We start from the raw sequence: 57,671 nt of genomic DNA on the forward strand, positions 1-57,671 counted from the left end.
TGAGAGGACGTTTAGACGCAAGAAGGACGCTGAAGAGCTTAGTTGCGGATTTGAGGATTAATAACAAAGGAAGTGAATAAAGTTCAAACAAATGTACTTTTGGACATAAAAAATCTTATTCTACTCCTACAAAAAAACAAGGGATATGTTTGCAAACATATCCCTTGTGCTATACTTAAATGTTAGTGTACTCACATTTGGAGGCTATAATATCTCATTGCCTCCATCCAATTCTTACCAGCTGCGGTAAGAATGTGCTTAAATGAATTTGCAATCTTCTTTTTCATAATCTTAAAAAATTAAACTAATACCTGAAAACTAAAATTCAATACTTCACGAAGGGGGGGGGGAATGCTTAAAGCATTACGTAACCCCAAATGTTCTTATCGGCTTCGCCGACATGCTTAAAAAAACTCTTTAACATTTTCATTTTGTTATCCTCCTAAAATCAATCTTGTTATCCTTAAAAAATCTACTAGTTTTCTATTGTTTTCATGTTTTACAACACAAAAATAGAGCCTTTGTTCAAGATAACAAGCAAAAAACGGATAGAAAACATGTTTTATAACATATTTCTTGACTTAGGTCAATTTTTAGGGAGAAAGTGCAAGGATATTGACATACCATTGTAATAAGTCTGGGACATTCTGGCAGAAAGAGGACAAACTGTCACAGACAAAAAAGGCAGGATACTTAATAAAGCACCCTGCCCCTATTCATTACATAAAGTATTCTCTACTTTTCAGGAGTCTGCTCCAATGTAGCCACCAAGAAATCATAGAACTTGGAAACAGTAGGAATTAACGCACGCTCGTCCGGTGAATGCGGAGAACGCAAAGTGGGACCGAAAGAAATCATATCGAGTCCTGGACAATTGGCACCAATAATACCGCATTCCAGACCTGCGTGAATAACCTTCACGGCAGGTTCCACACCAAACTGCTGCTTATAGGACAGCTTCATGGCATGCAGTATAGGAGAATCCACATTAGGCTGCCATCCGGAATAGCCACCACTCAATTCCACCTTCATACCTGCCATAGCGAAACAAGCTGTCAGGCTGTCTGCCAGGAAATCCTTCATCGTATCGCAAGAACTACGCGCCAAAATACGAACTTCGGCCTTACCGTCTGCAATGATTACGATAGCCAAATTGGAGGAAGTTTCTACAGTATCGGGAACAGTAGGAATCATACGCATCACACCATTCTGGCAAGCCATCAACACGTTAATCATATTATCCTGAATTTCTGAAGGAACAACGGCAGTGGGTAGAGTTACCTCTTCTATACTCAGGGTAATACCACTTTCAATCGGAGCATATTCGTCATTCAGTTGTGCCTCGTATTCCTTCATATAATCTTCCAAACCGTCCATATCCTCAGGATTGAACACCAATACCGCATGTGCTTCGCGGGGGATAGCATTACGCATATTACCACCTTCAAAACTTGCCAGCTGGGAGTCAAACTCAATCAGCAAATCATGTACGATGCGTGCCAGCAATTTATTGGCATTACCGCGCCCTTCATTGATTTCCAAACCGGAGTGACCGCCACGCAAACCTTTCAGCGTAATCTTACGGGCAACGAAATCGGCCATAGGCGTCTCCTCCTTATATTCCAAAGTAGCAGTAATATCAAGACCACCGGCACAGCCGATATAGAGTTCGCCTTCGTCCTCAGAGTCAAGGTTCAGCAGAATTTCCCCTTGCATAGTTCCGGGTTTCAAACCGAATGCACCATACATTCCCGTTTCTTCATCCTTGGTAATCAGGGCTTCCAATGGGCCATGCTTCAAGTTATTATCTTCGAGCACCGCCATAATGGCAGCTACTCCCAAACCATTATCTGCTCCCAGCGTGGTACCTTTGGCTTTCACCCAATCACCGTCAACATAGGTTTCAATGGGATCTGTTGTAAAATCGTGAATAGTATCGTTGTTCTTCTGAGGCACCATGTCCATATGCGCCTGAAGGATGATGCCTTTGCGGTTTTCCATACCCGGAGTGGCAGGCTTACGAATAATAACATTGCCGACCTCGTCGACAAATGATTCCAACCCCAAGCCTTTTCCAAAATCAATAAGGAATTTGGTAATCTTCTCCATATGTCCTGACGGACGGGGAATCTGGGTCAGTGAATAAAAGTGCTTCCATACATTCTGTGGAGCTAACTGTAAGATTGTACTCATAATTCTAAAAAGTTAGTTTTCGCAAATATAACGGTTTATTCTCGGAAAGTACAATAAACCGGGATTTTTCTAAAGTACTAAATCATCAGCTATCTTAAACATGGCTTTTACATCTTCACATATTGCGATAGAACATCTGCACCTAATATAGCTACCATATTTAGGAATTTCTCCCACTTCTATATCCAAGCAACAATATCGTTTAAAGAAACCAATCTTCCAACAACCTTTAGGCTTCAGTACTTATAAGGAAGTACTGAAGTACTTGCAAAGAAGTATTACAGTACTTTTAAAGGAGTACTCTCTATAAGTACTGTCTCTGTCCTCTAACACAAGAAGTGACAATATAGGAACCCACCACAAGAAACGTCTATTTCTTTGCCCTATTCGCCAATGCCAGGTGCAACGACCCGTAGATGCCTAACACTATCACCAGCAACGTCTGTATGCCATGCACTATCAGAGCAAATATACCCGCATCCGTAGCATTTACCCCATAAAGCATCATCATAGTGATGACAGCAAAGTGCCAGGGTCCTGCCCCGTTGGGCGTGGGAACAATGACTGCAAACGTTCCGCCGACAAACATCACCAGCCCGGCAAGGAAACTAAGGTGCTCCGTAAACTGGAAGCAATAGAAAGTTATATAGAAATGATAGAAATAGCATAGCCAAATAAGTAAAGTGTAAAGAACAAACAAAGGCACATTCTTCACATTCTTAAGCGACATCACACCTTCCCATATATTCAAGACTACTCCCTTTACCTTTTCAAAAAAAGAAAGCATACGCAACAGAAAATAGAGAAGTACCAAAACACCAATAATAGAAAAAAAAGCCACATAAAACCAAGGGGAAGTCACAAGATGCACCAGCGAAGGAATCTTGGTGCCCGTCTCCTCGAAAAAACGGAAAAAAACGGGCATCTGCACCAAAAAAGTAATCCCCGTAATCAGCAGAATGCAAAGCGTATCTACCAACCGCTCTGTCACCACCGTCCCCAAGGACTTCGCAAAGGAAACATTATCATATTTGGCAAGTACTCCACAACGTGAAACCTCTCCCACACGGGGCAGTACCAGATTGGTGGCATAAGATACGAAAATGGCATCGACGCAATCGCTTGTTTTGGGATGAGCATCCAGTGGCTCCAAAGTCTGCTTCCAACGCCAGCCTCGTAACACATGGCTCATCACACCGAAGAACAAGGACAACAACATCCACCACCAGTTCGTCTGATGAAGGAGAACTTCTTCTGCCTTTGAAAAGTCAAAATCACGATATACCCAATAGAGGATAAAACCACCTAATAAAATGGGTAAGATGATTTTCAATGTCTTTTTTAGCAGCTTATTCATACGATATTCCCAAATTCTTCATTCTTCATTCTTCATTCTTCATTGAAAAGAACTACCTTTGCTCCGTATAAAGACAGGTTGTTGTTCACACGACAGCCTACGTTTACGGAGCAAAAGTAATGATTTAGTTGATACATGAGAGTAGTTAAACCTAAAAAGTTTCTCGGGCAACACTTCCTGAAAGACCTGAAAGTGGCACAAGACATTGCCGACACGGTAGATGTCTGTCCCGAAATTCCCATCCTCGAAGTTGGTCCGGGAATGGGAGTACTGACCCAGTTTCTTCTGCCCAAAGAACGCAACGTCAAAGTAGTAGAACTGGACTACGAGTCAGTAGCCTACCTACGGGAAGCCTATCCGCAACTGGAAGACAACATTATTGAGGACGACTTCCTCAAAATGAACCTGCAACGGTTGTTTGGCGGGCAACCTTTTGTGCTGACGGGAAACTATCCTTATAATATCTCCAGCCAGATATTCTTCAAAATGCTGGAATATAAGGATCTGATTCCCTGCTGTACGGGTATGATACAAAAGGAAGTAGCCGAGCGCATAGCCGCCGGGCCGGGCAGCAAGACATACGGAATTCTAAGTGTACTGATACAAGCATGGTACAAAGTGGAGTACTTGTTTACGGTACACGAACATGTCTTCAACCCGCCCCCAAAAGTTAAAAGTGCCGTCATCTGCATGATGCGCAATGAAACGCACGATTTAGGCTGCGACGAGAAATTGTTCAAGCAAGTAGTGAAAACCACGTTCAACCAACGACGCAAGACTCTACGGAACTCCATAAAACCGATACTCGGCAAAGACTGTCCACTGACGGAGGACGTATTATTTAATAAACGCCCGGAACAACTGTCCGTACAGGAATTTATTCAGCTGACCAACCAAGTGGAACAGGCATTGAGAACGATTAATGATTAATGGTTAGTGATTAAACACGAACAATCATGGAAATAGACGAAGAATACATAGACAAAGTCAAAAGCCTGATAGAACAGAAAGACGCGGAAAACGTCAAAACACTTTTGACCGACCTTCACCCGGCAGATATTGCAGAACTGTGTAATGACCTCGGCTTGGAGGAAGCCCGCTTCGTTTACCGCCTCCTTGACAACGAAACGGCAGCGGACGTACTGGTTGAAATGGACGAAGACATCCGGAAAGAATTCCTGGAACTTCTTCCTTCGGAGACCATTGCCAAGCGTTTCGTGGATTATATGGACACGGACGATGCCGTAGACCTGATGCGCGAACTTGATGAAGACAAGCAGGAGGAAGTACTTTCGCACATCGAAGATATAGAACAAGCCGGTGACATCGTTGACCTGCTGAAATATGATGAAGACACTGCCGGTGGTTTGATGGGTACGGAAATGGTGACTGTCAATGAAAACTGGAGTATGCCGGAGTGCCTGAAGGAAATGCGCCTGCAAGCTGAAAAGCTGGATGAAATTTACTACGTATACGTCATCGACGACGAAGACCGTCTGCAAGGGGTATTCCCATTGAAGAAAATGATAACTTCCCCTTCTGTCTCCAAGGTAAAGCATGTGATGCGGAAAGATCCTATCTCCGTCCATGTAGATACCCCCATTGACGAAGTGGTACAAATCATCGAAAAGTATGACTTGGTGGCAGCTCCTGTTGTAGACAGTATCGGGCGTCTGGTAGGCCAGATTACCGTAGACGACGTTATGGACGAAGTCCGCGAACAGTCGGAACGTGATTACCAGCTGGCATCCGGTTTGTCCCAAGATGTAGAAACGGACGATAATGTCATGCGCCAAACTTCTGCTCGCCTTCCATGGTTACTTATCGGTATGTTAGGCGGTATAGGCAACTCCATGATATTGGGTAACTTCGACACGACTTTCGCCGCCCATCCGGAAATGGCCCTTTATATTCCGTTGATTGGTGGTACGGGGGGAAACGTGGGAACCCAGTCGTCTGCCATCATCGTGCAAGGCCTTGCCAACAGCTCACTGGATGCCAAAGACACCTTCAAGCAGGTAGCCAAGGAAGCAGTAGTGGCGGTCATCAATGCCACCATCATCTCCCTGCTGGTATACATCTATAATTTTATCCGGTTCGGAGCTACGGCTACGGTCACTTATTCCGTCTCCATCAGCCTCTTTGCAGTCGTCATGTTCGCCTCCATCTTCGGAACGCTGGTCCCCATGACTTTAGAGAAACTGAAGGTTGACCCGGCCATTGCCACCGGCCCGTTTATCTCCATTACCAATGACATTATAGGCATGATGCTGTACATGGGTATCACTGTCTTACTGTCATAAAAACAAGAAAATAGAAAAAAATCAAGGCAAATTGTATGAAGTAATCATTTTATTTCATTAATTTGTAGCCTAATGTAACCCGAACGGGAGGAACCCGTTTCTAAAAAAGTAAATACAATGACGGACACTCATGACACTAATCTCCCCGAAAAGCCGGTGGAATTAGAAGAAGAAAAGAAGACAGCAGAGGTTTCTGAACCGGCAACAACAGAAACTCCCGCTGAAGAAATCGTTTCGGAAAAGCCGGTAGAGCCAGTTCAGAAGCTCACGAAAGAGGAAATACTTGCCAAACTCAAAGAGGTGGTTGCAGACGTGGAGAACGTGGCAAAACCTGAAATAGACGGTTTGAAGCAATCTTTCTACAAGCTGCACAATGCTGAGCAGGAAGCGGCCAGAAAACTGTTCATTGAAAACGGAGGCGCCGCGGAGAACTTTGTTCCACAAACAGACAGTGTGGAAGAAGAGTTCAAGAATATCATGTCCGTCATCAAAGAAAAAAGAAGCGCACTCACAGCCGAACTGGAGAAGCAGAAGGAAATGAACCTGCAGGTAAAGCTTTCCATCATCGAAGAGCTGAAGGAGCTGGTTGAATCTCCAGATGACGCCAACAAGAGCTATACGGAGTTCAAGAAACTACAGCAGCAATGGAACGAAGTTAAACTCGTTCCGCAAGCTAAGGTCAACGAGCTTTGGAAAAACTACCAATTGTATGTTGAGAAATTCTATGACCTTCTGAAACTGAACAATGAATTCCGCGAATACGATTTCAAGAAGAATTTGGAAATCAAGACACATCTCTGTGAAGCTGCCGAAAAGCTGGCGGATGAAGCGGATGTAGTTTCAGCTTTCCATCAGTTACAGAAGCTACATCAAGAATTTCGTGATACAGGGCCGGTAGCCAAGGAACTACGCGACGAAATCTGGGCACGTTTCAAAGCTGCCTCTACAACCGTAAATCGACGTCACCAGCAACATTTCGAAGCATTGAAGGAAGTGGAACAACACAATCTTGACCAAAAGACCGTAATTTGCGAAATCATAGAAGCCATCGACTACAAAGAACTGACAAACTTTGCTTCTTGGGAGAGCAAAACGCAAGAAGTCATCGCACTTCAAAACAAATGGAAGACCATCGGTTTCGCTCCGCAAAAAATGAACGTGAAGATTTTCGAACGTTTCCGCAAAGCGTGCGACGAGTTCTTCCGTAAAAAGGGAGAGTTCTTCAAGACCCTGAAGGAAGGTATGAACGAAAACCTGGAAAAGAAGCGTGCCTTGTGCGAAAAAGCAGAAGCTCTTAAGGACAGTACCGACTGGAAAGTAACTGCCGATGAACTGACCAAACTTCAGAAAGAATGGAAAACCATCGGTCCGGTAGCAAAGAAATATTCGGATGCCGTATGGAAACGTTTCATCTCCGCTTGTGACTACTTCTTCGAACAAAAGAACAAAGCCACTTCTTCACAGCGCAGCGTAGAGCAGGAAAATCTGGAAAAGAAAAAAAACATCATCGAGAAACTGAATGCTATTGATGACCAAATGGATACGGAGGGAGCTACCCAATTGGTACGCGACCTCATGAAAGAGTGGAACGGCGTAGGACATGTACCTTTCAAAGAGAAAGACCGAATCTATAAGCAATACCATAGTCAGATAGACAAATTGTTTGAACGCTTCAACATCAGTGCCTCCAACAAGAAGCTAAGCAATTTCAAGTCGACTATCAGCTCCATTCAGGAAGGTAGTCCACAAGCCCTTTACCGGGAACGTGAGAAGCTGGTACGTGCCTTCGACAATATGAAGAACGAGCTCCAGACATATGAAAACAATCTCGGCTTCCTGACCACTTCTTCCAAGAAGGGAAATAGTCTGCTGACAGAAATCAACCGCAAGGTGGAAAAGCTGAAAGCAGACATCGAGCTTGTGAAAGAAAAGATAAAAGTGGTGGACGAGAACATCAAAAACCAAGGATAACGTAACAAGATAAGACTTAATAAAAAAGGAACCCGCCCCTACAGCTATGCAGCCGTGGGGGCGGGCCTACTTTTATACCCCTTATCAATGATGGAACAGACGGATACCCGTGAACGACATGGCAATGCCATATTTATCGCAAGTTTCAATCACATGGTCATCGCGTACAGAACCACCCGCTTGGGCAATGTAATCTACTCCACTCTTATGGGCACGCTCAATATTGTCTCCAAAAGGGAAGAATGCATCCGAACCCAAAGAAACACCTTTCAATGTATCCAACCAAGCCCGTTTTTCTTCACGGGTCAGCACTTCAGGTTTCTCCGTAAAGAACTGCTGCCAAACACCGTTAGCCAGCACATCGTCATGGTCTTCACTGATATAGACATCAATCGTATTATCACGGTCGGCACGGCGGATTTTCTCTACCCATGGCAAATTCAACACCTTCGGATGCTGGCGTAAATACCAAATGTCGGCCTTGTTGCCCGCCAAGCGAGTACAGTGGATACGGCTCTGCTGGCCGGCACCAATACCGATAGCCTGACCGTCCTTCACATAGCATACAGAATTCGACTGCGTATATTTCAAAGTGATAAGGGCTATCATCAAATCACGTTTCGCTGCTTCCGGGAAATTCTTATTCCGAGTAGGAATATTCGCAAAGAGTTCATCTCCATTCAGCTTTATCTCATTACGTCCCTGCTCAAACGTGATACCAAAGACATCCTTATGTTCAATCGGGGCAGGCTTATAGCCGGGACTTATCTGAATCACATTGTAAGTTCCTTTACGCTTTTCCCTCAAGATAGCCAGTGCTTCGTCCGTATACCCCGGAGCAATAACGCCATCCGAGACCTCGCGGTTAATAAAACGTGCAGTAGCCTCGTCGCACACATCACTCAAAGCGATAAAGTCACCATAGGAAGACATACGGTCGGCACCGCGGGCACGCACATATGCGCAAGCAAGCGGAGAGAGCGGAAGATTATCCACAAAATAAATCTTCTTCATTGTCTCGTTGAGTTCCAAGCCGATGGCGGCACCCGCCGGACTGACGTGCTTGAATGAAGTTGCAGCAGGCATACCGGTCGCCTCTTTCAGTTCCTTTACCAACTGCCATCCATTCAAGGCATCCATAAAATTAATATACCCCGGACGTCCATTCAAAACCTCAATAGGTAACTCCCCCTCCTGCATGAAAATGCGAGCCGGCTTCTGGTTAGGGTTACAGCCGTACTTCAGTGCTAATTCTTTTGCCATAAAATTCTGCTTTAATGTTGAAATGCTACAAATTTACAGAATATTTCCGGCTTACAGAAGCCTTGTCACTGAATTTGCCACCGAATACCTACACTGAAATTTTCGTACATGGTCGAAAAGCAACAAAAAACCACTAAAACTTGCGATTTTAGTGGTTTTTTGACTTAAATAAGGTAAGTTCGTTGGGCTACCTGGATTCGAACCAGGAATGACAGGACCAGAATCTGTAGTGTTACCATTACACCATAGCCCAATTGTTATTATTTCCGTTTTGCGGTTGCAAAGATACAAAGATTTCTATAAATCAAAACAAAAACGAGTATTTTTTTCGCAAAAAACTGATAAGATACCGTAATCCAAAGGATTATATAACTAAAAAAAATCAAAAATTGAAAGAGTTTTCCTCTTTTGCGTGTTTGATATGAGAAATCAACGTATATTTGTCAACTGTTTTAATATAATAATGTATAATGAACGAAACGAAGAAACTGATTCAACAGATAACAGAAGGTATTCAAGATAAAAAAGGAAAAAAAATCGTCATCGCAGATCTGACAAAAATCGACGATACAATATGCAATTATTTCGTCATCTGCCAAGGAAACTCTCCCAGCCAAGTGACAGCCATTGTAGAATCCATCAGGGACTTCACACGCAAGGGTGCCGATACCAAGCCCTTTGCCGTAGACGGGCTGCGCAATGCCGAATGGGTAGCTATGGACTACTCGGACATATTGGTGCATGTCTTCCTGCCTGAAACAAGGGAATTCTACAATCTGGAGCACCTATGGGCAGACGCCAAATTAACTCAAATTCCTGACCTCGATTAATCAAAACGTATGGACAATAATACCAACAAGAAACCCAATAAAGTGAATATGCCCAAGTTCAACCTGAACTGGCTGTATATGATTATAGCGATGATGTTGCTGGGGTTGTACCTGACCAATGAAAGTGGTACGGCAACTAAAAACATCTCTTATGATGAATTCCAGCAATATGTACGAGACGGTTATATAAGCAAAGTCATCGGCTACGACGACAATTCCGTCGAAGCATACGTCAAACCCCAGCACGTAGGAAACGTATTTCGCCAGGACTCCAGCCGCGTAGGCAAGAATCCGCTTATTACGACCGAGGCCCCCTCACGCGAGAGCCTGGGCAATTTCCTGCAAAAGGAAAGAGACGACGCCCACTTTGACGGCTCCATTAACTACGAAAAAAAGCGGAACTACTTCGGTGCCATTTTGTGGCAGATTCTCCCCTTTGCATTCCTTATCGGTTTCTGGATTTTCATGTCCCGCCGCATGAGCGGTGGTGGAGGCATGGGCGGAGGTGGAGGCATCTTCAGCGTAGGAAAGTCCAAGGCCCAATTGTTTGAAAAAGGTTCCCCCATCAAGATTACATTCAAGGATGTGGCAGGACTTGCTGAAGCCAAGCAAGAGGTAGAAGAAATTGTCGAGTTCTTGAAAGAGCCCCAGAAATATACCGATTTGGGAGGTAAGATACCCAAGGGCGCCTTGCTGGTAGGCCCTCCGGGAACCGGAAAGACCCTGCTTGCAAAGGCCGTGGCCGGAGAAGCCAACGTACCTTTCTTCTCTTTGGCAGGTTCCGACTTTGTGGAAATGTTTGTCGGCGTGGGAGCTTCCCGTGTCCGCGATTTGTTCCGCCAAGCAAAGGAAAAAGCGCCTTGTATCGTGTTCATCGACGAGATTGACGCTGTAGGGCGTGCCCGTGCCAAAGCAGCCGCTATGGGTGGCAACGACGAGCGCGAGAACACATTGAACCAGTTACTGACCGAGATGGACGGTTTCGGCTCCAATAGTGGTGTTATCATCTTAGCCGCCACCAACCGTGTGGACGTTTTGGATAAGGCATTGCTGCGCGCCGGACGTTTTGACCGCCAGATACATGTAGACCTACCCGACCTTAATGAGCGTAAGGAAGTATTCGGTGTACACCTGCGCCCCATCAAGATAGACAATAGTGTGGATGTAGACCTTCTGGCACGCCAGACTCCCGGATTCTCGGGGGCAGACATTGCCAATGTATGTAACGAAGCAGCTTTGATAGCCGCCCGCCACGGCAAGAAGTTCGTCGGAAAGCAAGACTTCCTGGATGCCGTAGACCGTATTGTGGGGGGATTAGAAAAGAAAACCAAAATCACTACCGAAGCCGAACGCCGTTCCATTGCTATACACGAAGCCGGCCATGCCAGCATCTCCTGGTTACTGGAATACGCCAATCCGCTGATTAAAGTAACCATTGTACCCCGTGGACGCGCTTTGGGCGCGGCTTGGTATCTGCCGGAAGAACGGCAAATCACCACTAAGGAACAGATGCTCGATGAGATGTGTGCCACCTTGGGAGGACGTGCCGCCGAAGACCTATTCTTAGGTAGAATATCCACCGGAGCCATGAATGACTTGGAACGCGTGACAAAGCAGGCGTACGGTATGATTGCCTATCTGGGTATGAGCGAAAAACTACCCAACCTCTGCTATTATAATAATGAGGAATATTCCTTCAACCGCCCGTATAGCGAAAAGACTGCGGAATTGATTGACGAAGAAGTGAAGCAGATGGTTAATGAACAGTACGAACGTGCCAAGAAAATATTGTCCGAAAACCAAGAAGGGCACAACCGGCTGGCACAACTGCTGATTGACAAAGAAGTAATCTTTGCCGAAGACGTTGAACACATCTTTGGGAAACGTCCATGGGCTTCCCGTTCGGAAGAAATCAGTGCAAACAAGACTGCTGCCGAACTGAAAAAAGCGGAGCAAGAAGAAGAGCAAAAAGCCATAGAAGCAGAAAAGGAAGTCAAGGAAGAAGAAAAGCATGAAAAATAACTTTATCCAACGTGCCGTTACCGGCGTGTTATTCGTCATAGTATTGGTGGGCTGTATTCTTTACAGCCCCCTTTCGTTCGGTATACTGTTCACCATTATCAACGCACTGAGCGTACATGAGTTTGCCCAATTAGTCAGCAAGAGCGGCGAAGTAAGCATAAACAAGACCATCACTGCATTGGGGGGAGCCTACCTTTTCCTTGCATTGATGAGTTTCTGTACCCAGCAGTCTGTAGGAGCACGAGTATTCCTTCCTTATTTGGGACTATTGCTCTACATGATGATTACGGAACTTTACCTCAAGAAAAAGAATCCGACGGGTAACTGGGCCTACTCCATGCTAAGCCAATTGTACGTGGCACTCCCCTTTGCCCTGCTGAACGTACTTGCTTTTCAGAATTCCCCGGAAACGGGCAGTGTGACCTACAACCCTATTCTACCGCTTTCCATTTTCGTATTTATCTGGTTGAGCGATACAGGTGCCTATTGCGTAGGTTCGCTGATAGGCAAACACCGTCTGTTCGAACGTATCTCACCTAAAAAATCCTGGGAGGGCAGCATCGGCGGCGGAATATTCTCCATCGCTTCCTCTCTTGGCTTTGCACATTTCTTTCCTTTTATGCCAGGATGGCAATGGGTAGGTCTGGCAATCGTTGTCGTCATTTTCGGCACTTGGGGCGATCTGACCGAATCACTCATGAAACGCCAATTGGGCATCAAGGATTCCGGTAACATTCTGCCGGGGCATGGAGGGATGCTCGACCGTTTCGACAGTGCCCTGATGGCAATTCCTGCAGCAGTTGTTTATCTATATGCCTTGACGATGTTCTAACGACGGCTCACATGACCAAACTTACATAAAACAGATATAAAAAGAGCACCCGGGCAAGATGAATGACATCAAAATCACGGGTGCTCTTTCTAACTATATACTCTCGCAAACTCTTTCTTACTTCAACTGCATATTGGACAAATCCACATTAGTAGTCAGCTTTTCATTACTCCCCGCAGTTTTCAAATCAAAGGTTACTTCCACCTCTCCATTCTCTTCTGAATTGAGTTTCAACTTGATGCCTTTGGTTTCAGAGGGGATGTCCAGACTGTTCAAGTTATAGGAGACAGCACCAGGACTACGACGTCCCGTCAGGTCATCATAGTCGTTATAGCGGAGTTCCAAATGGACGTATCCATCTTCGCCATACAAAGCATCATCTTCTTGCGGACGCACCAGGCTGATGCGGTGTTTATTATCAGTCGAAGATGGCAGGTTCTGCATGAAAAAAATGTTCATATAGCCACCACTGATGGTGATATCACCTTTATATATAAACACGGGGTCATTACCAAATTCCTCTTCGGTTTCGGGAGTCAGCGTCTCCACCTCTTTCGTCAAGACGTTCTGCAGACGCAGCAGCTTCACAGCATGGTCATATCCTGCATAGTTGTCCCACAAAGGATTGAACACGGTAATCACACGCTGCCCATCCACAGCATCATACCACCCTATGTCCGTATTCACCGGCCAGAGCGTCCCCCAAACATCGCAGTTTAAATAAAAGGCATTTCCCGTAACACGCACAGTGGCCCACAAAGGCGGGGTAAAATCACCCAAAGAATATCCGTCGTTATCATCACATGATTGCAAAGCGGGCATCACTGCCAAACATATTGCCATAAATAACCAATGTAGCTTTTTCATAATCAAAGTCCTTTTCATTTGTTTCTATATAGAAAATACAAAAGCCGGGCATTTACTGCACCGGCTTTTCCCATTTTAACAAATTCTTAATTTTTCGATTATTCTTCCCTCCTCCTCAGTAATGCCACCATCTCGCGGGCAGCATGTTTGGGTGCCCCTGCCTCTCCCAGACAGGATGCCATATACTCATATCCCTCGAGCATCTGACGGCGGTATTCCTTATCGTACAAAATGCGGTTCAGCTCCGAGCGTACCTGCTCTACCGTCATGGTATCTGCAACCAGCTCTTTCACCACCTCCCGGTTGGCTATGAGATTGACCAGGGAAATGTACTTCACTTTCAGTATATGCCGTTTCAGGAAAGCGATAACCTTCCCTATCGGAGTATGGTAACATACCGCTTGCGGCACACGAAACAGAGCTGTTTCCAGCGTTGCCGTCCCCGAAGTGACCAGTGCAGCCTCTGCCTGCCTCAACAAAGGGAATGTCTTGTTGAAGATAATCTTCACGTCCACCCCACCCACATAACGTTTGTAATACTCGGGGGAAATACCCGGAGCACCGGCCAGCACCAGTTGATAATCGGGAAAAGAAGCTGCCGCACGAAGCATGTCGGGCAGATTGTCCTTGATTTCCTGCTTGCGGCTACCAGCCAGCAGAGCAATAACGGGTTTGGCCGAAAGTCCGTTTGCCCGGACAAAGTCGTCGAATGTCTCTGAGCTGGAAGCAAGAAAAGCCGTCACTTCATCCACTGTCGGATTGCCGACATAATGTATCGGATACCCGTGCTTCCCTTCAAAAAACTCCACCTCGAACGGTAGGATGGAGAACAGCTCATCCACATCCCGTTTAATATTCTTGATGCGGTATTCCTTCCATGCCCAAATCTTGGGAGAAATATAATAAAAGACAGGAATCCTTGTGTTGGCATGGACAAACTTGGCTATATCCAGATTAAAGCCCGGATAGTCCACCAAAATCAGCACATCCGGCTGCCACGTAACAATGTCCTCCTTGCAGCGCTTCATATTGGCAAAGATGGTGCGCAGATGCAGCAGTACGGGAATGAACCCCATATACGCCAACTCTTTGTAATGCTTCACCATCACACCGCCCACTGCAGCCATGAGGTCGCCTCCGAAGAAACGGAACTCCGCTTGCGAGTCCTCCTCCTTCAATGCAGCCATCAGATGGGAGGCATGCAGGTCGCCGGAAGCTTCACCGACAATCAAGTAATACTTCATATCAATTGATAATTGTCAATTAATTCAGAACCATGCTTTCAGTTCATCAATCAAGCCGTATGCCGTTGCATCCACCGTGGTCGGGGTGATTGCCACATAACCGTTATCAAGCGCCCAATGGTCATTCTTCTCATTTTCGGCATCGTTGTTCTCAAACTCGCCGGTCAGCCAGTAGTAATGGGCATCTCCTCTATGGGCAAAGTTTTCCCATTCATTGGTCCATTGCCCCTTGGTTTGTTCGCAAATCTTCACACCCTTCAATTCTTTGGTATCGGGGAAGTTGACATTGAGGCATGTCAACGGAGGGAGTCCTTTCTCCAATACCAGCCGGGCTATCTCGCGGATGTAAGGACCTGCAGGTTCAAAATCAGCGTTCGGCTCATGGTTGCAAAGGGAGAATCCGATGGAAGGCACTCCTTTCAGGCATCCCTCTATCACAACGCCCATCGTACCGGAATAATGCAGGTTTACAGAAGAATTGTCGCCGTGGTTGATGCCGCCTACCACCAAGTCGGGCTTGCGGTCGAGCACCGTATGAAAAGCCAGCTTCACACAATCGGTCGGCGTACCGGAACACTTGTATACCGTCAGCCCAACATCCTTACGGACCAACTGGTAGTGGATAGGTTCCGTTACAGTCAGCGCACACGCACTTCCAGAGCGAGGTGCATCCGGCGCCATTACCACAATCTCGCCCAGCGGACGGAGGAATTTGATTAACTCGCTAATACCTTTCGCAATGATGCCGTCATCATTGGAAATCAATATCAAAGGTCTCTGATTTTCCATAACTTTCTTTTTTATTATCGTGCAAAAGTAGCTAAAAAGGCTTTAAACAGAATACTACAAAGATAATAATTCTTTTGTATTCAAAGATATTTTCAGAAAAGGCTAACTTTGTACCGACAATAATTGGAATATAATCATTCATAAAATCCATGCTATAATGAACACTTCTTGCCATTCTACCATTGCTGCACGCATCGAGACGGCAGCTGCCGCAATTATTCTGTTTCTAACAACCCTGACAAGCTGTGGCAGGAGCAGTTCTCCCGAGCCACTTGACCAATGGAATGACGGGACATCTACGCTTCACACGGCAGACCCGGTCATTGCAGAAGGCCGGAAGCTCTTCAACGACAAAGAATACCAAAATTTCCGACTCACCGGAGAAGCCCTCACACAACCCGGCTCCGAAGCAGGCCTCCTCTTTCATACGGACGGCGAGTCCGGTTATGAAGTGATATTCCGTAACGGAGACATCGACGGCACACGCAAGAGCGGCTCACTCGCCTCGGTGCGCAACCTCTATCGCTCACTCGCAAAAGATGGAGAATGGTTTGACTTCGAGATAACCGTACGCGGACAAAACATCATTGTCTGCATTAACGGAACCGAAGTTGTTTGTTATACCGAACCCGGACACCCATATCGCACAGAGGAGCACGCCCGGCAACTGCTGAGTCAAGGTTCCATTGCCCTGCAAGGCATACACGGCGAAGTGTCATTCCGGAATCTCGCCATCGAACGGCTTGCCAAGGAGGCACGCAACGAAGCCGACACGCTTGCTCCGGTAGACGAGCGCACGGATGAGATAATCAGGCTACAGCAGCACGATTTCCCAGTTATAGACTATCACGTTCACTTGAAAGGAGGGCTGACGAAGGAAATGGCACACGCCATGTCCATGAATTACGGTATCAACTATGGTGTCGCCCCCAATGCCGGAGAAGGAGGCGTAGGACGTATGCTGGCCGATGACAAAGAAGTGTACGACTATTTTAATGAAGTAAAAGGGATGCCATTCCTGTGCGGTGTACAAGGTGAGGGACGCAAATGGACGGCAACTTTCTCGCAGGAAGCTTTGGGGATTTTCGATTACCTGTTTACCGACGCCATGACCATCATAGACCACAAGGGACGTAATTCGCGCATCTACCGGGCCGAAGAAGCACTCTTTGATGACATTACGCTTGAACAGTATATGGACCACCTTGTCGACCAAACAGTCCTGATTCTGACCAACGAGCCAGCCGACATTTATGCCAACCCTACCTTCTTGCCCGATACTATGGCGCATGATTACGACAAGTACTGGACGGACGGACGCATTGAACGCGTATTGAATGTATTGCAACAACATGGAATCGCTCTGGAAATCAATGCACGCTACCGGATTCCCAGTTTCGAGATTATCCGTCGCGCCAAAGCACGTGGAATCAAATTCACATTCGGTACAAACAATGTCGATGCCGACTTCGGACGACTGGAATACTGCGCCGAAGCCATCAAGCAATGTGGCCTCACAGCCGACGATATATGGTTCCCGTCGATGAGCACACGCCGCTCCCGCCCCATTGTCATATACAACCGATTCGAGTAGCAGGGAACAACCGCTGCCATCTTCACCAACAGAAACGATACACCTATGGACATTCTTCTCATCATCTTGGGCATCCTCTGCCTGATTGTCGGATTGGCAGGCTGCATCCTGCCTATGATTCCGGGACCGCCCGTAGCCTATGCAGGCTTGTTGCTTCTACATTTCACGGACAAGGCGCAGTTTTCCACCACGCAGTTACTTTTATGGCTGGCAGCAGTCGTCCTTGTACAGATACTGGATTATTTCGTCCCGATGCTGGGCAGCAAATACAGCGGAGGCAGTCGGTGGGGAACGCGCGGCTGCCTCATAGGCACCATCGTAGGGTTGTTCTTCATGCCTTGGGGCATCATCCTCGGCCCCTTTCTCGGAGCCTTTGCCGGCGAACTGATGGGAGGCAGCAAGACAGACCAGGCCTTGAAATCGGGGCTGGGCTCGCTGCTTGGATTCTTGCTGGGCACAGTAGTGAAATGTGTGATGAGTGCGTACTTCTGCTGGGAGTTCGTCAAAGCCTTGGTCTGACACCAGCTCCTCTCCTTCTGCCCGGGAACAACTTATCCCCCGACCATCTTCCACACGGTAGTCCATCTGCATGAGATGTACATCTCGAGCAACATGAGATGCACGTTTCAAACAACACGAGATGTACATCTCATGCAAGTAGAGAGAATAGTCCAAGCCAATGTCTTCCATTGGTTTACAAATCTTAATCTTCTGCAAGCGAGACAAAAAATCAGCTTCATTTCAAGATAAATACGTATATTTGCCCACTAAACAGAGAAAGAACGCTTTACGCGCAATTTACAAGAAGAAAAACAGCGGTAAACGTCTGTGAGTTATTAACAAAACAGCCGACTTATCAACCGTTTTTGCAATCTTTCTCCAAATTTGTAGGCGCTATCCGGAATTATCACTTATTTCGCTGCCAATAAATATTGAGATTATGGGAAAAATAATTGCTATGGCTAACCAAAAGGGTGGTGTAGGCAAGACTACGACGACAATCAACCTCGCAGCCTCACTCGCCACGCTTGAAAAGAAAGTGCTCGTTGTAGATGCCGACCCGCAGGCCAATGCCTCCTCAGGATTGGGTGTGGACATCAAGCAGTCGGAATGTACTATCTACGAGTGCATTATTGACCGTGCAGACGTACGCGAGGCCCTTCATGACACGGAGATAGACACACTGAAGGTAATCTCCTCCCACATCAATCTGGTAGGTGCCGAAATAGAGATGCTCAATCTGAAAAACCGCGAAAAGATACTGAAAGAAGTACTCGCTCCGCTGAAGAATGAGTTTGATTATATCTTGATAGACTGTTCCCCGTCTTTGGGTCTGATTACGGTCAACGCACTGACTGCCGCCGATTCGGTAATCATCCCCGTACAAGCGGAATATTTTGCACTGGAAGGCATCAGCAAATTGCTGAATACCATTAAAATCATCAAGTCCAAGCTGAACCCTGCCCTCGAAATCGAAGGCTTCCTGCTGACGATGTACGACTCGCGCCTGCGCCAGGCCAACCAGATTTACGATGAAGTGAAACGCCACTTCCAGGAATTGGTATTCAACACCGTCATCCAGCGCAATGTGAAACTGAGCGAAGCTCCCAGCTACGGCCTGCCCACCATTCTCTATGACGCAGACTCAACCGGAGCCAAAAACCACATGGCACTTGCCAAGGAATTGATAAGCAGAAACGAAAAGAAGTGATTATAGTGGTTAGTGATTAATGATTAGTGATAAATACCATATTTACAATGCACAAACAAATCATCCCGTATGGTTAAATTGTAAATCGTCAAATAGTAAATAAACAGATGGCACAAAGAAATGCATTAGGACGCGGGCTAGACGCCCTCTTCTCCATGGATGAAGTAAAGACCGAAGGCTCCTCCTCTATCAATGAGATAGAGCTGTCGAAGATTACGGTCAATCCCAACCAGCCCCGTCATGAATTCGACCCGGTTGCGTTGCAGGAGTTAGCCGATTCCATCTCCGAAATCGGCATCATACAGCCCATCACCCTGCGCAAGCTTAGCGACGACGAATACCAGATTATCGCCGGCGAGCGTCGTTTCCGTGCTTCGCAGCTTGCCGGACTGACAAGCATCCCTGCCTATATCCGCACTGCAGATGACGAGAACGTCATGGAAATGGCGCTCATCGAAAACATACAGCGCGAAGACTTGAACTCCGTAGAAATAGCCCTCGCTTACCAGCATCTGTTGGAACAATACGGACTGACGCAGGAACGCCTCAGCGAACGCGTTGGTAAGAAGCGTACCACCATTGCCAACTACCTGCGCCTGCTCAAACTGCCCGCCCCCGTCCAGATGGGACTGCAGAACAAGCAGATAGACATGGGACATGCCCGCGCTTTGGTAACGCTTGGCGATCCCAAACTGCAAGTGAAGATTTTCGAAGAAATCCTGGAGCACGGGTATTCCGTACGCAAAGTGGAAGAAATCGTAAAGTCACTGAGTGAAGGCGAAAGCGTGAAGAGCGGTGGTCGTAAGATTGCCCCCAAGCGCGCCAAACTGCCCGAAGAATTCAATATGCTGAAACAACAGCTCTCGGGCTTTTTCAGTACCAAGGTGCAGCTAACCTGCTCGGAGAAAGGAAAAGGTAAAATCAGTATCCCGTTCAATAACGAAGAAGAATTGGAACGTATCATCGGCATTCTTGATACGCTGAAGAAATAAATGAGGAAAAAAGGAAGAATATATCAGTTAGCCATTGCCCTGCTGCTCTGTTTTTTACAGATGGCAGGGATTGCTATGTATGGTCAGGACCGTCCACGTGCCGCTTCCAAGCGTGCGCAGCGGCATCAGACCGATACACTCAACACCGTGGTGAACCGGGACAGCCTCACTGTTGCCGACAGTCTTGCAGCCGAAAACAAGCGGAAGATGCTGGAAATGACTGCCAGCCCCGACCTGAAGGAACAGCCCGTGCCTACAGACAGTCTGCAAAAGGCCATCGACCCCAAAAGGTGGGTACCTAATCCCACAAAAGCCACCTGGCTTGCCCTCGTCATTCCCGGCGGTGGACAAATTTACAACCGCAAGTATTGGAAACTGCCCATCTTCTATGGAGGATTTGCCGGTTGTGCCTATGCCCTTACGTGGAACAGCAAGATGTATAAGGACTATTCGGCCGCCTACAAGGATGCCGTAAATGGTAATTTCAACTCCAGTACCATTACCGACCTGCTGCCTCCCAACTATAACTATACCGAAAGCCAGCTGACGGAGACACTACGGAAGCGTAAGGATACCTTCCGACGATACCGCGACTTGAGCATCTTCGCCTTTATCGGTGTATACCTGCTGTCTGTTGTCGACGCATACGTAGACGCAGAGCTGTCCAACTTTGACATCACCCCCGACCTCAGCATGAAAGTGGAACCTGCCATAATCAACAGCCAGATGACTGGTTCCTCTAATAAGAACGTCGGCGTGCAATGCAGTTTCCGATTCTAAAAACGAAAATTAAAGCATAAATTATTACCTAATGACACACAAGGCCATATATATGAAAAGAATTATTCTCGGTTCCTCGCTTCTGTTTTGCGCCCTCTTCACCGCTCCGGCCATGCATGCGCAAGAAAGCGTGGAAGTGCTTATCCGCGAAAACGGCACGGAACGCCAGGAATCCATCGAGCTGCCCAAAAGCATGACCTATCCGCTGGACAGCCTGCTCAATGACTGGAAAGCCAAGAATTACATAGACTTGGGAAAAGACTGCAGCACCTCTACCGTAAACCCGATGTTCAGTGACTCTGTATACATAGACCGGTTGTCGCGCATGCCGACCGTCATGGAAATGCCATACAACGAGATTGTGCGCAAGTTCATCGACATGTATGCCGGACGTCTGCGCAACCAGGTTGCCTTCATGCTGAGCGCCTGCAACTTCTATATGCCCATCTTCGAAGAAGCGCTGGATGCCTACGGCCTGCCGCTCGAGCTGAAATACCTGCCCATCATAGAATCTGCTCTCAACCCTTCTGCCGTATCCCGCGCGGGAGCCTGCGGACTATGGCAGTTTATGCTCGCCACCGGAAAGATATACGGACTGGAAAGCAACAGCCTCGTAGACGAACGCCGTGACCCGATAAAGGCGACCTGGGCGGCAGCACGCTACCTGAAGGACATGTATGACATTTACAAAGACTGGAACCTGGTGATTGCCGCCTACAACTGCGGTCCGGGCACCATCAACAAAGCCATCCGCCGCTCGGGAGGGAAAACCGATTATTGGGAAATCTACAACTATCTGCCCAAAGAGACACGCGGCTACGTGCCCGCCTTCATTGCCGCCAACTACGTAATGACCTACTACTGCAAGCACAACATCTGCCCCATGGAAACCGACATTCCGGAAGCAACCGATACGGTGCAAGTAAGCCGTAACCTTCATTTCGAGCAGATTTCCGACCTATGCGGCATCAGCCTGGACCAGATAAAGAGCCTGAATCCCCAATTCAAGAAAAGCATCATCCCCGGAGAGAGCAAGCCGCAGACGCTACGCCTCCCCATCAACTACATCAGTGCCTTCATTGACAAGCAAGACACCATCTATGCCCACCGCAGTAACGAGCTGTTCAAGAACCGCAGAGTCGTGGCCGTTTCCAATACACGCTCGACGGCACGTAGCAGCAAAGGCAGTACCGCTACGGGGAATGTCACCTACCACAAGATACGCAGTGGCGAGAATCTCGGCAGCATTGCACGGAAATACGGCGTCACTGTCAATCAGTTAAAAAGTTGGAATGGATTGCGCAGTACCAGAATCTCCGCAGGAAAGCGCTTGAAGATTTATAAATAAAGACATAAACGCTTGCCCGGTGTTGAAAATTGCTTATTTTTGCAAAAAGTGAAGTGAAGAAAGGAGAAAGCAGTATATGGAAGAAAATATAAGTCAGAAGGAAAAGGAAAAAGCCGAAGAGGAAATGATCGAACAGGCATTCCAAGAACTGTTGAACGACTATTTGGCCACCAAGCACCGCAAGCGCGTCGAAATAATAACCAAAGCATTCAACTTTGCCAACCAGGCGCATAAGGGCATCAAGCGTCGTTCCGGCGAGCCCTACATCATGCACCCCATTGCTGTGGCAAAGATTGTCTGTAATGAGATAGGACTGGGGTCTACTTCCATATGCTCGGCATTGCTGCATGATGTGGTGGAGGACACCGACTACACCGTAGAGGATATTGAAAACATCTTCGGTCCCAAAATCGCCCAGATTGTAGACGGGCTGACAAAGATTTCCGGCGGTATCTTCGGCGACCGTGCCTCGGCGCAGGCAGAGAACTTCAAGAAGCTGCTGCTCACCATGTCCGACGATATCCGGGTTATCCTCATCAAGATAGCCGACCGTCTGCATAACATGCGTACACTCGGCTCCATGCTGCCCAACAAGCAGTTCAAGATTGCAGGCGAAACACTCTATATTTATGCCCCGCTCGCCAACCGCCTCGGCTTGTACAAAATCAAGACAGAACTGGAAAACCTGAGCTTCAAGTACGAACATCCGGAAGAGTACCACGAGATAGAAGAGAAACTGGAAGCCACCGCCGTGGAGCGCGACAAGGTATTCAATGAGTTCACCGCTCCGATACGGGCGCAACTGGACAAAATGGGACTGAAATACCGTATCCTTGCCCGTGTAAAGTCCATCTACTCCATCTGGAACAAAATGCAGACCAAGCATGTCCCCTTCGAGGAAATCTATGATTTGCTTGCTGTCCGCATCATCTTCGAGCCCCGCAATATAGAGGAAGAGCTAAACGACTGCTTCGACATTTACGTCTCCATATCCAAGATATACAAGCCCCACCCCGACCGCCTGCGCGACTGGGTGAGCCATCCCAAAGCCAACGGCTACCAAGCCCTGCACGTCACCCTTATGGGTAACAACGGGCAATGGATTGAAGTACAAATCCGCAGTGAACGCATGAATGACGTTGCCGAACAAGGCTTTGCCGCCCACTGGAAATACAAAGAAGGCGGAGGCAGCGAAGATGAAGGCGAACTGGAGAAATGGTTGCGTACCATCAAGGAAATTCTGGACGACCCACAACCGGACGCCATCGATTTTCTCGATACCATCAAACTGAACTTGTTTGCATCGGAAATTTTCGTCTTCACCCCGAAAGGCGACCTCAAGACCATGCCGCAGAACTCTACGGCACTGGACTTTGCCTTCTCCTTGCATACCGACATCGGCAGCCACTGCATCGGCGCCAAGGTAAACCACAAACTGGTTCCCCTAAGCCACAAACTGCAAAGCGGTGACCAGGTAGAGATATTGACCTCCAAATCGCAACGCGTGCAGCCGGAGTGGGAAGTGTATGCCACCACCGCCCGCGCCCGCGCCAAGATTGCCGCCATCCTGCGCAAAGAGGCGAAAACCTATCAGAAAGAAGGTGAAACCATACTGAACGAATTCTTCAAAAACGAGGATATACGTATGGATGATGCTGCTCTGGACAAGCTGACCAGGCTGCACGGCTTCCACACCCGCGACGAGCTGCTCGTTGCCATCGGCAACAAACGGGTTGTGCTGGGCGATGCCGACAAGAACGTGTTCAAGGAAAAGCAGAACAGCAACTGGAAGAAGTTCCTGACCTTCTCCTTCGGTAACAAGGACAACAAGGATGCCAAAGAACAACCGGAAGAGAAAACACCGCAAGAGAAAATCAACACTAAGCAGATTCTGAAGCTGACGGAAGAGACCATCTCAAAGAACTATATTATGGCCGACTGTTGCCATCCCATTCCGGGTGACGACGTACTGGGATACATCGACGAGCAAAACCGTGTTGTCATCCACAAGCGCCAATGCCCCGTTGCCACCCGCCTTAAGAGTAGCTACGGAAACCGTATCATCGCCACCGAGTGGGACACTCACAAGGATTTGTCGTTCCTCGTCACCATATATATAAAAGGTATAGACAGCATGGGATTGCTGAACGAAGTAACTCAAGTCATCTCCCGCCAGCTCAACGTGAATATCCGTAAACTGACCATCGAAACCAACGACGGTATCTTCGAAGGAAAGATACAACTCTATGTACACGATGTGGACGACGTGCGCACTATCTGCAATAACCTGAAGCAGATACAGAATATAAAACAAGTGACGAGAGTAGAGGAATAAACGGAGTGGTATTTATTCTACTTCAGTCCTTGAATATTTTCCTTCAAGCTCTCCACATCCTCGTAAGTAAACTCATCCAATGCCAGTTTCATGCCTACCAGTTCTTCGCGGATAGCTCTCAGGCGATCTACGATTTCAAAGTTGCGTATCGTAGCTTCTTTATTGTCTTTCATCCGTTGGCGGGCGCCGGGCAAGGTCATTCCGCGCTCCTTCACCAGATGATAGATAAGTTTCACTGTCTCAATGTCCTCCTTACGGTACTGGCGTATTCCCCGCCCCCCCTTCTTCGGATTGAGTTGCGGAAACTCCTTTTCCCAGAAACGGAGCAGTGATTCGTTGACATCGAACATGGCAGCCACCTCGCTGATGGAGTAATATAACTTTAAATTCTTATCTGTATTCAGCATGATGTAATCCTTTCTCTATAAATCATCCGTCAATCAAGCACCTTACCATGGTTCGCCGCAATCTGTATCATGCGGTCATAATCCTCGGCACTGAGATCCATGAAGTAGTAGTTGACGGGATTCACAACCTTTCCCTTGACGTGTACTTCGTAGTGCAAGTGCGGACCAGTACTCTTGCCCGTACTGCCTACCCCGCCAATGACCTCACCACGTACCACTTTCTTGCCCAACTTCGTCCGGAAATCGCGCAAGTGTGCATACACCGTCTGATAACCGAAGCCGTGGTCTATCACAATTCTGTTGCCATAGCCCGATTGCCAGCCCATCTGCACCACGGTGCCATCTCCCGTGGCATAGACATCCGTGCCCTGGGGAGCCGAAAAGTCCATACCCTCATGGAACTTGCTGGTACCATAAATGGGGTCGATACGCGTACCGTAACCCGAAGCGGTCTTACGGAGGTCTTTATTGGAAACCGGCTGTATGGCAGGAATGCAGCGCAGCATTTCATCATGATTCTTGCACATCTCCACCACATCGTCAAAGGAGCGGGACTGGATATAGAGTTGCTTGCTAATCATATCCATTTTCTGCGTGGTATTGATAACCAAGTCGGAGTTAGCCATATCCATCAGATGCTCATAGCGGTTGGTACCGCCGTATCCAGCCTGACGGATGGCAGAAGGAATAGGGTCGGCCATGAAAATCACCCGGTACAGATTGTCATCACGCTGCTGTATGTCTTGCAGCACTCCCATAGCCTCGTCCAGCCGGCGGGAGAGGACGTTGTACTGCGCCTGCAGTTTGCTGTTCTCCTTTCGCAACTCCTTCTCCGACGGAGAGCCGAAGATAAGCAGCAATACGATGAAACTGCCCGCACCCAGCCCCATACCGATGAACAAACGGCGGAGAATGCTCAGCGCCCGCTGCCTCACGGTAGGATAAATACGGTCGTACGTCTGCGTCTGGGGATTATAAATGTAGTAAACTTTGCGCATCTTAGGAAATATTTCGCTTGTCAATGCGACAAAAGTAATAAAAACAAGCTATCTTTGCACAGTTTTTTCAAGAATATTAAGACTAAGTAGCAAGTAGTTAGTAGTAAGAAACGGGCAAAAAACGACAAGAGAAGGTAAATCAAATTAGAATCAGATAAATCAATAGAGAGTATGTTGACTGCAAACGAAATCAGAGACTCTTTCAAGAGTTTCTTCGAAAGTAAAGGCCACCAGATAGTGCCTTCGGCCCCGATGGTGATTAAGGATGACCCCACGTTGATGTTCACCAATGCGGGAATGAACCAGTTTAAAGATATCATTTTGGGCAACCACCCGGCGAAATACAAAAGAGTTGCTGACTCGCAGAAATGCCTTCGCGTAAGCGGAAAGCACAACGACCTGGAGGAAGTGGGTCACGATACCTACCACCACACCATGTTCGAGATGCTGGGCAACTGGTCGTTTGGCGACTACTTCAAGAAGGAAGCCATCTCCTGGGCATGGGAGTATCTGGTGGATGTATTGAAACTCGACCCCAAAGACCTCTACGCCACCGTATTCGAAGGTAGCACCGAAGAAGGACTGGAACGCGACAACGAAGCCGCTTCTTACTGGGAGCAGTTCTTGCCGAAAGACCACATTCTGAATGGCAACAAACACGATAACTTCTGGGAAATGGGTGATACGGGACCGTGCGGTCCGTGTTCGGAAATCCATGTGGACTCCCGTTCGGAAGAAGAGAAGGCCAAAGTACCCGGCAGCCAGCTGGTGAACAAAGACCACCCGCAGGTGATTGAAATCTGGAACCTCGTGTTCATGCAGTTCAACCGCAAGGCGGACGGCAGCCTGGAAGGACTTCCCGCCAAGGTTATCGACACCGGCATGGGCTTCGAGCGACTGGTGCGCACACTGCAAGGAAAGACCTCCAACTACGACACCGACGTATTCCAACCGATACTGAAAGCCATCGGAGACATGGCAGGCAAGAAGTATGGCGAAGATGAGAAGTCGGACATCGCCATGCGTGTAATTGCCGACCACATCCGCACCATCGCCTTCTCCATCACCGACGGACAGCTTCCGAGCAATGCCAAGGCAGGTTACGTCATCCGTCGTATCCTCCGCCGTGCCGTGCGCTACGGTTACACGTTCCTCGGACAGAAGCAGGCATTCATGTACAAGCTCCTCCCCGTACTCATCGAGAACATGGGCGCCGCTTATCCCGAACTGGATGCACAGAAGGAACTGATTGCCAAAGTTATCAAGGAAGAAGAAGATTCCTTCCTCCGCACCCTGGAGACGGGTATCCGCCTGCTGGAAAAGACCATGGCAGACGCCAAAGCCGCCGGCAAGAACGAAATCAGCGGAAAGGATGCCTTTACCTTATATGATACCTTCGGTTTCCCGCTCGACTTGACGGAACTGATTCTCCGCGAAAACGGCATGACTGCCGACATCAAGGAGTTTGACGCCGAAATGCAGCAGCAGAAACAGCGTGCCCGCAATGCCGCCGCCATAGAGACTGGTGACTGGATTACGCTAAAGGAGGGTACTACCGAATTCGTAGGATATGACTATACGGAATACGAAACATCCATTCTGCGCTACCGCCAAGTGAAGCAGAAGAACCAAACCTTGTATCAGATTGTACTGGACAAGACTCCGTTCTATGCCGAAAGCGGCGGTCAGGTAGGTGACACCGGTGTATTGGTGAACGAGTTTGAAACCATCGAAGTGGTAGACACCAAGAAGGAGAACAACCTGCCTATCCACATCACCAAGAAGCTGCCCGAACACATGGAAGCTCCGATGATGGCATGCGTGGATACCGACAAGCGTGCCGCTTGTGCCGCCAACCACTCTGCCACCCACTTGCTGGATGCTGCGCTGCGCGAAGTATTGGGCGAGCATGTAGAGCAGAAGGGCTCTTTGGTTACACCGGACTCCCTGCGTTTCGACTTCTCACACTTCCAGAAGGTGACGGACGAGGAAATCCGCAAGGTGGAACACATCGTTAATGCAAAGATTCGCGCCAACATACCTTTGAAGGAATACCGCAACATTCCTATCGAAGAAGCCAAAGAACTGGGCGCCATCGCTCTGTTCGGCGAGAAGTACGGCGACCATGTACGCGTTATCCAGTTCGGTTCTTCCGTAGAATTCTGTGGTGGTACGCACGTGGCTGCAACCGGAAACATCGGTATGGTGAAGATTATCTCCGAAAGCTCCGTGGCTGCCGGTGTGCGCCGTATCGAAGCCTACACGGGTGCACGCGTGGAGGAACTGATGAACACCATCGAGGACACGCTGCACGACTTGAAGGCGCTCTTCAACAACGCACCCGACCTTGCCGGAACCATCCGTAAGTATATTGACGAAAACGCCGGACTGAAGAAGCAGGTAGAGGACTTCATGAAAGAGAAAGAAGCACAGCTGAAAGAAAGACTGCTGAAGAACGTGCAGGAAGTCAATGGCGTTAAAGTCATCAAGTTCTGTGCTCCCCTGTCGGCAGAAACAGTGAAGAACATCGCCTTCCAGTTGCGTGGCCAGATTACGGAAAACCTGTTCTTCGTAGCGGGAACAGAAGCCGAAGGCAAGCCGATGCTGACCGTCATGCTGAGCGACAACCTCGTGGCAGGCGGACTGAAAGCCGGTAACCTGGTGAAAGAAGCTGCCAAACTTATCCAAGGCGGTGGCGGTGGCCAGCCCCACTTTGCAACTGCCGGCGGTAAGAATGCTGACGGACTGAACGCTGCCATTGACAAAGTTTTGGAATTGGCAGGATTATAATTGAAAATAATTGGCGAAACACTTGACATCGCCTCTGTGATGTTGTATATTTGTAATGTCATTTTTTAGATATTTCAAAATTAAACTACCGGGAAAGGAGGAGCATTGCTTCTCCTTTTCTTTTTATCCTCCACGGTATTCCATTTGAAATGCCACATGCCGGCTCCCCAAACTCCACACCTTACCATCCTAAATGCCACACCTTAGCAAGTGAAATGGCTGGCATTTACCCTCCAAAGCCCTGGGGTTTCCGTGAAAAACCCTAAGGTTTGGGACAGTGAAGTGGAGGGAACGGATGATTAGTCCAGAACAAACAGACAATGCATTCGAAGCAAACGAATGATGCATACAGAACAGACAGATGATGCGCAACAGAAACAAAAACGGGAAGCCTAAGCCTCCCGTCTGTTAATCTTTCGTAAATCTGCTCTTGACAAGATTTCCACTAAAACCTTATTCCATCCGAAGTATAAACATTTCGCGATAAACCACCAGTGCACCTTCGGGCAGCAAACCGGAAGGACAGAAAGGAGTTACATTTTCCGCAAGTACACATTTATCATTTCCCGAGACCGTCCGCGTAAAGAGCCTCTTCTCTCCATTATAAGTAAACTGCCACAATGCATATGTATCTCCGTTCTCATCTTCCACTGGAACTGTCTCGTATATCCCCATTAGCGGCTCCTCCTCTTTTCCCGTCGGATAGATTTCCAATACACCTTTCCACATACTATTGGAGAAATCTTCGGGCACCAGCACATAATACCCGCCATCCTTCACCCAAGGACGCTCGGCAAGTGCCTTAGAAACATCACCCAGCAGTTCCGTCGGTGCACCACTACTGATACCATACTCGAAGCCCATTTTCGTCAACGTATATTGCCTACGACCTTTCACCGTGATGCGCAGTTGTGTTTCCTCACCGGAACCATCCATCACCTTCACAATCGTCTCCCCCTCTGCCAGCGGATGAATCTTGATACGCTGATACCCGTTGACATCATCGGTAAAAGTCACGGAAGCCACCGACTCGTGCTCGTTAATCACATTATAGGAACCGTCGCCGCCGTCAATGCCCAGCACTGTATCTTCGTTTGTTTCAGAAAGATAATAAGAAAGATTGGACACCAGATTGTCACATGTCCCAATCTGGTAGATAGGCTCCACACCTTCGAAAAGTACCATGCTTCGGTAATCGTCCTCGCAACCGGAAGCGGTAAACAGCAGTGCTATCAAGGCAAAGAGAGAGTATAGCTTCTTCATACTTGTTCAGTTATAGTTGTTCTATCTACAAAAATACAAAAAATGCCGGAATACTGCATCGGTGCCCCTCTCTTTTTCAAACTATTTGTTCTTCCGGATAGTTCACCAAGTAGAGCGTTCCCGTGGCACGGGTAAAGGCGGTGTAGAGCCAACGGAAATAATCGGGTGTCAGGTATTCATCCGTCATATACCCCTGGTCCAGAAAGACATTCTTCCATTGCCCGCCCTGCGCCTTGTGGCAAGTCACGGCATAGGCATACTTCACTTGCAAGGCGTTGTAGTACGGGTCTGCCTTCATCTTCTTCATCCGCTCGCGCTTCACGGTGATGTCGGCATAATCTTCGAGGACGGAGTAGAAAAGCCGGTCGTTTTCTGCCTTGGGCAGCGCAGGCGAGTCGGTATGCAGCGTATCGAGCAGCATGTTCACTTCCAGTTCAAAGTCGTTATAGTCGGGAAAGACCAGCGTCACGTCTGCAAAGCGGAAGCCATACAGCTCTCGCGTACGGCGCACGCGGCGCACCACGGCAGTCTCACCGTTGGCAATGAAATCCATCTCTTTCTCCTTTTCCGTCCAAAAGTAGTTATTTTTCGCCACCATCAACAAATCACCGGTGTTTAATTCATCCTCACGCCAGAGAATCTGCGCACGGATGCCTTTGTTGTAGATGTTCGCCCTCTTGTTGGAGCGGCACACCACGATAGTTTCATCCAGCCCATCATGGTCGTAGCAAGAGCTCAGCGTTTCTATCAGCTCATTTCCGGGCAGAACTTTAATGTCGGCAAACCCCGAAACCTTTATCTTCGGCAGGCTGTAGCAATCGTCTTCCGCTATCAACTGCCTCAGGCGGGTGGCATTCCACAAAATGCCCGACTGTTGCTCCTGACGCACCACCTGCGTCAAGTCCACCTCCACCACTTCCAGCCCGTAGCCTTTCAAGGCATCGGCAAAGAGGGCAGGGCTCTGCTCCTCCCCCACCGGCGGCAGCTGTGCCGTATCGCCCATCAGCAGCAGGCGGCATCCCTGGCCGGAATAGACAAACTGCACCAGGTCGTCCAGCAACCTGCCCGTGCCGAACATGGAACCGGACAGTCCCTCATTGGAAATCATTGAGGCCTCATCCACTATATATAAAGTGTGAGTTGTCAAATTATCGTTCACAGAAAAATTGCTCAGCTCATTGGAGAAAGATTGCTGTCTATAAATTTTTTTATGAATTGTAAACGCCGGATGCCCCGCATACGCCGAGAAAACTTTTGCCGCCCGTCCGGTCGGTGCCAGCAATACCGACTTTTGTTGCAACTTATCCAACGTCCGCACCAAGGCACCGACCAACGATGTTTTACCCGTCCCCGCATAACCACGAAGCATAAAAACCACCTCGCTACGGGGTGACAGAAGGAACTCCGATAAAGATTTTACAGCAATTTCTTGCTCAGGAGTTGGTTGGTAAGGAAAATTTTCCTTAATTTGCCTTTCTAAATAGTTATTTATCATTTTTGTAACAGAAAAAAGTAAAGGGAACTATCGTTTTTAAATTAATTTCTTTTATTTTTGCGGTGCGAATATAACAACTAAAAAACATATTTATCATGAAAACAGTATTTAATGTCATTTTAGGCTTATGTGCTTTGGTGCTAATTTATATTTGTTACACCAGCATTATGGGTCCTATCAACTTTGAAAAAGCAAAGAAGCACAGAGACGCAGCCGTCATTGCACGTCTGATTGACATCCGTAAAGCACAATTGGAATATCGTACTTTACATGACCAGCAATATACTGCAAGCTTCGACTCTCTGATTGACTTTGTTAAAAACCAGAAACTTCCGTTCATCTTCAAGCAAGGAGAACTGAACGATAAGCAGCTGGAAGACGGTCTGACTGAAAAGAAAGCCATCAACATCATCAATAAGGCAAAGAAGACAGGTAACTATGCTGACGTCAAGAAATGGGGATTGGAAAACTTCAAGCGTGACACTATGTGGGTAGCCGTATTGGATACTATCTTCCCGAAAGGCTTCAACCCCGATTCTATGAGATATGTTCCCTTCGGAAACGGTGCACAGTTCGAAATGGCCATCAAGAACGATACAGCTAAATCCGGTGCTCCTTTCTGTCTGCTCGAAGTGAAGACTCCGTACGAAGTTTATTTGAACGGTCTGGATGCACAAGAAATTGCCAACATCAAGGACGTACAAACCAAACTTGGCAAGTACTGCGGTCTGATGATTGGTAGCTTGGAAACAGCTAACAACAACGCCGGTAACTGGGAATAATCTCACCCCGACAAACGTATGATAGAAACGACTGATTTTAATAAATCGGAACAGTATACATTATCCATCCGTCTCAGTACGGATGGATTTTCTTTTTCTGTGTTCAACCCTCTGGGCGACGGTGAGTTCTCTTACTACGACCGTGCAGTGGACGAGTCCCTCTCCCTCACTGCCAATCTGAAACAGACCTTCCGCGAACTGGCATGGCTGGAACGCCCCTTCCGCCGTGTCAATGTGCTCATGGCAGACAAACGCTTCACGTTCATTCCCCTGGAGTTCTTCGAGGACGAACAAACGGAAATCATTTTCTATCACAACCATCCTAAACGGGAAAACGAAACCGTACAATACAACATACTGCATAAGAACAACACTGTCGTATTGTTCGGCATGGATAAGAGTGCCTGCTCCTTCCTTCGCGAACAGTATCCCGATGTCAAGTTCTATTCCCAAGCCAGCCCCTTCATTGAGTTCTTCTCCTCAAAGAGCCGCTTGGGCAACAACCGGAAGATGTATGCACACTTGCGAAAAGATGCCGTAGACGTATACGGCTACGAGCGCGGACGCCTCCTTCTTGCCAATTCCTTTGAATGCAGAAGCACACCCGACCGTGTCTACTACCTATTATATATATGGAAACAACTCGGCTTCGAGCAGGAACGCGATGAGCTGCACCTGACCGGTGACCTAAACGACAAAGAACTGCTACTGCCCGAACTGCGAAAATTCATCCGGCAGGTATTCATCATGAATCCCGCCACTAATCTTGACCTGCAAGCCATAACCCTATGCGAGTAATCAGCGGAATATACAAAAGAAGACGTTTCGACGTGCCCCACTCCTTCAAGGCACGCCCCACCACAGACTTTGCCAAAGAGAATCTGTTCAATGTGCTCTCCAACTACATGGACTTTGAGGACGGCATCCGTGCCCTCGACCTATTTGCCGGTACGGGCAGCATCAGCATCGAGCTTGTGTCCAGAGGCTGCGACCAAGTAATCAGCGTGGAAAAAGACCGCGACCACTATGCCTTCATCTGCAAAATTATGCAGGAATTAAAGACGGACAAGTGCCTACCCATACGCGGTGACGTATTCAAATACCTCAAAAGCGGACGCGAGCAGTTCGACTTTATCTTTGCCGACCCTCCCTACGAGCTTGCCGGGCTGGAAACCTTGCCCGATCTCATCTTCGAGAACAACTTGCTGAAAGAAGACGGACTCTTCGTCTTGGAACACGGGAAGAAAAACAGTTTCGAGGAACATCCGCACTTTGTGGAGAGAAGGGTATACGGGAGCGTGAACTTCACGATATTTAAATGATGAATGAAGAATGGTACGATATGAATACACTTCAAGAAATTCTTCATTCATCATTCTTCATTATAACAGCGGCGCCATCAGCCGCACCACACTCTCTGCAGCCTTACGATACCAGGGGCGCTTCACCCAGTTCTTCAGGAATACTTGTACGCAGTCGCGCTGGTCTTGAAGGAAGATTTCGCGCATCTGAAGCGCTGTTTCTGTGTCATAGATGAAGGCATTCACCTCAAAGTTATGTTCAAAACTGCGGAAATCCACATTCGTAGAGCCTACCGTGGACAACTCATCATCCGAAACCATCAGTTTGGAGTGCAAGAAGCCTTTCTTATAGAAATAGACCTTGACTCCCGAATAGAGCACATCTGCCAGATAAGAGCAGGAACCCAGATGCGTCAAGCGGTTATCAGCACGCATGGGCAACATCAGACGCACATCGACACCTGACAAGGCGGCTGTCTGCATAGCAACAAGTACGGCTTCGGTGGGCAGGAAGTAGGGAGTCTGGATATAGAAATATTTCTTTGCGCTGGAAATGGATATGACAAGTCCCTGCATAATGTCTTTCCATGGGCCTACGGGCTCACTCGTTACAATCTGCGCCAAGGAAGTACCGCAGTTTTCTATTTTCGGGAAATAGCGGGTAGACGTAATCAGTGTACGGTCCACAAAGTACCAATCGAGTAGGAAGGCGGTCTGCAATCCGTGAACAGCCTTGCCCTCCAGCAGCAGATGTGTGTCCCGCCAGATGCCCCATGAGAATCCGCGCATATAGCGTTCGGCAAGATTCATACCCCCCACAAAGCCTATGCGCCCGTCAATGACAACTATTTTCCGATGATTACGATAGTTCACCTTACTGGTGAAAAGCGGAAAACGTACCTTCAGAAAGCTGCGTACCTCGATACCGGCCTCGCGCATCTCTTCAAAAAAACGGTTGGGAACATGCCAGCAACCCACATCATCATAAATCACACGTACCTCTACCCCGGCACGCGCCTTTTCCATCAGGACATCACGCACCAAGCGCCCAATGGCATCGTCCTCAAAGATATAGAATTCCATGTGGATATGCTTCGTTGCTTTCCCCAGTTCGCGCAGCAGGGATTGCAGCATGGAGAGCCCCAGGGTATAGGCTTCCACCCGGTTTCCATCGAAGGGGAAAGCCTGGTTGGTATTACGGAACAAGGATATGAGACGACTGTAATTGATGGGAAGCGCACATGAGTCCTGCGCCAGATATTCCGCCATAGGTTTCTTCAACAAGCGGCTGTAACTCTTCTTCCCTATCATGCGCACACGGCGCTGACTACGCCCGAAGAAGAAGTAAAACACCAGCCCCACGATGGGAAGGAACATCAGTATCAGTATCCATGCCATGGTTTTCACCGGATTGCGGTTGTCGAGGATAATGACGACAATCGTTCCGATGATGGCACCGAAATAAACAATGTCGAAGGCTATCGTAGCAATCTGGCTGGCAATGAAGTTCCAATCAAGCATGTTCACAGACAATTAAGTGTGAAACAAATGTAGGAAAAACACAGAAACTTTCACCGAAGATTACAGAGATTAACATAAAAGTCCCTCTTCCCCAACTTGTCTGAAAACTTATACTTGCTATCGCTTTGACGCGGATGACGCAGATGACGCAGATTTTTAATATTCTTATCTGCGTCATCCGCGTCTGAAAAATAATCAAAAAGAAACCTGCCACAGAATTGAGAGTGTATCAGAATGACAAGCTGATTAGGGGGGTGATCCCCTCCGCTTTAGAACGGCCTGCGTCCTCCGAAACCGCCAGGACCATGCCCCGGACCGAAGCCCGGACCGCCGAAGCCGCGTCTGCCCTGCATCTTATCGCGGGCGGCCTTGCTGCCGAAAATATTCAGACGATAGATGAAGTGAAGCATGCAATAGCTGTTCACGCCGTTATATTCGTACACCGAGCGGCCGCTTGCAGTCAGCGAACGGCTGATGTTACTCTGCTTCTTCAGAATGTCGTACATCTCGAAGCTGACGGTGGCATTCCCTTTCAGGAAAGTCTGCGACAACTGTGCATTCCAGATAAGCTCGTTACGGTTCATACTGCTGTCCGTATATCCTCGACGGCTCTGGTTGGCAATGTTGGTAGAGAGCGTCATGTTCCACGGCATGGAAATCTGCGTATTGGCACCGTAGGAGAAGGTATAGGGCTCCTGATTATTGTCAGGCGTCAGTTTATCCTTCTCTATTGAATAGGAGATGCTTCCGTTCAAGCCGAATTCAAACCAGTCATTACGATAGGCGGCATTCAGACGTTCGCCCAGCGTCAGGTTGGTGGTTGTATTCTTCCGTTCCACGGCATCTGCTCCCTTACCGGACGTCAGATAAGCCACATTGTTCTGATAGTTGGCATTGGAGAAGGAGTTGATGGTATACTTCTTATTGGGCAGTGCCGTATTGAAGCCAAACATGCCGAACGCATTCCAATTACCGTTGATATTCTTCGGAGTTGTAGTCCATCCACCAGTCTCCGAATTGTACACACGGCTATTGCTGATGCTATTCTGCGTTGCCGAGAAGTTGACGTGCGACATAATACCGCGCTGCTTTTCGGCATTATACGTATTATAGAAGAATCGCATGTTGTGCGTGAAGGAAGGCTTCAAGCCCGGATTACCGATACGTACATTCTGCGGATTGGAGTTGTCCACAATCGGCAACAGATTCTCCATACTCGGTTGGCTGCTACGCCCGCGGTATGTCATACGCAGCTGGCTCACCTTGGAGAAACGGATGCGCAAGTCCAGGTTCGGAGCGAAGTTGAACACATTGCGGGTGGTATCAATCATATAGTCGCCGCGCTTATAGGACAATACAGAATGCTGCGGCTGGAACGACATACCTGCGCTCAACTGATACTTCTCGCGGATAAAGCGCAAAGACACGGATGCATCGTGGTTGTAGTAGCGGTATTCCGCATACTTACCCAGACTATCCACCGCATGCTCTTCATATCCCGTGGGAAGCTGGGTTGACAATCCCCAATCCGGAAAGCCCTGCAAATCATACGTCGTCTTGTCGCTCTCGCTATACTTGTACTGGAACTGATAGCTGAATTGCAAGAAAGTGGCGCGGGCTATCGGTTCGCTGTAAGTCAGCTGTGCACTGTAATTGTAGTTCTTGGTAGGAGTAGTGATGTACTGGTTACGAACCAAGATGGAGTCTCCTCCCAAAGCATTCAGTAACTGGAAGTAATGTGTTTCCGACTCCGTATACTGGTTGTTGTCATTATTGGTATAACCGAATCTTCCACGGAACGTGACATTGCGTCCTTTGTCATTCAGCTTTCTGTTCAACTGCAAGGTTGCATCCGTAGACACACTCTTGTTGTCGCTCAGCGAACCGCTGTTGATAGCATTTATACGGATACTCCTCAACGGGTCATCGTCCGGATTAAAAATCTTCTCCAGATTCAGCCAGTTATTGGGGTCACTCACCAGACTGTAAGGGTCGGAATTGAACGTACCGCTCTCAGAATTGGAGAGATTGTCCGTTTTGCCGTACGAGAAGTTGGGACGGAAAATGATATTCGTCATCGAGTCCGGCTTCCACTCCATACGGAAATCGGCATTGAAATTCTTGGCTTTGTTACGTTGCCTGCTGTTCGAGTTGGAGTAAGAGTTGCCGTCCGGCAGAAAGTCCTCGGTAGAACCGATACTTGCAATATCCCCATCCTGATAGTTGTAGCGTGCACTACCGCCCAGTTCCAGCTTATCGGTTTGGGTAGCGAAGTTCACACCCAGCATTTTCGTTGCAGTAAGTCCGTTGTTCCTGCGCCAGCGCGGAGGACCGCCACCACCCGAAAAGCCCTGGTCGTTCACGTTATTGGCAGAACCCACTACCGACACCTGGGTTTTGTCCACGAAGCGGTTCAGCATAAAGCGGCCCATATAGCGGTCTTCCGTCCCTCCGGCCACGTCGGCATTACCGAACCAACCCTGGTTCATGCCTTTCTTTACGGTCAGGTCGAGCACCGTCTCCTCCTCACCGTCGTCAATACCGGTGATACGTGCCAAATCGGACTTCTTATCGTAGGTTTTCAGCTTCTCTATCATATCTACCGGCAGGTTCTTCAAACCGGTCTTTACGTCTCCACCGAAGAACTCCTTGCCGTCGACCATAATCTTCGACAAGTCCTTACCGTTGATTTTCACATTACCCTCGTCGTCAATCTCCGCACCGGGCAGCTTCTTCACCAACTCCTCGAGCATGGCTCCCTCGGGGGTACGATAGGCAGATGAAGTATATACCAGTGTATCTTCCACCACCTGCACTTGCGGCGCTTCTGCCGTAACCACAGCCTCGGCCAGCATCACCGCATCCGTTTCCAATGTCAGTGTACCCACGTTCTTGGCAGTTGTCGTAGCATAAAGGTGTAAAGGGATGTACTGGCTCTTGAATCCGATGTAGGAAACCTTCAGCACGTATTTACCCGCACTGACTTTGGGAAGAGTGAAATAACCTTGTGCCGTAGTGGCCGTACCCGATGCCTGAACACTGTCTGGCAACAAAAGCAACTGCACGGTAGCTTGTATCGCAGGCTCCTTGGTGTCCTCCACGACACGGCCCGATACCGTAATGTTTTTGGTCTGTGAAAATGCAGACAGCGTTGTTACCAACAGCAACGCCATCCCCGTGATAATTTTCTTCATGTGTCTATTCTTTGTCTATTCTAAATGAACAATGCCTTTTATTCACTGTTTCATTTGACAGACTTCCGGGCAAAAGGTTTAATGCCCCACATGACGATTTGCTTTATTTATCGACTATTCCGCTTAAATAATCTATCAACTGTCGCTTTCTTTATACCAAATTCCAAGCAAAGCACATTCAATATAAGAAATATGAGAAAAGAAGAAGAATCGACCGAAAGGAGGTCACCCTGCGCCACCCGGTAGAGCATACCGCCGAAGATAAAAAGAACGGTCAGAAAGATGGCATTGCGCGTGGACTTGTTGCGCACCTGCTCTATCTCCTTATTCTCGTTCTTCGTCAAGGCAAAGATTATCATCAGTGCCCCCATCATCATCAGGAGTTTGGAGCATTCCTTGTAAAACAGCAAGTTGGCATCTGTCACTTTTCCCCACAATAGGAATATGAAAGGAAGGAACAACGCCAGAGCTATGATGAAATAACCCAACGGACGGCAATAAACGGGAAGTAATGCTCTCATTTCTATCAATCAATTACAAATTACTAATTACAAATAGCGGGAGGCAGATGACGGAAACACCTTGCCACCCATAGAATTTCGCGGGACAAAGATAACGTTTTATTGCCAAAAGAGCTATCTTTGTGCCACAATATAATGAAGAAGGCTCCCTTTCCTTCATAATCCGTAACATCAGTAATTGGTAATTCGTAATTTGTAATTAACAAGATGAGTAAACAAGAAGTAATCCTTTGCGAAGGACTGGCAAACAGCCTGACGCATGCCATAGCGAAGTGTCCCCATGACAAGCTTTTCATCCTTACCGACGAGCATACCCACCGCCTCTGCCGCCCGCATCTGGACGGTATTCCCGCCCTGGAAGAAGCGGAAGAGATTATTATCGGGGCAGAAGATGTGCACAAGAATCTGGAAACGCTGGCTGCCGTATGGCAAGCCCTGAGCGAGAAAGGGGCCAGCCGCCACTCCCTGCTCATCAATCTGGGCGGTGGCATGGTGACCGACCTTGGCGGTTTTGCCGCTTCCACCTTCAAGCGGGGCATCGCCTACATCAACGTTCCCACTACGCTACTCGCCATGGTCGACGCTTCCGTGGGAGGCAAGACGGGCATCAACTTCAACGGTCTGAAGAATGAAATCGGTGTTTTTGCTCCTGCCGCCTGCGTGCTGCTGGAAACCGAATTCCTGCGCAGCCTCGATGCCCATAACTTCTTCTCCGGCTATGCGGAGATGTTGAAGCACGGCCTCATCAGTACCCCGGAACATCTGGCAGAACTGCTGTCATTCGATACGGAAAAGATAGATTATGCCTTACTGAAGTCCATGGTAGGACGTTCCGTGCAGGTAAAGGAACACATCGTAGAAGAAGACCCGCAGGAACATGGCATCCGCAAAGCCCTGAACCTGGGGCACACCGTAGGACACGCCTTCGAAAGCCTCGCCCTTGCCGAAAGGCGTCCGGTGCTGCACGGCTATGCAGTGGCATGGGGGCTGGTCTGCGAACTCTACCTTTCTTATATAAAGACCGGATTCCCGAAGGACAAGATGCGCCAGACCATCCAATTCGTCAAAGAGAATTATGGCAGCTTCACCTTCAACTGCAAACAGTACCACCAGCTGTACGAACTGATGAAGCATGACAAGAAGAATACCGCCGGAGTCATCAACTTCACCCTATTGAAAGAAGTGGGTGACATCTGCCTCAACCAGACGGCAGACAAGGATACTATCTTCGAGATGTTCGACTTTTATAGGGAGTGCATGGGAGCATAGCACTCCCGGCAAGGAGAGACAGTATTCTCTGAATTCTTCCACATTCATCGCTCACTCCTCCCCCGAAAAGTCCTCCGTATCATTTTCCATCCCAACTGGGTCTTCATCCGGAATTCCCGTCTTTCCCTCGGCCCGCTCCTTTCGCAGCGTTTCCGGTCGCAACATATCGTGAGGGAAATATCGGCTAAGCGGATAACGGTAGAAATCCATCCCGCTGTTCAGCCTCGCCACCAGCGACTTATCCGGACGAAAATAGACACGGGATAAGCGTACCTTGCCCGGCATCACATCGTCGGGATGCTCAAACCCGTCACTCGTCACCGCCACATGGAAGGAACCCAGCCCCTTAATGGTCACCGACTCTCCCTCCATCAGCGCTTCCTCTATAAACTTCGGCAAATCTATCAATACACTCTGCACGTCTCCCGAACTCATCCCTTTTCTGGATGCCATACGCTGCGCCAGCAGCTCTGCCGTCACACCTCCACGCCGCTGTAACACACGCTGCACAGCATAATAGAGTTGCTTCACCCCTTCTGCCGTGCGGAAAACCTTCTTTCGAACCAAATAGACTATACTCATACTCTTTTCACAATGAACATAATGTTTCTTACTGCAACCAGACTGCTGACACCCCACCCGAAGGTTACTTCCCCTAAACAGAAAGCCAGTTTCCATACGGCCGGACAGCTATTCCCCAACATGCACGAGATGCACATCTCATGCAGTTCGAGACATACATCTCAACACACGCGAGATGTGCATCTCATACAGCAAAGGTAATCATATTCCACCTGATATACAAATATCTTTCATGTATCGGGGAATAATATTCCGCACCAGCTTACTCCGGCTCTTATCATTAATTAACAATGCTGCATGCAGGGTTTTCGCAAATATGCTATTTCTATAAAAGCAAGACCTATTCCAAATGTTTAATTTAAAAGAGTACACTATGAAAATGAAGTCAATCTTTAACAAGAAAATTTTAATCGCTATTGCAACCATCAGCTCCTTAAGCCTCCAATCGTGCCTGGACGACGATGATAATTATGCCATGAGATTCCCCAATGCCCTGGTAACGGTAAAGACCGATGCAGACCAGACAGTCTTTCTGCAATTGGATGACAAGACCACTCTGCTGCCTACCAACATGACGAAATCTCCCTACGGCGAGAAGGAAGTCCGCGCTTTAGTAAACTACAAGGAAGTGGACGAGCCCAGCGATATCTACACCCAAGCTGTACATATAAACTGGATAGACAGTATCCTTACCAAACCCATCGCCCCGGATTTGGGTGAAGAGAACGATACCGTATACGGCACCGACCCGGTGGAAATAGTGAACGATTGGGTAACCATCGCAGAAGACGGTTATCTGACCCTTCGCTTTAGAACTCAGCAAGGAGACTATCAAACAAAGCACTTTGTCAATCTGCTGCTGAGCGAGAATCCGGAAAACCCGTATGAAGTAGAATTCCGCCACAATGCCAAGGGCGACATTTACGGCAGGTATGCGGACGGACTGGTTGCTTTCAAGTTGGATGCCCTGCCTGATACAGAAGGCAAGACCGTTAAATTGAAACTGAAGTGGAAATCATTTAGCGGCGAAAAATCTGCGGAATTCGATTATTGTACCCGGAAATCCGTAACGCCCGAAAGTCCGGCTATCACTTCCGTAAGAAACAGCCTAAACCTGCAATAACTTCATTCAAAGTATGCCTGCCCGCTCAAAGCCATTGCCTTGCGAAGCAGGCATACAAGTAAAAAGAGAGCAGGGCACGTTGGCCGAAAGCCTTGAAACTGCAAATTATAAGTTCATTCAATAAAAAAAGCACTATAAATATTTGCTATTTTAAAATAAAGCCGTACATTTGCACCCGCAATTCGGGATGTAGCTCAGCCCGGTAGAGTACGCGTCTGGGGGGCGTGTGGTCGCAAGTTCGAATCTTGTCATCCCGACTGTTGAGCATTGAGGAGTTAAGTCTAAAACTTAGCTCCTTATTTTTTTACATTAACTCAATGTCCGATATTCATTCGGAGAACATCCTACAACTCTTTTGAAAGCCTTGCTGAAATACTGTGGATATTGATATCCTAAGGCATAAGCAACGTCACCGACAGATTTAGCGGGGTCAGTAAGCAACTCTTTTGCCCTATCCATTGTTTTGGTTAATATATATTCTTGCGCAGAAACACCAGTCTCCTTTTTAATCAAGTCTCCGAAATAATTTGCAGACAGGTTCAGTTGGTCTGCACAATAAGCCACAGTCAGCGTACCCCGCTCAGCGGGTTTATCCGATACGAAATAGTCGTTCAGCAATGCTTCAAAAGAGCCGAGCATGCCCTTGTTCTCCTTTTTACGGGTAGTAAACTGTCTATCATAGAAACGAATGCAATAGTTGAGCAGCAGCTCGATGGCAGAAGCGATAATCAGGTTAGTGTGACGATCTGCCTGGTTGTATGTTTCCTCGTCAATCTTTGTCAAACAATCAATGATGGTCTGTTGCTCTTGTTTGGATAGATGCAATGCTTCGTTAGCGGCGTATGAGAAAAACGTATAATCCTGCATATGCCGACCGAGCGGCGTACCGCGTAGCAGGTCGGGATGGAACAACAGACACCATCCGGAACCGGTAAAAGTCGACCCGTCGGCTTCATGCCCGAATACTTGCCCCGGAGCGATAAACACCAGCGTGTTCTCCTGAAAATCGTAAGAGCGACGACCGTAGGTCAAATCGTCCGTACATCGTAGTTCTTTCAGAAAAATCACATACATCCCCACGTGCTTGCGTGCATGGGGTACGGGGTGCGGCATACGGCTTCCCTCTATGACACTGACCAGAGGATGCCTTGTTTCCACACCCATATAGTCATTGTACTCCTTTATCGTTTTCAGTTGCATAACCTTCTCCATAACAGTCCATTTCAGTGGTTTCTATGCAAATGTAGAAAATATCTTCAGGTTATCTCTCCAATCAGTAAAAATTATCCTTTAAACCGTAATTCATGACCGGTCGAAGTGGAAAATCCAGCCTAATTTTGCAGCAAGTAAAACTTGATACATAATAATAAAGATTATGAAACTAAAAATGAGAATTATGACAACGCTACTCGGACTTGTCTTTGGATGCGGCATCGCAGCTTCGCAAACACCGAGAGCAGAACAAACCATGAACAGTAAACGACAATACATCGCAGAGGTCGCAGCCCTTACAAGCATGGGGCACCTCGACCAATTAAGAACAGTCCTTATCGGTGGACTGAATAGCGGTATCACCGTCAGCGAGCTTAAAGAAGTTATGGTCCATTCCTACGCCTATTGTGGTTTTCCGCGTGCCCTGCGCGGACTGCAAACATTGGTTGCGGTACTTGACGAGCGTAAGGCAAAAGGCATCAGAGACAACCAGGGGCGCGAAGCGTCACCGATAACCGATACCCGCAGCAAATACGAACGCGGACGTGACATTCTTGCAGAGATTTCGGGCACCCCGGCAGATGCGCCGAAAGCCAACTATGCCGTCCTGGCCCCGGAAATCGAAGTATTCCTTAAAGAACATCTCTTTGCCGAGCTTTTCGAGCGGGACGTGCTGACCTATGCCGAACGGGAACTGGCAACCGTTGCCATAATAGCTTCTTTGGGCAAAGGCGTGGAACCGATGCTGAAAGGGCACATGGGTATTGCGCTGAATGTAGGCGTAACACCGGACGAATTACGCGGTGTGCTGGCTATCATTGAAAAGAATATCGGACGTAGCGAAGCCGATAATGGCAAACAAGTATTGAACGAATTATTGCAAAGCAAAGGGTTGACTATCAAACCGGAAACCCCGATTGTAGCAGTGGAGAATGACGTGAAGAAACAGAAAGTGACATTCCACAACCGTTTTTTGATTGATATAGTTGGCGACCTCTATTTCCCTGCAGACTATGATGCCACAAAGAAATATGCCGCCATCATCGTCGGTCATCCCTTTGGTGGCGTCAAAGAACAGACTTCGGGACTCCATGCCCGTAAGTTGGCGGAACTCGGCTATGTGGCATTAGCCTTCGATGCGTCCTATTATGGCGAGAGTGGCGGTTATCCGCGTCGTATGGAATCGCCCGAAGTGCGGGTAGAAGACTTCAGTGCGGCAGTCGATTTCCTCACGAACCATCCGGCTGTCTATGCTGATAAGATAGGAGTAATCGGCATCTGTGGCGGAGGCTGCTACTCTGTCAGTGCTACGCAGATAGACCATCGCATCAAGGCACTTGCCACCATCAGTATGTACGACATGGGCCGCGCCCGCCGTCAGGGTGTAGGCGACTCGCAGACTTACGAACAGCGTATGGCTATCCTTGATGAAATCGGCCGCCAGCGTACGATGGAATATGGTGGGGCTGTACGCAAGGATATCCGTGCCCTGCCCGAAAAAGTGGATGAGAACACACCGAAGTTTGCCATCGACTTCCTCGATTATTACGACAATCCACAACGCGGTCAGCATCCCAACTCTACGGGCTATTACTCCTACACGAGCCTCGCACCGATGATGAACTTCTTCCCCTTTGCGCAAATCGAGACTATATCGCCACGTCCTATGCTTTTCATAGTGGGAGAAAATGCAGTATCGAAATATTTTTCTGAGGACGCATACGCGAAAGCCGCCGAACCGAAAGAACTGTTTGTCGTACCCGGAGCTACGCACGTGGATTTATACGACCAGCCGAAATATCTGAAAATCACGCTTCCCAAACTGGACTCTTTCTTTAAACAACATTTAAAATAACTCTTCAAGATGAAAAAGATGACTTACTTATTTCTACTGGCTGCAACACTTGGTGCTTGCAGTCCGAAACCGGAAAACAAGATTGAAACACCCCCAAAAGCATCAGCCTCTCTCTTTCCCCAAGGAGATGCCATCGAGGGCAGCAATTTCAACGGAACGGCATACCTCCAACGGCTGATGACCGACAGTGAAACATTCGATGTGGTAGTCTCCGACGTGATATTCGAGCCGAAAGCTCGAAACAGCTGGCATTCGCATCCGGGCGGACAGATTCTGATTGCCACCGCCGGAAAAGGTTACTATCAGGAAAAGGGGAAGCCTATACAAGTGTTGAATCCCGGCGATGTAGTCGCTATTCCGACAGATGTGGTGCATTGGCACGGAGCGGCTCCCGACAGCGGATTCACGCATATAGCTATCAATACAAAAGTTCATTTGGGTGCTACACAGTGGTATGAACCTGTAAGCGATGAAGAATACACTAATCAATAAATATCTAAAAACAACTCGAATATGAAAAAGTTACTTCTTATTCCGCTCTTGCTCCTCTCTCTAACGACAATGGCAGCATGCTCTACCACCGACGACACTCCCGATACTCCATCCGGAAACGGCAATATGCTTGTGCTCTACTTTTCTGCCGAAGGACACACCCAGGCCATTGCCGAACGTATCGTGAAACTTACAGGCGCAGATATCCATCGCATTGAGGCTGCCGAACCGTATGCTGCAAATCCTTACGATGACAGCGACCGCATTCAGCATGAAGCCTATAATGACCTGCGCCCCGGAGTAGCGAATCTGCTTGATAAAGAGGCATTGGCGAAATATGATACAATTTTCGTCGGTTCGCCTTGCTGGTGGCATCAACCCGCAATGGTAGTCTGTACATTCCTCGAAGCATACGACCTGAAAGACAAGGTAATCATTCCTTTCTTTACCTACGGGGCTACTACCTATCTGAACGAGTCCATGCAGAAAATTTACAAGGTAACATCCACTTCAAGACATATTCCGGAAACACTTCCCGAAGACCTTGATGCGGAGGATATTACGACACCAGGACGCCCTGATGATGCAGATATCGACATGCCGGGCAACGCTAATGGTACAGAAGGATGGTTACACCGAATCGGAATAGCAGTGCGTTCGGGAATATTCAATACATCTGCCGACTGATTGATAATATCTTTTTCTTCTTCGAGCACTCCGTCTGCCAATGCAATATCCACAGCACAAGCAAAACATTCCCCCATCTCCCAATACTTCATCCACTTTTACTGGAATTCTCGTAAGAAATCTCTATTTTTGCACTTTAAACAAGAAAAATTATGGGAGCAGCTAAATGGATAGGCGGCATCATCGGCTTCATGGCCGGAGGACCGCTGGGAGCCTTGGCAGGTTTTGTATTCGGTTCATTGTTCGACACCGATTCAAATGACGCAGGCAGTTATTATGGAGAAGCACCAACGCACAGCACTACCTATACCGGGCAACGGAACAGTTTCCTCTTCTCCATGCTCGTGATGGCTTCGTACATTATCCGTGCAGACGGGCGCATCATGCATAGTGAAATGGAATTCGTCCGCCGCTTTCTGAGAAGCACATTCGGTGAGGCTGCCGTGGGCGAGGGAGAACGGATACTGCTCAACCTCTTCGAACAGCGCAAGCAGATGGACAGACAAAACCCACTGGCATTTAAAAACACCATCCGTGACTGTGGAACGCAGATTGCCGCCAACCTGACATACGAGGAACGCTTGCAACTGCTGGTATTCTTGGTAGAAATTGCCAAAAGCGACGGACACGTCTGCAACGAGGAGATAGAAGCCTTGAAAGAAGTGGCCATGTACATGGGACTATCCGTCAAGGAAGTGGAATCCATGCTTAACCTAGGCGGTAGCTCACTGAACGAGGCCTACAAAGTACTTGAAATTGAACCCACTGCCACCAATGACGAAGTGCGTGCCGCTTACCGCCGCCTAGCCTTGAAACACCATCCCGACCGGGTGGCAACGCTGGGCGAAGACATCAAGAAAGCCGCAGAAGAGAAGTTCCAAAGCATCAACAATGCCAAAGAACAGATATACAAGGCACGAGGTATGAAATGACGTACCTCGCTCCTTGCCTTGTGGACAGCATCATGACGTTTATAAACATTCTATAATTAACATCAACCCACACACTTATGAAGAAAACCCTTGCAATCCTTGCACTAGGCCTTACTGCCATTGCCGGACATGCCGCCACGCCGCTCTGGATGCGCGATGTGCAAATCTCTCCCGACGGTACGGAAATCGCATTCTGCTACAAAGGAGACATCTACAAGGTGCCCGCCAAAGGTGGAACCGCCACACAGCTTACTACCCAAGAGAGCTACGAATGTACCCCCATATGGTCACCGGACGGCAAACAGATTGCCTTTGCCAGCGACAGATACGGCAACTTCGACGTATTCGTGATGCCGGCAGACGGCGGAACCGCCCAACGGCTCACTACCCACTCCACCGGTGAGATACCCTCCACATTCACTCCGGACGGAAAGTATATCTTGTTTTCCGCCTCCATCCAGGACCCGGCAAGCAGCGCTCTTTTCCCCACTTCGGCCATGACCGAGCTTTACAAAGTACCTGCAACGGGAGGGCGTACGGAGCAAGTGCTGGGCACCCCTGCCGAAGCGGTCTGCTTCGACAAGGCGGGCCATCAGTTCCTCTACCAAGACCGCAAGGGATTTGAAGATGAATGGAGAAAGCACCACACCTCCTCCATCACCCGCGACATCTGGCTGTATGATGCAAAGACGGGTATCCATACCAACCTCACCGACCGCGCGGGCGAAGACCGCAACCCGGTGTTGTCACCCGATGGAAGAACGGTTTACTTTTTGAGTGAGAGAAACGGCGGCTCATTCAACGTGTATGCCTTCCCGCTGGCACAGCCCCGAGAGGTGAAGCCCATCACCAGCTTCAAGACACATCCCGTGCGCTTCCTCTCCATGAGTGACGGCGGGACGTTGTGCTACAGTTACGACGGCGAAATCTATACCCAGCAGCCGGATGCCACCCCGAAGAAAGTCGCCATAGAACTGGTGCGCGATGACCGGCCGCAATTCGCCAACCTGCAGTCTTCCGACGGAGCCACCTCTGCCGTTGTGTCCCCGGACGGAAAACAGATTGCCTTCACGCTGCGCGGAGAAGTCTTTGTCACTTCGGCAGACTATGCCACTACCAAGCAGGTGACGCACACACCGGCACGCGAAGCGGGCCTCTCCTTTGCGACGGACAACCGCACCCTGGCCTACGCCAGCGAGCGAGGCGGCAACTGGCAGCTCTACCTTGCCAAGATAGCCCGCAAGGAAGACCCTAACTTCCCGAACGCCACGCTGATTGAAGAAGAAGTGCTGCTGCCCTCCACCACCGTGGAACGTGCCTATCCGCAATTCTCGCCCGACGGCAAGGAACTCGCCTTTATCGAAGACCGCATCCGGCTGATGGTGCTCAATCTGGAGACGAAGAAGGTGCGCCAGATTACGGACGGCTCCACCTGGTACAGCACCGGCGGAGGATTTGACTACGCATGGTCGCCGGACGGTAAATGGTTTACACTTGAGTTCACGGGTAACAAGCACGACCCCTACTCCGACATCGGCCTGGTCAGCGCAGAGGGAGGCAAAGACATCATCAACCTCACCAATAGCGGCTACATGAGCGGCTATCCCCACTTTGCGCTGGACGGCAACGCCATCCTTTTCACCACCGAACGCTACGGCATGCGTGCCCATGCCTCATGGGGCTCGCTGAACGACGCCATGCTCGTCTTCCTCAACCAAGACGCCTACGACAAATACTGCCTGAGCAAAGAAGACTACGAACTGCGCAAGGAGCTGGAGAAGGAACAAAAGAAGTCTGCCGGAAAAGACACCCCCCAAGACAAAAACAAGGATAAAAAGAAGAAAGACGACAAGAAAGACAGCAATGCTGACGAAAAAGATGACCAGCCGAAAGACATCGTCGTAGAGCTGAAAGGCATCGAAGACCGTGTGGTGCGCCTCACCCCGAATTCTTCCGACATGGGCAGCACCATCATCTCCAAGGATGGCGAGACACTCTACTACCTGGCAGCCTTCGAAGGCGGCTACGACCTCTGGAAGATGAATCTGCGCAAGAAAGAGACCCGCCTGCTGCACAAGATGGATGCCGGATGGGCGGACATGCAGCTGGACAAGGACGGCAAGAGCCTCTTCCTGCTGGGTAGCCACAAGATGCAGAAAATGGACACTTCATCCGACGCGCTGACCCCCATCACCTTCCAGGTAGATGCCAAGATGGACCTGGCTGCGGAGCGCGAATACATGTTCGACCACGTGTACCGCCAACAGCAGAAGCGATTCTACAATACCAATATGCACGGAGTGGACTGGGACAAGATGACCGCCGCCTATCGCCGCTTCCTGCCCCATATCGACAACAATTATGACTTTGCCGAACTGCTGAGCGAATGGCTGGGCGAGCTGAACGTATCTCACACCGGCGGCCGTTTCTATCCCAAAGGGCAATCCGAACCTACTGCCAGCCTGGGACTGTTCTTCGACTGGAACTACACGGGCAAGGGCATGCTCATTGCCGAAGTAGTGGAGAAAGGCCCCTTCGACACAGCCAACACCCGGGTGAAAGCCGGCACAGTCATCGAAAAGATAGACGGCGTGGAAATCACCCCCGATGCGGACTATTACACGCTGCTCAACAACAAGGCACGGAAGAAAACACTTGTTTCTCTCTTCGACCCGCAGACCAAGGAGCACTGGGAAGAGGTCATTATCCCCATTACGAACGGTGCGTTCAGCGATTTACTCTACAGCCGCTGGGTGAAACAGCGTGCGGCAGACGTTGACCGATGGTCGGGTGGCCGATTGGGTTACGTGCACATCGAGTCTATGGGAGACGACAGTTTCCGTTCCGTCTACTCGGACATCCTGGGAAAATACAACAACCGCGAAGGCATCGTCATCGACACCCGTTTCAATGGCGGTGGACGCTTGCACGAGGATATAGAAATACTTTTCAGTGGACAAAAATACTTCACCCAAGTGGTGCGCGGTCGCGAGACGTGCGACATGCCCAGCCGCCGCTGGAACAAACCCTCCATCATGGTGATGTGCGAGGCCAACTACTCCAATGCGCACGGCACGCCGTGGGTTTACAGCCACCGCGGACTGGGCAAGCTGGTAGGCATGCCCGTGCCGGGAACCATGACCAGCGTGTCGTGGGAACGCCTGCAAGACCCGTCATTGGTATTCGGCATCCCCGTCGTGGGCTACCGCCTGTCGGACGGCAGCTATCTGGAGAACTCGCAGCTGGAGCCGGACATCAAAGTAGCCAATTCACCCGAGACCATCGTGAAGGGAGAAGACACACAGCTGAAAGCTGCCGTAGAGGAACTGCTGAAGGAACTCGAAAAATAAGTACCGCCCTGCCCCACGCAGGAATACCGGTCATATAGGCCGATATATATATTAAGATGATGTGTCAAAACGGTTGATGGCACATCATCTTTTTTTATATGCCACAAGGAAGCAAGACTTTTTCTATCTCACTTTTTTGCACTATCTTTGTGACATAAATTCCTAACTCTTTAACTGATTATGTTTGCTGACTTGTTAAACTCCTCCTATTTCGCGCTCTTTCTCATTGTGGCTTTAGGCTTCATGTTGGGAAGAATCAAGATTAAAGGGCTTTCGCTCGACGTCTCCGCCGTCATCTTCATTGCCCTGCTGTTCGGACACTTCGGTGTCATCATCCCCAAAGAATTAGGAAACTTCGGACTGGTGCTCTTCATCTTCACCATCGGCATCCAGGCCGGTCCCGGATTTTTCGACTCCTTCCGGAGCAAGGGCAAGACGCTTATCATCATCACCCTGCTCATCATCTGCTCCGCCGCCCTGACGGCAGTAGGACTGAAATATGCCTTCGACATCGATACTCCCAGTGTCGTGGGACTGATAGCCGGTGCCCTGACCAGTACGCCGGGACTCGCCGTTGCCATTGACAGCACCCATTCCCCACTGGCATCCATCGCTTACGGTATTGCCTATCCTTTCGGCGTTATCGGCGTGATTCTCTTCGTTAAGCTGCTGCCCCGTATCATGCGCATCGACCTCGACAAGGAGGCGCGCCGGTTGGAGAAGGAACGCCGCAGCCAGTTCCCGGAACTGACAACCTGTCTGTTCCGCGTAACCAACCCCGACGTCTTCGACCGGAGCCTGATGCAAATCAATGCGCGCGCCATGACCGGAGCCGTCATCTCACGCCACAAGCACAACGAGCAGATAGCCATCCCCACCGCCCAGACCATCCTGCACGAGGGAGACTACATACAAGCCGTGGGTAGCGAAGAGGCCTTAAACCAGCTCGCCGTCCTCGTGGGCGAACGCGAAGAAGGCGAACTGCCACTCGTAGACATGCAGGAGATTGAATCCCTGCTGCTCACCAAGAAGGATATGATAAACAAGCAGCTGGGCGACCTCAACCTGATGAAGAACTTCGGCTGCACCGTCACCCGCATCCGCCGAAGCGGCATCGACCTCTCCCCCTCGCCCGACCTCGCCCTGAAATTCGGCGACAAGCTGATGGTGGTGGGCGAGAAGGACGGCATCAAGGGAGTGGCACGCCTGCTGGGCAACGACACCAAGCAACTGTCCGACACCGACTTCTTCCCCATCGCCCTGGGCATCGTGCTGGGCGTGCTCTTCGGCAAGCTCAACATCTCCTTCTCGGACAGTCTGTCGTTCTCTCCGGGACTGACGGGAGGCATCCTGATGGTCGCCTTGTTCCTGAGCGCCATCGGAAAGACCGGCCCCATTCTGTGGTCCATGTCCGGCCCTGCCAACCAACTGCTGCGCCAGCTGGGACTGCTGCTCTTCCTTGCCGAAGTAGGGACATCGGCAGGACGGAATCTGATGGCCACGTTCCAGGAAAGCGGCTGGCTCTTGTTCGGCGTAGGCGCCGCCATCACGCTGGTGCCCATGCTGGTGGCAGTATGCGTAGGCCTGTTCGTGTTCAAGATAAACATTCTCGACCTGCTGGGCACCATCACCGGCGGCATGACCAGTACGCCCGGCCTTGCCGCCGCCGACTCCATGACGGACAGCAACATACCGAGCGTGGCCTATGCCACGGTATATCCCATTGCCATGGTGTTCCTCATTCTGATAATCCAGGTGATAGCCTCCGCAGTCTATTGACGCATGAAGACGTACAGCCGGACAGAAACCATCGCCCGCATGAACACACTGGCCGGAGCCAATGTGCCCTTCCTCTTCATCGTAGACTACGCGCAAGAGCAGTCGCACATCGAGCCCCTCGACCGGATAGACCCCGCCACCTGCCTTTTCCAATTCCCGAAGGCAGGCAACGCGGGGGCGGCTGCAACAGCCCTTGCCAGAAGCACAGCCGCCCGATGCGCCGGCCCTATCCAGTGGGACATCACTCCCCCTTCCCCCGCCGCATACAGACATTCGTTCGACCTCGTGAAGCAAAACCTGCTGGCAGGCAACAGCTACCTGACGAACCTCACTTGCCGAGTACCCGTCACCACCAATCTGACAATGGAAGAAATATTCCTCCACTCCGAAGCCTTGTACAAGCTGTGGCTGAAAGACCGGTTCGTCTGCTTCTCCCCCGAAATCTTTGTCCGCATAGAGAAGGGCAAGATAAAGTCCTTCCCCATGAAAGGCACCATCGACGCCACCCTGCCCGATGCGGAACAGCTCTTGATGCAGGACACCAAAGAGGCAGCCGAGCACGCCACCATCGTCGACCTGATACGCAACGACCTCAGCATGGTTTCGGAACACGTCGAAGTGACCTCCTACCGCTATATAGACCGCCTGCAAACCAATAAGGGCCCCATCCTCCAGACCAGCTCCGAGATATGCGGCACCCTGCCCGAAGACTACACCGCACACCTGGGCGACATCATCTTCCGCCTGCTTCCTGCCGGCTCCATCACCGGCGCCCCCAAGCCCAAAACCGTAGAAATCATCGCCCAGGCCGAAGACTACCGCCGGGGCTTCTACACCGGCATCATGGGGCATTATGCCGACGGACAGCTGGACAGCGCTGTCATGATACGCTTCATCGAGCAGGAAAACGGCCAGCTCCACTTCAAGGCAGGAGGCGGCATCACCGCCAAAAGCCGGTGGGAAAGCGAATACAACGAAGTAATACAGAAAATATATGTGCCTATTTATTGAAACCATACGCATCGACCACGGAAGGGTCTGCAACCTTTCCCGCCACAACCGGAGGCTGAACGATACCCGCGCCCACTTCTGGCCGGAAAGCACACCGCTGCAACTGTCCGATTATCTGTCGTCTCCCGGCTGTGGAGCAGGCATCACCGGGGCGGGCATCGTCAAGGCACGCGTAGTGTATGGTGAAAAAGGTATTGAAGACCTCAGCTACTCCCCCTACGCCGTGCGGCACGTGCATTCGCTGGCACTGATGCAGGCCGATACCATCGACTACACCTACAAAAGCGCCGGACGCGAACCGCTGAACTGCCTCTTTGCCCTGCGCGGCGCATGCGACGACATTCTGATTGTGAAACAAGGCCTGCTGACAGACACCTCCATCGCCAACATCGCCCTTTCCGACGGTACCCACTGGTACACGCCGGCACATCCCCTGCTGAAAGGGACCAAACGGGCAGCCTTGCTGGAAGAAGGAATCTTGCAGGAAAAAGATATCAGACCGGAAGACTTGCCTTCATTCTCTACTGTCAGGCTGTTCAATGCCATGATTGACTGGGGAGAACTGGAACTCCCCGTACGGAACATCATCCCGTAGAGCCTCTACTCGTGCATATCGTTGAGATGTATCTCCAAAGACTTCACCGATATATATATTTCGTACACCGATATGGCCAGCGAAATAATCAGCAATATCAGCGCCAAACCGAAGATATAGGCCGAAAGCAGATGGAGACGGATATAGACAAAGAACATGCTGACCACGCACAGCAGCAGGCTGCCGATGCCCGCCACCTGCATGGCACGCGTCAGGTAGAGCCGCTTCCTCAGGTTGGCAATCTGCGCCGCCTTCACCGAAGACGGGTTCTCCATGTACTGTTCCTTCAAGGTGCGCACCAGTTGGGCATAGGACAAGAAACGGTTGGTATAGGCCAGCATAATCAGCGATATGGCCGAAAACAGCAAGGCGGGGGTGGTTAAATCTATTTCCATAAGAATGATGCTTAATTATATCTATCCGTCCCGATAGCAGGACTTACCTCCGCAAAGATAAACGAAAGATTGAAACCACAGAAACAAGTTTCCTTTTTTCCATTTCCCAAAGATTTATCCTACTTTTGCAGTGACAATAAAAAAACTCCTTACCACCGTAACTTAACAAATACGACCATGCGATATACCGTTTCCGCTCCTGCCTCACTGCACGCAGCCATACAGCTCCCGGCATCCAAAAGTATCAGTAACCGGGCACTCATCCTCCACTCCCTTGCCCACGGCAATATCCTGCCCCGCAATCTGAGCGATTGTGACGACACCATAGTGATGACTCGCGCCCTCGACGGAAATCCCGGACATATAGATATCCTTGCCGCCGGCACCGCCATGCGTTTCCTCACCGCCTACCTCAGCGTAACTCCTGGCACCCGAATCATCACCGGTACGCAACGCATGCAGCAACGCCCCATCCGCATACTGGTAGACGCCCTGCGAGAGCTCGGCGCCCGCATAGAATACGTCGGAAATGAAGGGTTCCCTCCCTTGCGCATCACCGGAACAGAACTGACCGGCAGCGAAATATCCCTCGCCGGCAATGTCAGCTCACAATACATATCCGCCCTGCTGATGATTGGTACCGTCCTTCCCAAAGGCCTGCGCCTGCACTTGACGGGTGACATCATCTCCCGCCCCTACATCAACCTGACCCTGCAACTGATGCGCGACTTCGGCGCCCAAGCCGACTGGGTCTCCGAAGATTGCATCACCGTCAGCCCCGGCGGATACACGGATACCCCTTTCACCGTAGAAAGCGATTGGAGCGCCGCCTCTTACTGGTATCAGATGATGGCAATAGAAGGAATTAAAAATGAAAAAATAAAAGGGGGAGACAGAAGTAGCGCAAAAGAAAGTGAAGACAGCACGAAGGAAGAAGCGCACACGGCAGAAATCGAACTGCTCGGTCTCTTCGCCCACAGCTATCAAGGCGACAGCCGCGGCGCGGAAGTCTTTACCCGCCTCGGCGTCCATACCGAATATACAGACCGGGGAGTAAAACTGACCCGGAAGGGTACTCCCGCCACCCGTCTCGACGAAGACATGGTGGACATCCCGGACCTGGCGCAGACCTTTGTCGTCACCTGCTGCCTGATGGACATCCCTTTCCGCTTCACCGGACTGCAAAGCCTTAAAATAAAGGAGACCGACCGTATCACCGCCCTCATTACGGAACTGCGTAAACTGGGTTACGTCGTGCGCTCCGAGCAAGACAGCATCTTGTTGTGGGATGGCGAACGCTGCCCGGCAGACGCTGACCCCGTCATCGCCACCTACGAAGACCACCGTATGGCCATGGCATTTGCCCCCGCCTGCCTTGTACTGCCCCAAATACAGATAGATGAACCACAGGTCGTTACCAAATCTTACCCTGCTTACTGGGAAGACTTGCAAAAGGCGGGATTTAAAGTCTGCCAAAATGCAATGCAATCTTAGAATAAAGCTTTTATTCTTAGAAATACAGCCTTTATTCTTAAGAATATAACCTTTATTCTTAGAAATAAAGGATACATTCTAAGATTAGGATGTATCCAAAGTAGTTTTACACTACGTTCCAAGCAAGTAATGCCTGCGTCGGGTGGAAGTAATCTACCTACCTGCAATCTGAAGCATTATTTTGTCGTGTACAAAACAATATGTATCTTTGTCCGTTCTATTAATGGAACATGTTTTTCAAGAAAAGGAAGCCCATGTGGATATTGATTATTAGCCTGATTGCCCTTGCCCTCGTGGCAGCCACAGCCGGAATTATACGCAACCGGAAACTGCAGAAGAAGATAGACCGCGGCGAACTGGACGCCATGCCCGAAGTGCAGGAAGTGGATGCCGAGTGCTGCGGACAGCATGAAATCTGCGAACGTGACAGCCTGCTGGCAGCCGTCAGCAAGCAAATAGAATATTACGATGACGAAGAACTGGACAAATACATCGGCACCGCTCCCGATGCCTATACTCCCGAGCAGGAAGACGAGTTCCGCGACGTGTTCTACACCATGCAAGACACGGACGTAGCCGGATGGGTGCGCAGCCTGCAACTGCGTGGCATAGCCTTGCCGGACAACATCAAGGATGAAGTGTTCCTCATCATCGGCGAACGCCGTCTCACCCCCCATTCCTAACACTCCACATCCAACTTTTAATTTTTAATTCTTAATTTTTAATTGAATAAATGGAGCTACTGCAATACACTTTTTTCCAACATGCCCTCATCGGCAGTCTGCTGGCAAGCATTGCTTGCGGGCTGATAGGCACATACATCGTCACCCGGAGACTAGTGTTCATCAGCGGCGGATTGACGCATGCATCTTTTGGCGGTATCGGCCTGGGATTGTATACCGGCATTTCCCCCATTCTGTCGGCAGCCTTGTTTGCAGTCTTGTCCGCTTTCGGTGTAGAGTGGCTCAGCAAACGGAAGGACATGCGGGAAGACTCCGCCATTGCCGTATTCTGGACATTGGGCATGGCACTGGGCATCATGTTCACTTTCCTCTCGCCGGGATTCGCACCCGACTTGTCCGCCTATCTCTTCGGCAACATTCTCACGATTACCTGGAGCGACATCGCTCTATTGGGAGGGCTTGCCCTGCTGCTGATACTGTTTTTCGCGCTGTATCTCCATCCCATCATCTACGTAGCCTTCGACCGGGAGTTTGCCCGCTCGCAAGGTATTCCGGTGCAGGTATTCGAATATGTACTGATGATGTTCATTGCGCTGACCATCGTGGCATGCCTGCGCATGGTGGGCATCGTGCTGGTCATTTCGCTGCTCACCGTTCCGCAGATGACCGCCAACTTGTTCTCGCACCGGTTCCACCGCATCATCTGGCTTTCCATCGGCATCGGTTACCTCAGTTGCCTGGGCGGGCTGATGATTTCTTTCTACTTGAATGTCCCCTCGGGTGCATCCATCATATTCTTTTCCATCATTATCTATGCCATTTGCAAGACAGGAAAAAGTTTTTGGCTATATTTGCAACGCTAAATCAAAAGACACAATGGAAATCAAAATTCAGTCATTAGACCAGATTCACGAAGCCGCCCGCCAGTTCATCGCTGAAATGGGTGATAATACCGTCTTCGCTCTTTACGGAAAAATGGGGGCGGGCAAGACAACTTTCATCAAAGCCGTTTGCGAGGAGTTGGGCGTTTCCGACGTCATCACCTCCCCTACCTTCGCCATTGTCAACGAATACCGTTCCGACACTGCCGGCGAACTGATTTACCATTTCGACTTCTACCGCATCAAGAAACTGGAAGAAGTGTATGACATGGGTTACGAAGATTACTTCTACAGCGGCGCCCTCTGCTTCATAGAATGGCCGGAGCTGGTAGAGGAACTCTTGCCGGGCAACACCATCAAGGTCACCATCGAAGAAGTGGAGAACGGAGAGCGGGAAGTCACGTTAGAGAGCTTTGAATAATAAGGCATGCTTTTCCCCCGCTTTAATTTTTAATTCTTAATTCTTATTTCTGATGAGCCAATACATCGTTCAAGGGATTTTCGCCGTCGCAGGCATCATCGCCTTGCTGGCAGCCATATTGGACTGGAACTGGTTCTTTACTGCCCGAAACACCCAGTTTATCGTACAAAATGTAGGGCGGCGACAAGCCCGCCTGTTCTACGGTGT

The 57,671-nt window shown here is 49.2% G+C and carries 48 protein-coding genes and 2 tRNA genes (1 of these 50 running past the window's edge); 33 read left to right on the forward strand and 17 right to left on the reverse strand.

The genetic code is table 11. The features are described from left to right. Positions 1–735: 735 nt before the first annotated feature. Positions 736–2,193, reverse strand: coding sequence for an aminoacyl-histidine dipeptidase (locus DXD65_RS06840; RefSeq protein WP_009037167.1), 1,458 nt, complete (start codon positions 2,191–2,193; stop codon positions 736–738). Between the two features lie 370 nt (positions 2,194–2,563). Beyond that, entirely contained in the window at positions 2,564–3,550 is a 987-nt protein-coding gene (locus DXD65_RS06845; protein WP_009037168.1) for a lysylphosphatidylglycerol synthase transmembrane domain-containing protein, read from the reverse strand. 135 nt (positions 3,551–3,685) lie between these two features. Between DXD65_RS06845 and rsmA the strand changes: the two genes are divergently transcribed. From rsmA to DXD65_RS06860, 3 genes are all read left to right on the forward strand, one after another. Further along, a complete protein-coding gene (gene rsmA / locus DXD65_RS06850; RefSeq protein WP_005824025.1) occupies positions 3,686–4,480 on the forward strand; it encodes a 16S rRNA (adenine(1518)-N(6)/adenine(1519)-N(6))-dimethyltransferase RsmA in 795 nt (264 codons plus the stop codon). 26 nt (positions 4,481–4,506) lie between these two features. Next, positions 4,507–5,853 (forward strand): magnesium transporter, encoded by a 1,347-nt coding sequence (mgtE, locus tag DXD65_RS06855; protein ID WP_005824027.1) that lies wholly within the window; start codon positions 4,507–4,509, stop codon positions 5,851–5,853. Between the two features lie 117 nt (positions 5,854–5,970). Further along, positions 5,971–7,824 (forward strand): DUF349 domain-containing protein, encoded by a 1,854-nt coding sequence (locus DXD65_RS06860; RefSeq protein WP_008665652.1) that lies wholly within the window; start codon positions 5,971–5,973, stop codon positions 7,822–7,824. An 84-nt stretch (positions 7,825–7,908) separates the two neighbouring features. Here the strand turns inward: DXD65_RS06860 and DXD65_RS06865 are convergent, their stop codons facing one another. Beyond that, positions 7,909–9,087, reverse strand: a complete 1,179-nt coding sequence (locus DXD65_RS06865; protein WP_005824030.1) for a phosphoribosylaminoimidazolecarboxamide formyltransferase — start codon at positions 9,085–9,087, stop codon at positions 7,909–7,911. Positions 9,088–9,269: 182 nt separating this feature from the next. Continuing rightward, a tRNA-Gln gene (locus DXD65_RS06870) sits at positions 9,270–9,340 on the reverse strand. Positions 9,341–9,557: 217 nt separating this feature from the next. Here DXD65_RS06870 and rsfS point away from each other — a divergent pair. Genes rsfS through DXD65_RS06885 form a run of 3 tightly spaced genes read left to right on the forward strand, consistent with a single transcriptional unit; the run spans position 9,558 to position 12,771 of the window. Then, entirely contained in the window at positions 9,558–9,917 is a 360-nt protein-coding gene (gene rsfS / locus DXD65_RS06875) for a ribosome silencing factor (RefSeq protein ID WP_005824036.1), read from the forward strand. 9 nt (positions 9,918–9,926) lie between these two features. Continuing rightward, a complete protein-coding gene (ftsH, locus tag DXD65_RS06880) occupies positions 9,927–11,939 on the forward strand; it encodes an ATP-dependent zinc metalloprotease FtsH (protein ID WP_005824037.1) in 2,013 nt (670 codons plus the stop codon). Beyond that, complete coding sequence (locus DXD65_RS06885; RefSeq protein ID WP_005835184.1) at positions 11,929–12,771, forward strand: phosphatidate cytidylyltransferase; 843 nt, start codon at positions 11,929–11,931, stop codon at positions 12,769–12,771. The genes ftsH and DXD65_RS06885 overlap by 11 nt, the downstream gene beginning before the upstream one ends. Before the next feature lie 117 nt (positions 12,772–12,888). Here the strand turns inward: DXD65_RS06885 and DXD65_RS06890 are convergent, their stop codons facing one another. The 3 genes from DXD65_RS06890 to surE form a co-directional block, all read right to left on the reverse strand. Further along, on the reverse strand, positions 12,889–13,638 hold the full coding sequence (locus tag DXD65_RS06890) for a NigD-like protein (RefSeq protein ID WP_005835182.1): 750 nt from the start codon (positions 13,636–13,638) through the stop codon (positions 12,889–12,891). A gap of 98 nt (positions 13,639–13,736) precedes the next feature. After that, complete coding sequence (gene lpxB, locus DXD65_RS06895; RefSeq protein WP_005835179.1) at positions 13,737–14,882, reverse strand: lipid-A-disaccharide synthase; 1,146 nt, start codon at positions 14,880–14,882, stop codon at positions 13,737–13,739. Positions 14,883–14,906: 24 nt separating this feature from the next. Further along, positions 14,907–15,671 carry a 5'/3'-nucleotidase SurE gene (gene surE, locus DXD65_RS06900; protein ID WP_005824046.1) on the reverse strand — a complete coding sequence of 255 codons (765 nt, stop codon included), beginning with the start codon at positions 15,669–15,671 and terminating at the stop codon, positions 14,907–14,909. Positions 15,672–15,828: 157 nt separating this feature from the next. Between surE and DXD65_RS06905 the strand changes: the two genes are divergently transcribed. The 7 genes from DXD65_RS06905 (at position 15,829) to DXD65_RS06935 (ending at position 24,431) form a co-directional block, all read left to right on the forward strand. Continuing rightward, complete coding sequence (locus DXD65_RS06905; protein WP_057256532.1) at positions 15,829–17,265, forward strand: DUF1080 domain-containing protein; 1,437 nt, start codon at positions 15,829–15,831, stop codon at positions 17,263–17,265. 45 nt (positions 17,266–17,310) lie between these two features. Further along, positions 17,311–17,784, forward strand: a complete 474-nt coding sequence (locus DXD65_RS06910) for a DUF456 domain-containing protein (protein ID WP_035450190.1) — start codon at positions 17,311–17,313, stop codon at positions 17,782–17,784. Between the two features lie 421 nt (positions 17,785–18,205). After that, positions 18,206–18,976 (forward strand): ParA family protein, encoded by a 771-nt coding sequence (locus tag DXD65_RS06915; RefSeq protein WP_008665665.1) that lies wholly within the window; start codon positions 18,206–18,208, stop codon positions 18,974–18,976. 107 nt (positions 18,977–19,083) lie between these two features. After that, positions 19,084–19,968, forward strand: a complete 885-nt coding sequence (locus DXD65_RS06920; protein ID WP_005824054.1) for a ParB/RepB/Spo0J family partition protein — start codon at positions 19,084–19,086, stop codon at positions 19,966–19,968. Continuing rightward, positions 19,969–20,748 (forward strand): DUF5683 domain-containing protein, encoded by a 780-nt coding sequence (locus tag DXD65_RS06925; protein ID WP_005824056.1) that lies wholly within the window; start codon positions 19,969–19,971, stop codon positions 20,746–20,748. 52 nt (positions 20,749–20,800) lie between these two features. Beyond that, complete coding sequence (locus DXD65_RS06930) at positions 20,801–22,096, forward strand: lytic transglycosylase domain-containing protein (protein ID WP_200998832.1); 1,296 nt, start codon at positions 20,801–20,803, stop codon at positions 22,094–22,096. 76 nt (positions 22,097–22,172) lie between these two features. Then, on the forward strand, positions 22,173–24,431 hold the full coding sequence (locus tag DXD65_RS06935) for a RelA/SpoT family protein (protein WP_022402310.1): 2,259 nt from the start codon (positions 22,173–22,175) through the stop codon (positions 24,429–24,431). 17 nt (positions 24,432–24,448) lie between these two features. Here the strand turns inward: DXD65_RS06935 and DXD65_RS06940 are convergent, their stop codons facing one another. Both DXD65_RS06940 and DXD65_RS06945 read right to left on the reverse strand, forming a co-directional pair. Then, on the reverse strand, positions 24,449–24,838 hold the full coding sequence (locus tag DXD65_RS06940) for a MerR family transcriptional regulator (protein WP_005824060.1): 390 nt from the start codon (positions 24,836–24,838) through the stop codon (positions 24,449–24,451). A gap of 29 nt (positions 24,839–24,867) precedes the next feature. Next, entirely contained in the window at positions 24,868–25,836 is a 969-nt protein-coding gene (locus DXD65_RS06945) for a M23 family metallopeptidase (protein WP_005824061.1), read from the reverse strand. Between the two features lie 171 nt (positions 25,837–26,007). On the opposite strand from DXD65_RS06945, the gene alaS reads away from it, so the two are divergent. Further along, positions 26,008–28,626 (forward strand): alanine--tRNA ligase, encoded by a 2,619-nt coding sequence (gene alaS, locus DXD65_RS06950; RefSeq protein WP_117887475.1) that lies wholly within the window; start codon positions 26,008–26,010, stop codon positions 28,624–28,626. A gap of 453 nt (positions 28,627–29,079) precedes the next feature. Here alaS and DXD65_RS06955 read toward each other — a convergent pair whose 3' ends face one another. Both DXD65_RS06955 and DXD65_RS06960 read right to left on the reverse strand, forming a co-directional pair. After that, on the reverse strand, positions 29,080–29,889 hold the full coding sequence (locus DXD65_RS06955) for a hypothetical protein (protein ID WP_117680641.1): 810 nt from the start codon (positions 29,887–29,889) through the stop codon (positions 29,080–29,082). A 76-nt stretch (positions 29,890–29,965) separates the two neighbouring features. Beyond that, positions 29,966–31,384 (reverse strand): ATP-dependent RecD-like DNA helicase, encoded by a 1,419-nt coding sequence (locus tag DXD65_RS06960; protein WP_035450200.1) that lies wholly within the window; start codon positions 31,382–31,384, stop codon positions 29,966–29,968. Positions 31,385–31,479: 95 nt separating this feature from the next. Here DXD65_RS06960 and DXD65_RS06965 point away from each other — a divergent pair, with 95 nt between their 5' ends. Genes DXD65_RS06965 through rsmD form a run of 3 tightly spaced genes read left to right on the forward strand, consistent with a single transcriptional unit; the run spans position 31,480 to position 33,488 of the window. After that, on the forward strand, positions 31,480–32,166 hold the full coding sequence (locus DXD65_RS06965; RefSeq protein ID WP_005824067.1) for a hypothetical protein: 687 nt from the start codon (positions 31,480–31,482) through the stop codon (positions 32,164–32,166). Positions 32,167–32,184: 18 nt separating this feature from the next. Beyond that, the gene (locus DXD65_RS06970) at positions 32,185–32,964 is read left to right on the forward strand and encodes a DUF3822 family protein (RefSeq protein ID WP_044468033.1); all 780 of its coding nucleotides are present in this window, start codon (positions 32,185–32,187) and stop codon (positions 32,962–32,964) included. Further along, a complete protein-coding gene (gene rsmD / locus DXD65_RS06975) occupies positions 32,955–33,488 on the forward strand; it encodes a 16S rRNA (guanine(966)-N(2))-methyltransferase RsmD (protein ID WP_005824070.1) in 534 nt (177 codons plus the stop codon). The genes DXD65_RS06970 and rsmD overlap by 10 nt, the downstream gene beginning before the upstream one ends. A 60-nt stretch (positions 33,489–33,548) precedes the next feature. Here the strand turns inward: rsmD and cls are convergent, their stop codons facing one another. From cls to DXD65_RS06990, 3 genes are all read right to left on the reverse strand, one after another. Continuing rightward, complete coding sequence (gene cls / locus DXD65_RS06980) at positions 33,549–34,988, reverse strand: cardiolipin synthase (protein ID WP_005824073.1); 1,440 nt, start codon at positions 34,986–34,988, stop codon at positions 33,549–33,551. Positions 34,989–35,257: 269 nt separating this feature from the next. Beyond that, complete coding sequence (locus DXD65_RS06985) at positions 35,258–38,182, reverse strand: TonB-dependent receptor (RefSeq protein WP_117588674.1); 2,925 nt, start codon at positions 38,180–38,182, stop codon at positions 35,258–35,260. A gap of 107 nt (positions 38,183–38,289) precedes the next feature. Beyond that, complete coding sequence (locus tag DXD65_RS06990) at positions 38,290–38,703, reverse strand: hypothetical protein (RefSeq protein WP_005824079.1); 414 nt, start codon at positions 38,701–38,703, stop codon at positions 38,290–38,292. A 207-nt stretch (positions 38,704–38,910) separates the two neighbouring features. Between DXD65_RS06990 and aroB the strand changes: the two genes are divergently transcribed. Further along, positions 38,911–39,972 (forward strand): 3-dehydroquinate synthase, encoded by a 1,062-nt coding sequence (gene aroB, locus DXD65_RS06995; RefSeq protein ID WP_117887476.1) that lies wholly within the window; start codon positions 38,911–38,913, stop codon positions 39,970–39,972. A gap of 51 nt (positions 39,973–40,023) precedes the next feature. On the opposite strand, the gene DXD65_RS07000 is transcribed toward aroB, so the two are convergent. Beyond that, entirely contained in the window at positions 40,024–40,554 is a 531-nt protein-coding gene (locus DXD65_RS07000) for an HU family DNA-binding protein (RefSeq protein WP_008665685.1), read from the reverse strand. Between the two features lie 373 nt (positions 40,555–40,927). On the opposite strand from DXD65_RS07000, the gene DXD65_RS07005 reads away from it, so the two are divergent. Together DXD65_RS07005 and DXD65_RS07010 are read left to right on the forward strand one after the other, a co-directional pair. After that, a complete protein-coding gene (locus tag DXD65_RS07005; RefSeq protein WP_008665687.1) occupies positions 40,928–41,677 on the forward strand; it encodes a NigD-like protein in 750 nt (249 codons plus the stop codon). 183 nt (positions 41,678–41,860) lie between these two features. Next, positions 41,861–41,934 (forward strand) — tRNA-Pro (locus DXD65_RS07010). Between the two features lie 52 nt (positions 41,935–41,986). Here DXD65_RS07010 and DXD65_RS07015 read toward each other — a convergent pair. Continuing rightward, entirely contained in the window at positions 41,987–42,889 is a 903-nt protein-coding gene (locus tag DXD65_RS07015; RefSeq protein WP_117887477.1) for a helix-turn-helix domain-containing protein, read from the reverse strand. 163 nt (positions 42,890–43,052) lie between these two features. Between DXD65_RS07015 and DXD65_RS07020 the strand changes: the two genes are divergently transcribed. The 8 genes from DXD65_RS07020 to DXD65_RS07060 all read left to right on the forward strand — a co-directional run bounded on the left by DXD65_RS07020 (position 43,053) and on the right by DXD65_RS07060 (position 53,590). Further along, on the forward strand, positions 43,053–44,744 hold the full coding sequence (locus tag DXD65_RS07020) for a carboxymuconolactone decarboxylase family protein (RefSeq protein ID WP_117887478.1): 1,692 nt from the start codon (positions 43,053–43,055) through the stop codon (positions 44,742–44,744). A 9-nt stretch (positions 44,745–44,753) separates the two neighbouring features. Then, complete coding sequence (locus DXD65_RS07025) at positions 44,754–45,236, forward strand: cupin domain-containing protein (protein ID WP_117887479.1); 483 nt, start codon at positions 44,754–44,756, stop codon at positions 45,234–45,236. A 21-nt stretch (positions 45,237–45,257) separates the two neighbouring features. After that, positions 45,258–45,923 (forward strand): flavodoxin, encoded by a 666-nt coding sequence (locus DXD65_RS07030; protein WP_005835129.1) that lies wholly within the window; start codon positions 45,258–45,260, stop codon positions 45,921–45,923. A 152-nt stretch (positions 45,924–46,075) separates the two neighbouring features. Then, a complete protein-coding gene (locus DXD65_RS07040) occupies positions 46,076–46,855 on the forward strand; it encodes a DnaJ domain-containing protein (protein ID WP_035450213.1) in 780 nt (259 codons plus the stop codon). 77 nt (positions 46,856–46,932) lie between these two features. Next, a complete protein-coding gene (locus tag DXD65_RS07045) occupies positions 46,933–50,205 on the forward strand; it encodes a S41 family peptidase (protein WP_117689242.1) in 3,273 nt (1,090 codons plus the stop codon). A 180-nt stretch (positions 50,206–50,385) separates the two neighbouring features. Continuing rightward, positions 50,386–51,984: an aspartate:alanine exchanger family transporter gene (locus DXD65_RS07050; RefSeq protein WP_117887480.1), complete on the forward strand. Its 1,599-nt coding sequence runs from the start codon at positions 50,386–50,388 to the stop codon at positions 51,982–51,984. Between the two features lie 3 nt (positions 51,985–51,987). Next, positions 51,988–52,995, forward strand: a complete 1,008-nt coding sequence (locus DXD65_RS07055; RefSeq protein WP_117887481.1) for an aminodeoxychorismate synthase component I — start codon at positions 51,988–51,990, stop codon at positions 52,993–52,995. After that, complete coding sequence (locus DXD65_RS07060; protein ID WP_005824168.1) at positions 52,979–53,590, forward strand: aminotransferase class IV family protein; 612 nt, start codon at positions 52,979–52,981, stop codon at positions 53,588–53,590. Before DXD65_RS07055 ends, DXD65_RS07060 begins: the two co-directional genes overlap by 17 nt. Positions 53,591–53,595: 5 nt before the next feature. On the opposite strand, the gene DXD65_RS07065 is transcribed toward DXD65_RS07060, so the two are convergent. Then, entirely contained in the window at positions 53,596–53,985 is a 390-nt protein-coding gene (locus DXD65_RS07065) for a DUF2721 domain-containing protein (RefSeq protein ID WP_005824170.1), read from the reverse strand. 177 nt (positions 53,986–54,162) lie between these two features. Between DXD65_RS07065 and DXD65_RS07070 the strand changes: the two genes are divergently transcribed. The 5 genes from DXD65_RS07070 to DXD65_RS07090 all read left to right on the forward strand — a co-directional run. Then, a complete protein-coding gene (locus DXD65_RS07070) occupies positions 54,163–55,479 on the forward strand; it encodes a 3-phosphoshikimate 1-carboxyvinyltransferase (protein ID WP_022402297.1) in 1,317 nt (438 codons plus the stop codon). Positions 55,480–55,733: 254 nt separating this feature from the next. After that, the gene (locus DXD65_RS07075; protein WP_035450311.1) at positions 55,734–56,162 is read left to right on the forward strand and encodes a hypothetical protein; all 429 of its coding nucleotides are present in this window, start codon (positions 55,734–55,736) and stop codon (positions 56,160–56,162) included. A 50-nt stretch (positions 56,163–56,212) separates the two neighbouring features. Further along, positions 56,213–57,025: a metal ABC transporter permease gene (locus DXD65_RS07080; protein WP_016274158.1), complete on the forward strand. Its 813-nt coding sequence runs from the start codon at positions 56,213–56,215 to the stop codon at positions 57,023–57,025. Between the two features lie 13 nt (positions 57,026–57,038). Further along, a complete protein-coding gene (tsaE, locus tag DXD65_RS07085; RefSeq protein WP_016274159.1) occupies positions 57,039–57,464 on the forward strand; it encodes a tRNA (adenosine(37)-N6)-threonylcarbamoyltransferase complex ATPase subunit type 1 TsaE in 426 nt (141 codons plus the stop codon). Between the two features lie 52 nt (positions 57,465–57,516). Then, a protein-coding gene (locus tag DXD65_RS07090) for an immunity 17 family protein (RefSeq protein ID WP_005835118.1) crosses the window boundary here: on the forward strand, positions 57,517–57,671 show its 5' portion. 64 nt of this gene lie beyond the right edge of the window; only the first 155 of its 219 coding nucleotides appear in the window; it begins with the start codon at positions 57,517–57,519; its stop codon lies beyond the right edge, outside the window.

This window comes from Bacteroides sp. 4_1_36 (assembly GCF_003466325.1).
Lineage (GTDB): Bacteria > Bacteroidota > Bacteroidia > Bacteroidales > Bacteroidaceae > Bacteroides > Bacteroides uniformis.

What these genes read in the sequence shown, in the direction of transcription:
- DXD65_RS06840 (WP_009037167.1), bottom strand. Translation starts at nt 2,193, where the DNA reads ATGAGTACAATCTTACAGTTAGCTCCACAGAATGTATGGAAGCACTTT.
- DXD65_RS06845 (WP_009037168.1), bottom strand. Translation starts at nt 3,550, where the DNA reads ATGAATAAGCTGCTAAAAAAGACATTGAAAATCATCTTACCCATTTTA.
- rsmA (WP_005824025.1), top strand. Translation starts at nt 3,686, where the DNA reads ATGAGAGTAGTTAAACCTAAAAAGTTTCTCGGGCAACACTTCCTGAAA.
- mgtE (WP_005824027.1), top strand. Translation starts at nt 4,507, where the DNA reads ATGGAAATAGACGAAGAATACATAGACAAAGTCAAAAGCCTGATAGAA.
- DXD65_RS06860 (WP_008665652.1), top strand. Translation starts at nt 5,971, where the DNA reads ATGACGGACACTCATGACACTAATCTCCCCGAAAAGCCGGTGGAATTA.
- DXD65_RS06865 (WP_005824030.1), bottom strand. Translation starts at nt 9,087, where the DNA reads ATGGCAAAAGAATTAGCACTGAAGTACGGCTGTAACCCTAACCAGAAG.
- rsfS (WP_005824036.1), top strand. Translation starts at nt 9,558, where the DNA reads ATGAACGAAACGAAGAAACTGATTCAACAGATAACAGAAGGTATTCAA.
- ftsH (WP_005824037.1), top strand. Translation starts at nt 9,927, where the DNA reads ATGGACAATAATACCAACAAGAAACCCAATAAAGTGAATATGCCCAAG.
- DXD65_RS06885 (WP_005835184.1), top strand. Translation starts at nt 11,929, where the DNA reads ATGAAAAATAACTTTATCCAACGTGCCGTTACCGGCGTGTTATTCGTC.
- DXD65_RS06890 (WP_005835182.1), bottom strand. Translation starts at nt 13,638, where the DNA reads ATGAAAAAGCTACATTGGTTATTTATGGCAATATGTTTGGCAGTGATG.
- lpxB (WP_005835179.1), bottom strand. Translation starts at nt 14,882, where the DNA reads ATGAAGTATTACTTGATTGTCGGTGAAGCTTCCGGCGACCTGCATGCC.
- surE (WP_005824046.1), bottom strand. Translation starts at nt 15,671, where the DNA reads ATGGAAAATCAGAGACCTTTGATATTGATTTCCAATGATGACGGCATC.
- DXD65_RS06905 (WP_057256532.1), top strand. Translation starts at nt 15,829, where the DNA reads ATGAACACTTCTTGCCATTCTACCATTGCTGCACGCATCGAGACGGCA.
- DXD65_RS06910 (WP_035450190.1), top strand. Translation starts at nt 17,311, where the DNA reads ATGGACATTCTTCTCATCATCTTGGGCATCCTCTGCCTGATTGTCGGA.
- DXD65_RS06915 (WP_008665665.1), top strand. Translation starts at nt 18,206, where the DNA reads ATGGGAAAAATAATTGCTATGGCTAACCAAAAGGGTGGTGTAGGCAAG.
- DXD65_RS06920 (WP_005824054.1), top strand. Translation starts at nt 19,084, where the DNA reads ATGGCACAAAGAAATGCATTAGGACGCGGGCTAGACGCCCTCTTCTCC.
- DXD65_RS06925 (WP_005824056.1), top strand. Translation starts at nt 19,969, where the DNA reads ATGAGGAAAAAAGGAAGAATATATCAGTTAGCCATTGCCCTGCTGCTC.
- DXD65_RS06930 (WP_200998832.1), top strand. Translation starts at nt 20,801, where the DNA reads ATGAAAAGAATTATTCTCGGTTCCTCGCTTCTGTTTTGCGCCCTCTTC.
- DXD65_RS06935 (WP_022402310.1), top strand. Translation starts at nt 22,173, where the DNA reads ATGGAAGAAAATATAAGTCAGAAGGAAAAGGAAAAAGCCGAAGAGGAA.
- DXD65_RS06940 (WP_005824060.1), bottom strand. Translation starts at nt 24,838, where the DNA reads ATGCTGAATACAGATAAGAATTTAAAGTTATATTACTCCATCAGCGAG.
- DXD65_RS06945 (WP_005824061.1), bottom strand. Translation starts at nt 25,836, where the DNA reads ATGCGCAAAGTTTACTACATTTATAATCCCCAGACGCAGACGTACGAC.
- alaS (WP_117887475.1), top strand. Translation starts at nt 26,008, where the DNA reads ATGTTGACTGCAAACGAAATCAGAGACTCTTTCAAGAGTTTCTTCGAA.
- DXD65_RS06955 (WP_117680641.1), bottom strand. Translation starts at nt 29,889, where the DNA reads ATGAAGAAGCTATACTCTCTCTTTGCCTTGATAGCACTGCTGTTTACC.
- DXD65_RS06960 (WP_035450200.1), bottom strand. Translation starts at nt 31,384, where the DNA reads ATGATAAATAACTATTTAGAAAGGCAAATTAAGGAAAATTTTCCTTAC.
- DXD65_RS06965 (WP_005824067.1), top strand. Translation starts at nt 31,480, where the DNA reads ATGAAAACAGTATTTAATGTCATTTTAGGCTTATGTGCTTTGGTGCTA.
- DXD65_RS06970 (WP_044468033.1), top strand. Translation starts at nt 32,185, where the DNA reads ATGATAGAAACGACTGATTTTAATAAATCGGAACAGTATACATTATCC.
- rsmD (WP_005824070.1), top strand. Translation starts at nt 32,955, where the DNA reads ATGCGAGTAATCAGCGGAATATACAAAAGAAGACGTTTCGACGTGCCC.
- cls (WP_005824073.1), bottom strand. Translation starts at nt 34,988, where the DNA reads ATGCTTGATTGGAACTTCATTGCCAGCCAGATTGCTACGATAGCCTTC.
- DXD65_RS06985 (WP_117588674.1), bottom strand. Translation starts at nt 38,182, where the DNA reads ATGAAGAAAATTATCACGGGGATGGCGTTGCTGTTGGTAACAACGCTG.
- DXD65_RS06990 (WP_005824079.1), bottom strand. Translation starts at nt 38,703, where the DNA reads ATGAGAGCATTACTTCCCGTTTATTGCCGTCCGTTGGGTTATTTCATC.
- aroB (WP_117887476.1), top strand. Translation starts at nt 38,911, where the DNA reads ATGAGTAAACAAGAAGTAATCCTTTGCGAAGGACTGGCAAACAGCCTG.
- DXD65_RS07000 (WP_008665685.1), bottom strand. Translation starts at nt 40,554, where the DNA reads ATGAGTATAGTCTATTTGGTTCGAAAGAAGGTTTTCCGCACGGCAGAA.
- DXD65_RS07005 (WP_008665687.1), top strand. Translation starts at nt 40,928, where the DNA reads ATGAAAATGAAGTCAATCTTTAACAAGAAAATTTTAATCGCTATTGCA.
- DXD65_RS07015 (WP_117887477.1), bottom strand. Translation starts at nt 42,889, where the DNA reads ATGGAGAAGGTTATGCAACTGAAAACGATAAAGGAGTACAATGACTAT.
- DXD65_RS07020 (WP_117887478.1), top strand. Translation starts at nt 43,053, where the DNA reads ATGAAACTAAAAATGAGAATTATGACAACGCTACTCGGACTTGTCTTT.
- DXD65_RS07025 (WP_117887479.1), top strand. Translation starts at nt 44,754, where the DNA reads ATGAAAAAGATGACTTACTTATTTCTACTGGCTGCAACACTTGGTGCT.
- DXD65_RS07030 (WP_005835129.1), top strand. Translation starts at nt 45,258, where the DNA reads ATGAAAAAGTTACTTCTTATTCCGCTCTTGCTCCTCTCTCTAACGACA.
- DXD65_RS07040 (WP_035450213.1), top strand. Translation starts at nt 46,076, where the DNA reads ATGGGAGCAGCTAAATGGATAGGCGGCATCATCGGCTTCATGGCCGGA.
- DXD65_RS07045 (WP_117689242.1), top strand. Translation starts at nt 46,933, where the DNA reads ATGAAGAAAACCCTTGCAATCCTTGCACTAGGCCTTACTGCCATTGCC.
- DXD65_RS07050 (WP_117887480.1), top strand. Translation starts at nt 50,386, where the DNA reads ATGTTTGCTGACTTGTTAAACTCCTCCTATTTCGCGCTCTTTCTCATT.
- DXD65_RS07055 (WP_117887481.1), top strand. Translation starts at nt 51,988, where the DNA reads ATGAAGACGTACAGCCGGACAGAAACCATCGCCCGCATGAACACACTG.
- DXD65_RS07060 (WP_005824168.1), top strand. Translation starts at nt 52,979, where the DNA reads ATGTGCCTATTTATTGAAACCATACGCATCGACCACGGAAGGGTCTGC.
- DXD65_RS07065 (WP_005824170.1), bottom strand. Translation starts at nt 53,985, where the DNA reads ATGGAAATAGATTTAACCACCCCCGCCTTGCTGTTTTCGGCCATATCG.
- DXD65_RS07070 (WP_022402297.1), top strand. Translation starts at nt 54,163, where the DNA reads ATGCGATATACCGTTTCCGCTCCTGCCTCACTGCACGCAGCCATACAG.
- DXD65_RS07075 (WP_035450311.1), top strand. Translation starts at nt 55,734, where the DNA reads ATGTGGATATTGATTATTAGCCTGATTGCCCTTGCCCTCGTGGCAGCC.
- DXD65_RS07080 (WP_016274158.1), top strand. Translation starts at nt 56,213, where the DNA reads ATGGAGCTACTGCAATACACTTTTTTCCAACATGCCCTCATCGGCAGT.
- tsaE (WP_016274159.1), top strand. Translation starts at nt 57,039, where the DNA reads ATGGAAATCAAAATTCAGTCATTAGACCAGATTCACGAAGCCGCCCGC.